Genomic DNA, 57,671 nt, shown 5'->3' on the forward strand with positions numbered 1-57,671 from the left:
GCTCGTGCTCCGGTCGTGCCCGGCTCGTGGCCGTCCTGTGAAAGGCCGCCGCGCCCGTCCGTCCCGTGGACGCCCCTGACCATAAGGCCTCCGTCCCGGCTACCCTGACGGCGTGCGCTCGTCTCGGGAAGCCTTTCTGCCCGCATCCTGAGGTGACGCAAAGCCGACAGCCGTCGCATCTGAGGGAGCCCTTTCATGGCCTCTGTGCCGCCGACCCCTTCCGCCGACAGCCGGACCCGTGTGTCCGCGCTCCGAGAGGCGCTGGCCACCCGTGTGGTGGTGGCCGACGGAGCCATGGGCACCATGCTCCAGGCCCAGGAGCCCACCCTCGAGGACTTCGAGCAGCTCGAGGGCTGCAACGAGATCCTCAACGTCACCCGGCCGGACATCGTCCGCTCCGTGCACGAGGAGTACTTCGACGCGGGCGTGGACTGCGTCGAGACCAACACGTTCGGCGCAAACCACTCGGCCATGGCCGAGTACGACATCTCCGAGCGGGTGTTCGAACTGTCCGAGGCGGGCGCCCGTATCGCCCGTGAGACCGCCGACGCCTTCGCCGGACGCGACGGACGCACGCGCTGGGTGCTGGGCTCGATCGGCCCGGGCACCAAGCTGCCCACCCTCGGCCACATCGCCTACGGCACCCTGCGCGACGGCTTCCAGGCCAACGCGGAGGGCCTGCTGGCCGGCGGTGCGGACGCCCTGATCGTGGAGACCACGCAGGACCTGCTCCAGACCAAGTCCTCCATCCTCGGCGCCCGGCGCGCCATGGAGGCGACCGGCGTCGAGGTGCCCCTGCTGGTCTCGATGGCGTTCGAGACGACCGGCACCATGCTGCTCGGCTCGGAGATCGGCGCGGCCCTGACCGCCCTCGAGCCCCTCGGCATCGACATGATCGGCCTGAACTGCTCGACGGGCCCGGCCGAGATGAGCGAGCACCTGCGCTACCTCGCCCGCCACTCCCGCACCCCGCTGCTGTGCATGCCCAACGCCGGTCTGCCGATCCTCACCAAGGACGGCGCCCACTTCCCGCTCGACGCCGAGGGCCTGGCCGACGCCCAGGACACCTTCGTACGCGACTACGGGCTGAACCTGGTCGGCGGCTGCTGCGGCACGACGCCGGAGCACCTGCGGCAGCTCGTGGAGCGGGTCCGGGGGGCCTCGCCCGCCGAGCGGCAGCCGCAGCCCGAGCCCGGCGCCGCCTCGCTCTACCAGAGCGTGGCGTTCCGTCAGGACACCGCGTACATGGCGATCGGTGAGCGCACGAACGCCAACGGTTCGAAGAAGTTCCGTGAGGCGATGCTGGAGGGCCGCTGGGACGACTGTGTGGAGATGGCCCGGGACCAGATCCGTGAGGGCGCGCACATGCTGGACCTGTGTGTCGACTACGTGGGCCGTGACGGTGTGGCCGACATGGACGAGCTGGCCGGCCGCTTCGCCACCGCCTCCACGCTGCCGATCGTCCTGGACTCCACGGAGGTCCCCGTCATCCGGGCGGGCCTGGAGCGGCTCGGCGGCCGCGCGGTCATCAACTCCGTGAACTACGAGGACGGCGACGGTCCCGAGTCCCGTTTCGCCAAGGTGACCGCGCTGGCCCGGGAGCACGGCGCCGCGCTGATCGCGCTGACCATCGACGAGGAGGGTCAGGCCCGGACCGTCGAGACGAAGGTCGCGATCGCCGAGCGGCTCATCGAGGACCTGACGACGAACTGGGGCATCCAGGAGTCGGACATCCTCATCGACACCCTGACCTTCACCATCTGCACCGGCCAGGAGGAGTCCCGGGGGGACGGTATCGCGACGATCGGGGCGATCCGCGAGCTCAAGCGCCGCCGCCCGGACGTGCAGACCACGCTGGGCCTGTCGAACATCTCCTTCGGCCTGAACCCGGCCGCGCGGATCCTGCTCAACTCGGTCTTCCTCGACGAGTGTGTGAAGGCGGGCCTGGACTCGGCGATCGTCCACGCGTCGAAGATCCTGCCCATCGCCCGCTTCAGCGAGGAGGAGGTGCAGACCGCCCTCGACCTGATCCACGACCGCCGCGCCGAGGGCTACGACCCGCTGCAGAAGCTGATGGCGCTGTTCGAGGGCGCCACCACCAAGTCCCTGAAGGCGGGCAAGGCCGAGGAACTGGCCGCGCTGCCGCTGGACGAGCGTCTCAAGCGGCGGATCATCGACGGCGAGAAGAACGGCCTGGACACCGACCTCGCCGAGGCCCTCCAGACCCGCCCCGCCCTCGACATCGTCAACGAGACGCTGCTGGACGGCATGAAGGTGGTCGGTGAACTGTTCGGTTCCGGCCAGATGCAGTTGCCGTTCGTGCTGCAGTCCGCCGAGGTCATGAAGACCGCCGTCGCCTACCTCGAACCGCACATGGAGAAGTCGGACGCCGAGGGCAAGGGCACCATCGTGCTGGCCACCGTGCGCGGCGACGTCCACGACATCGGCAAGAACCTCGTCGACATCATCCTGTCCAACAACGGCTACAACGTCGTCAACCTCGGCATCAAGCAGCCGGTCTCCGCGATCCTGGAGGCCGCCGAGGAGCACCGGGCCGATGTCATCGGCATGTCGGGCCTGCTGGTCAAGTCCACGGTGATCATGAAGGAGAACCTGGAGGAGCTGAACCAGCGCAAGATGGCCGCCGACTACCCGGTCATCCTCGGCGGCGCCGCCCTGACCAGGGCCTACGTCGAACAGGACCTGCACGAGATCTACCAGGGCGAGGTCCGCTACGCCCGTGACGCCTTCGAGGGCCTGCGTCTGATGGACGCCCTCATCGGCGTCAAGCGGGGCGTGCCCGGCGCGAAGCTGCCGGAGCTGAAGCAGCGCCGGGTCCGCCCGAGCGCCGCCGCCGTCGAGACCGAGGAACGTCCGGAGGAGGGCCACGTCCGTTCCGACGTCTCCATCGACAACCCCGTCCCGAAGCCGCCGTTCGAGGGCACCCGCGTCATCAAGGGCATCCAGCTCAAGGAGTACGCCTCCTGGCTCGACGAAGGCGCCCTCTTCAAGGGCCAGTGGGGCCTGAAGCAGGCCCGCGCCGGCGACGGACCGAGCTACGAGGAACTCGTCGAGACCGAGGGCCGGCCCCGGCTGCGCGGCCTGCTGGACAAGCTCCAGACCGACAACCTCCTCGAGGCGGCCGTCGTCTACGGCTACTTCCCGTGTGTCTCCAAGGACGACGACCTGATCGTCCTGGACGAACAGGGCAACGAACGCACCCGCTTCACCTTCCCCCGCCAGCGCCGCGGCCGCCGCCTGTGCCTGGCCGACTTCTTCCGCCCGGAGGAGTCGGGGGAGACGGACGTCGTCGGCTTCCAGGTCGTCACCGTCGGCTCCCGCATCGGCGAGGAGACCGCCAGGCTGTTCGAGTCGAACTCCTACCGCGACTACCTCGAACTGCACGGCCTGTCCGTGCAGCTGGCCGAAGCCCTCGCCGAGTACTGGCACGCACGCGTGCGTTCCGAACTCGGCTTCGCCGGCGAGGACCCGGCCGACGTCGAGGACATGTTCGCCCTGAAGTACCGCGGCGCCCGCTTCTCCCTCGGCTACGGCGCCTGCCCCGACCTGGAGGACCGCGCCAAGATCGCCGAGCTGCTCCAGCCCGAGCGGATCGGCGTCCACCTGTCGGAGGAGTTCCAGCTCCACCCCGAGCAGTCCACGGACGCCATCGTGATCCACCACCCCGAGGCGAAGTACTTCAACGCTCGGTGACACGGGCGTGCCACCGAGCACACTGATCGGATAAGTCGTACACTGGTCGGTCCACCGAAGGCCGGTTCCCCACAGCGGGAACCGGCCTGCTCGTCCCTCAAGGAGGTATGTGGATGACCAGTACGGTTCCCGCGCCAGTAACCCGTACGGCCGAGGGCTCCGCCCTGCAGGCCGTGCTGCTCGACATGGACGGCACCCTGGTGGACACCGAGGGTTTCTGGTGGGACGTCGAGGTCGAGATCTTCGCCGGCCTGGGCCACACCCTCGACGACTCCTGGCGCCATGTCGTGGTCGGCGGCCCGATGAGCCGCAGCGCCGGGTTCCTGATCGAGGCGACCGGGGCCGACGTCGACCTCGCCGCGCTCACCGTCCTGCTCAACGAGGGGTTCGAGGACCGCATCACCCGCGCCCTGCCCCTGATGCCGGGCGCCGCCCGGCTCCTGGCCGAGCTGGCCGAGCACGAGGTGCCCACGGCCCTCGTCTCCGCCTCCCACCGGCGCATCATCGACCGCGTCCTGACCTCGCTCGGCGCCGACAACTTCCGCCTGAGCGTGGCCGGCGACGAGGTCCCGCGGACCAAGCCGTACCCCGACCCCTACCTGTTCGCGGCCGCCGGACTCGGCGTGGACCCCGCCCGATGCGCCGTCATCGAGGACACCGCGACCGGGGTCGCCTCGGCCGAGGCGGCGGGCTGTCACGTGGTCGCGGTGCCCTCCGTGGCACCGATCGCGCCGTCCCGCGGACGCACCGTCGTCCCCTCGCTGGAACAGGTCGACCTGGCATTTCTGCGGGACCTGATGCCGCTCCGATGATCGGCACCGCGATCATTGGTGATCGGCCGATGACGGAAATGCGATAGGCGTTCACCCAGCGTGCACCGCCGATAACAAGGAATTCGGCGGGTGTACGCGCGGTGGAATTCCGATCTTCGGCGGGGCCCCGGCGGCGGCCGAATTCCACCCTGTCCGAACCCCGTACGGCGTGTGACGTTCCCCACCCGTCCGGGGGTCGACAGTTGACTCTCCGTGTGTATTACGCCTTGGCGGGGAGGGCTCGGGCGCGTCCTTGTGTCCCGATTGATGGGTGGCTGTACGAATCATTCCACTGATCATTGTTCAGTGCGTCCGCGTCCGGTTTCACAGCGTGATGGAGTTTCAACTCCGGTGGCCGCGAACCCTCGTGCTGGTGCGGACTAATCTCATCGCGAGAACCTCGCCCTAACCCCGTGATCCGCCGCGACACCCCTGCATGCCGGGTACACGGACTCGACAGCTCTGGAGAAACTCGAGCATGAACCGCAAGACTTTGGTGCTGCCGGCCGTGGTAAGTCTGCTCGCGCCCGTACTCGCCGCCTGCGGCGGGTCCGACAGCGGAAGCGGCAGTGGGGACGCCATCGTCATGGGCACCACCGACCGGTTCACCGTCACCAAGGACGCCCCGGCGCCGCTCGACCCGGCGTACTCCTACGACGTCGGCACCTGGAACATCCTGCGCCAGACCGTGCAGACCCTGATGATCCAGCCCAAGGGCGAGGGCGAACCCGTCCCGGAGGCGGCCCAGAGCTGCGGCTTCACCGACACCGGCAACGAGCGCTACGCCTGCAAGCTGCGCAGCGGCCTCAAGTTCGCGAACGGCGACGCGGTCACCGCCGACGACGTCAAGTTCTCCATCGAGCGCGCCCGCACCATCAAGGCCGACTCCGGTGTGTTCGCCCTGCTGTCCACGATCGACACCATCGAGACGCAGGGTGACAACGAAGTCATCTTCCACCTCAAGACCGCCGACGCCACTTTCCCCTTCAAGTTGTCGACTCCGGTCGCCGGCATCGTCAACCCCGACGACTACGAGAAGGACAAGCTGCGCGACGGCTTCTCGATCGACGGGTCCGGCCCCTACACCCTCAAGGCCGAGACCGACGGCGACGAGATGAAGAAGGCCGTGTTCACCAAGAACCCCAACTACAAGGGGACGCTGAGTGTGAACAACGACCAGGTCGACATGGTCTCGTACGAGAACGCCGACGACATGGGCACCGCCCTCGAAAAGGGCGACATCGACCTGATGACCCGCACCATGTCGCCCGAGCAGATCCAGAAGCTCTCCGAGGCCTCCGCGACCGGGGACATAAGCCTCGTCGAACTGAACGGCCTCGAGATCCGCTACCTGGCCTTCGACACCACCGACCCGGCGGTCAAGTCCAAGGCCGTGCGCCAGGCGATGGCCCAGATCATCAACCGCAGCGCGCTCGTCTCCGAGGTGTACGGCTCCCAGGCCGAGCCCCTCTACTCGCTGGTCCCGGCCACGCTCACCGCGCACTCCAACTCGTTCTTCAACACCTACGGCGACCCGAGCGTCGCCAAGGCCAAGGCCCTGTTGGAAGACTCGGACATCAGCACCCCGGTGAAGCTGACGCTGAACTACACGACCGACCACTACGGCCCGGCCACCAAGCAGGAGTTCGAGGTGCTGCAGAAGCAGCTCAACGACAGCGGCCTGTTCGACGTCAGCATCAAGGGCACCGCCTGGGACGCGTTCGTCCCGGCCGAGCGCAAGGGCGAGTACGCGGTCTACGGCATGGGCTGGTTCCCCGACTTCCCCGACGCCGACAACTTCGTCGCCCCGTTCCTCGACAAGGACAACTTCCTCAAGTCCCCGTACTCCAACGCGGACATCATCGACAACCTGATCCCGGCCTCCCGCCGCGAGGCCGACCGCCTCAGCGCCGCCAAGAACCTGACCGAGATCCAGGACATCGTCGCCAAGGACGTCCCGGTCCTGCCGCTGTGGCAGGGCAAGCAGTACGTGGCCGCGAACAACGACGTCACCGGCACCGCCTACGTGCTGAACTCCTCCGCGACCCTTCAGCTGTGGGAGCTCGGCCACGGCGTGAGCAACTGACGCACCCCCTCCGGGGCCCGGGACGGCGGCCCCGGTGTGCAGAGAAACGACGACAAGGCTTTTTGTGAACATGCGTAACCAGTGGCCAGTCCTGCCGATCGTGGCGGGACTGGCCTCCGGCCTGTTGACCGGCTGTGGCACCCAGAGCGGGGGATCCGGGGGCGACTCCTCCTCCGTGGTCCTGGGAATGTCCGACGACGTTCTGGCCACCGACCCCGCCTCCGGCTACGACCCGGGCTCCTGGCTGTTGTTCAACAACGTCTTCCAGTCACTGCTCAGCTTCCCCAAGGGCGGCACCGAACCCGAACCGGACGCGGCCCGGGAATGCTCCTTCACGGACACGCGGACCCAGGTCTACACGTGCACGCTGAAGGACGGCCTGAAGTTCAGCAACGGCGACGCGCTCACCTCCGAGGACGTCAAGTTCTCCTTCGACCGCATGCTGAAGATCGACGACGCCGCCGGCCCGGCCATCATGTTCCCCATGCTCGACAAGGTCGAGACACCCGACGCCAAGACGGTCGTCTTCCGGCTCAAGGTCCCCGACGCCACCTTCCCCAGCAAGATCGCCTCGGGCGCCGGCTCCATCGTCGACCACGAGGAGTACGAGGCCGACAGCCTGCGCGAGGACGGTGCCGCCGTCGGCTCGGGCCCCTACAAGCTGGACTCCTTCGGCGACGACGAGGCCGTCTTCTCGGTCAACGACAACTACCGGGGCAGCGCCGGCGAGGCCGACAACACCGGCGTCACCCTGAAGTTCTTCGGCGGCGACCAGCAGGCCCTGAAGCAGGCCCTGCTCGGGAACGAGATCGACATCGCCTACCGGGGCCTCACCGCCGCCGATGTCTCCGACATCCAGCAGAGCACGGCCGACGGGGGCGCCGAGGTCGTCGAGGGCAGCAGCGCCGAGGTCCAGCACCTGGTCTTCAACATGGACGACCCGGTCGCCGGAAAGCTCGGCGTCCGCCAGGCCATCGCCCACCTGATCGACCGCGAGTCCCTGATCAAGGACGTCTACGAGGGGACCGCCGACCCCCTCTACTCGATCATCCCGGCCGGTATCGCGGGCCACAACACCGCCTTCTTCGACCGCTACGGTGCCCGCCCCTCCCGGGCCGCGGCCGCCGCCGCGCTCGCCGACGAGGACATCACCGACAAGGTGAAGCTCACCCTCTGGTCGACCCCGACCCGCTACGGCCCGGCCACCGACCAGGAACTGAAGGCGATCGCGGCCCAGCTGAACGCCAGCGGCCTGTTCGACGCCGACGTCCGCTCCGTCGCCTACGGCCAGTACGAGAAGGACGTCGCCGCCGGCAAGTACGGCGTCTACGTCAAGGGCTGGGTGCCCGACTACCCGGACGCCGACAACTTCACCTCGCCCTTCTTCGGCAAGGGCAACGTGCTGAGCAACAACTACGCCAACACCGCCATCACCGGCACGCTCATCCCGCGCACCGCCGCGCAGAGCGACCGCACCGCGACCGACACGGACTACGCCGAGCTCCAGGACATCGTCGCCGAGCAAGTGCCCGTGCTGCCCCTGTGGCAGGCCAAGCAGTACGCGGTCGTCGGCGAGAACGTCTACGGCCTGGAGAACTGCCTGGACGCCTCCACGGTGTTCCGCTTCTGGGAACTCAGCAAGAGCTGACGACCCGACAGTCATATGCAGGAAGGCGCCCCCCGGCCGGGGGGCGCCTTCCTGCATATGACTGTTCGTCCGGCGCTACTGCGCGCCGGGACGCACCAGACCGCTCTCGTACGCGTACACCGCGGCCTGCACCCGGTCGCGCAACCCCAGTTTGTTCAGCACGTGACCCACGTGCGTCTTCACGGTGGTCTCGCTGACGAAGAGGTCGGCCGCGATCTCGGCGTTCGACAGCCCGCGCGCCACCAGCTTCAGCACCTCCACCTCACGGTCGGTGAGCGTGTGCAGCGTGTCCGGCACCGGCTCGTCGCCGGAGGGCAGATGCGTGGCGTACTTGTCGAGCAGCCGACGCGTGATGCTCGGCGCCAGCATGGCCTCACCCGAGGCCACCACCCGGATCGCCTGGACCAGTTCATTGGCGGGCGCGTCCTTCAGCAGGAACCCGCTCGCCCCGGCGCGCAGCGCCTCCACCACGTACTCGTCGAGGTCGAAGGTGGTCAGCACCAGCACCTTCGCCGGCCCGTCCCGCCCCGGCCCGGTGATCTGCCGGGTCGCCTCCACCCCGTCCATCCGCGGCATGCGGATGTCCATCAGCACCACATCGGGCTGCAACGCCCGCACCTGGTCGAGAGCCTGGAGGCCGTCTCCGGCCTCGCCGACGACCGCGAGATCCTGCTCGGCCTCCAGGATCATCCGGAAGCCGGTACGCAGCAGCGGCTGGTCATCGACCAGTAGGACGCGGATGGCCACGTATGTCTCCTTCTTTAGCCCGGCCCCATTCTGCCCTGCGCCCCGCCCTCGGACTCCGCCGCCCTCACCGGCAGCGTCACGGGAAGCGGATACGGCGGGGGAGTGCCGCCGAACTCCGGGCAGTGCGCCTGGTGGTCGCACCAGCCGCACAGCTTGGTCGGCCGGGGCCGCCACTCACCCGTCTGTGTCGCCAGCCGGATGGCCTCCCACAGCGCGAGCAACTTGCGTTCCACCCGCTCCAGATCGGCCAGGACCGGGTCGTACGTCAGCACGTCACCACTGCCCAGGTACACGAGTTGAAGCCGCCGCGGCACGACGTTCTTCAGCCGCCACACGACCAGGGCGTAGAACTTCATCTGGAACAGCGCGCCCTCGGCGTACTCCGCCCGCGGCGCCTTGCCGGTCTTGTAGTCGACGATCCGCACCTCGCCGGTGGGTGCGACATCGACCCGGTCGATGATCCCGCGCAGCCGCAGCCCCGAGTCCAGCTCCGCCTCGACGAACAGCTCCCGCTCGGCGGGCTCCAGCCGTGTCGGATCCTCCAGCGTGAACCAGCGCTCGACCAGCCGCTCCGCCTCCACCAGCCAGCCGGCCAGCCGCTCGCCCTCCGGATCGTCGGCGAACAGCTCCACGACCTCCGGCCGGGTCTCCCGCAGCCGGTCCCACTGGCCCGGGATCAGCGCCTTGGCCCGCGGCGCGGTCCGCTCGGCCGCCGGCGCGTCGAACAGCCGCTCGAGGACCGCGTGCACCAGCGTGCCCTTCGTGGCCGCCGGGCTGGGCTTCTCCGGCAGCCGGTCGATCACCCGGAACCGGTACAGCAGCGGGCACTGCATGAAGTCACCGGCCCGCGAGGGCGAGAGCGAGGCGGGCGCTATGGCGGCGACGGTCGGTGTCACCGCCTCCGGCACGACCGTCTCCTGGACGACCGCCTCCTGGACGACCGGTCCGGGGACGACCGTCTCCGGGGCGCTCGCCTCCGTGTGTGCCGAATCCTCCACGACACCGCCGTCGCCCACCCGGGCGACGCCCTCGCTGCTGCTCTCCATGCCTCCAGACCTTACGGCCCACCACTGACAGTCACCCAGCCCGTGCACCCGGCTCGTCCCGAACACCGGCGACGAGCGGGGAAACGCGGGGGGTGCCGGGGCGGAACACGTCACGACCGCCGCATACCATCGGTCCGAGACCCTTCCGCCCTGTACGAGCGGGAGACGCTTCGACGAGGGGACACCGTGGTGGAAAGCGGCGGGACCGGGCGACCGCGGCCGGACAACGAACAGTCGGCCGAGCACCCCGCGACACCTGCGTCCCCGGCCACCGACCTCGCGCAGACCCCTGACCCCGGCACCCCCGACGCGGAACCCGCGCCGCCCACGTCCGAGGCACCGGAGCCGAGCGAGGCCGCGCCCGCCGAAGCCACGGCCGACCCGGGAGAGGCTCCACAGGAGCCCCCGGCAGCCGGCGACCGTCACCACACGGCCGGAGCGCACGGGGACAGCAAGAGCGAAACCGGGACCGGGACCGAGAGCGGGACCGAGACCGGAACCGAGAGCGGAACAGGAACCCATACAGGGGCCGAGACCGGAACAGGAACCGGTCCCGGGACAGGGGCCGAGACCGGACTCGAGGCCGGGGCCAGGACCGAGGCCGGGACCGAGACCAGGACCCGCACCGGGGCCGAGGCCGGGGCCGGGCAAACGGCGCCTCTCGCCCCCGCCCCCGTTCCGACCCTCCCCAAGGGCCCTCCGCCCCAGCGCCCCCCGGAGCAGCCGCGCGGCGGCCTCCTCATGGGCCGCCCCTTCGGCGTCCCCGTCTACGTCGCGCCCAGCTGGTTCCTCGTCGCCGCCCTCATCACGTGGGTGTTCGGCAACCAGCTCGACCGCGTACTCCCCGAACTCGGCGCCCTCCGCTACCTCGTCTCCCTCTTCTTCGCGGTCGCCTTCTACGCCTCCGTGCTCATCCACGAACTCGCCCACACCATCGCGGCCCTCCGCTTCAAGCTCCCGGTCCGCCGCATCCAGCTCCAGTTCTTCGGCGGCGTCTCCGAGATCGAGAAGGAGGCCGAGACCCCCGGCCGGGAGTTCTGGCTCGCCTTCGTCGGCCCGCTGCTCTCCCTGGTCCTCGCCGGCGTGTTCTACCTCGCCATGCAACCCGTGGAGCCCGGCACCGTCCCGGGCGTCCTGCTGGCCGGGCTGATGATCTCCAACCTCATCGTGGCGATCTTCAACCTGCTGCCCGGTCTCCCGCTCGACGGCGGCCGCATGCTCCGCGCCGTCGTCTGGAAGCTCACCGGCAAGCCCATGAACGGCACCATCGCCGCCGCCTGGGTCGGCCGCGCCCTCGCCGTCTCCGTCCTCATCGGCCTTCCCCTGCTCACCCAGTCCGGCGCCCTCGGCTCCAGCGCCGAGGACAGCGTCGGCATGGACACCGTCACCGACGCCCTCCTCGCGGCCATCCTCGCCGCGATCATCTGGACCGGCGCCGGCAACAGCCTGCGCATGGCCCGCCTGCGCGAACACCTTCCCGAGCTGCGCGCCCGCACCCTCACCCGGCGGGCCGTCCCCGTCGAGACCCACACCCCCCTTTCCGAGGCCCTGCGCCGCGCCAACGACGCGGGCGCCCGCGCTCTCGTCGTCGTCGACGCCCACGGCGAACCTCTCTCCCTCGTCCGTGAGGCCGCCATCGTCGGGGTGCCCGAGCACCGCCGCCCCTGGGTCGCCGTCAGCGGCCTCGCCCAGGACCTCACCGACGGCATGCGCGTCTCCGCCGAGCTGGCCGGCGAGGACCTCCTCGACGTCCTGCGCGCGACCCCCGCCACCGAGTACCTCGTGGTCGAGGAGACCGGCGAGATCTTCGGCGTCCTGTCCGCCGCCGACGTCGAGCGCGCCTTCGTCAAGGCCATGGCCAGGCCCTCCTAGCCGGGCCGTCCCCGTGGTCGGCGGCCCCGGCAAACCCCGGTAGGCTGTTCACATGTCCGAACCGACCGGTGCCGCCCGCAGGCGCGGGCCCTTCAAGGTCGGGGACCAGGTTCAGCTGACCGACCCCAAGGGCCGCCACTACACGTTCACGCTCGAGGCCGGGAAGAACTTCCACACCCACAAGGGTTCCTTCCCGCACGACGAACTGATCGGTGCTCCCGAGGGCAGCGTTGTCCGCACCACCGGGAACGTCGCCTACCTCGCGCTGCGCCCCCTGCTCCCCGACTACGTCCTGTCCATGCCCCGCGGGGCTGCCGTCGTCTACCCGAAGGACGCCGGGCAGATCCTCGCCTTCGCCGACATCTTCCCCGGCGCCCGCGTCGTCGAAGCCGGCGTCGGCTCCGGCTCGCTCAGCAGCTTCCTGCTGCGCGCCATCGGCGACCAGGGCATGCTGCACAGCTACGAGCGCCGCGAGGACTTCGCCGAGATCGCCCAGCAGAACGTGGAGCGCTACTTCGGCGGCCCGCACCCCGCCTGGCAGCTCACCGTCGGCGACCTCCAGGACAACCTGTCCGACACCGAGGTCGACCGCGTCATCCTCGACATGCTCGCCCCCTGGGAGTGCCTGGAGGCCGTCTCCAAGGCGCTCGTGCCCGGCGGCATCCTGTGCTGCTACGTGGCCACGACCACCCAGCTCGCCCGCACCGTCGAGTCCATCCGCGAGATCGGCTCCTTCAACGAGCCGACCTCCTGGGAGTCGATGATCCGCAACTGGCACGTGGAGGGCCTGGCGGTCCGCCCGGACCACCGGATGATCGGCCACACCGGCTTCCTGCTCACCGCCCGGCGCCTCGCCGACGGCGTCGAGCCGCCGATGCGCCGCCGCCGCCCGGCCAAGGGTGCCTACGGCGAGGACTACACCGGTCCCAATGCCGACGGAGGCAGCGGCCGCTGACGCCGCCCCAGCACAGCGTTCAACGACAGGGCGCCGTGGCGGAGTTCCCGGACCACCCGGAACTCAGCCACGGCGCCCTGTCGTTGGCGTCGACCGGACCCCGGTCCGGCACCCGTCGACACGGCTCGGCACCGAGGGGCGACGCGGCCGATATCCACGTCCGACATCCCGTACCCCGCCGTTCCCCCACCCTGTGACGTGTGGCACGATGCTGGCCAATCCCCCAGCCCCACCGGCACAGCCATCACAGGAGACACTGCCAGTGCAGCAATCCGCCCTCCCGGAACTGGCACACACCCACACCCGGCCGATCCACTGGGTCGCGACCGCCGCCGCGCTCGCCGGCGTCGTCGCCCTCTCCTCACTTCTGCAGCCCAAACCCGCGACAGCCGCCCAGGCCTCGGGCCCGGAAGCCAGGCCCGCCCCGGTCACCACCGCGGCCCCCGCCACCACCGGTGTCGACTTCCCCCTCGAATGCGGCCCCGTGCAGGCCCTCGTGGTCAAGAAGGCCAGCGGCGACCTCGACGGCGACGGCGCCCCGGAGACCGTTGCCGTGGTGCACTGCGACGCCCCGATGGGAACCCCGCCCGACGGCGTCTACGTCCTCACCCAGGGCGCGGACAGCACGCACGCGCGCGTGGTCGCGACCCTCGTCGACCCGAAGGCCCGCAACACCGTCACGAGCCTCTCCGTCACCGACGGAGCCGTCCTCGCCACGCTCCTCGGCTACTCCACGGCCGACGTACCCAGTTGCTGCCCCGACGTGAAGGACAGCGCCAAGTGGCAGTGGAAGGACGACAGGTTCATCCGCTCGACACCCGTGGGCGCCCACAGCGTCTGATCCGGGCCATCGCCCTGTGAGAAATCAGACAGGCGTCACCATGCGCGGCCGTCACGTCACTCCGCGTCCGGACCGTAGATCTCGACACTGTCCGAAACGCGTCGCACATGAATGCAGTCGCCCGGACACTCCCGCGCCGAGTCCACCACGTCCGTCAACAGCGGCAACGGCACCGGGGTCGTGGCCCCCTTGGCCTGGAGCAGCTCGTCGTCGGCGCCCTTGACATAGGCCAGGCCGTCGATGTCCAGCTCGAACACCTCGGGCGCGTACTGGGCGCAGATCCCGTCGCCGGTACAGAGATCCTGGTCGATCCAGACCTCCAGGTCCTCGCTGCCGACACCGGCCTCCTGCTGCACGCCCATATCTCCTGCCGTTTACTGTCGAGCCGCAAGGGAACCATGCAGGCTCTGACGGGTGTTGAACACTTCGACCCTACCCTCGGCGGCTTCCGGACCGTGTTCGGTGGGTATTCCCCTGGCGTGAGGGAGAGCGCAAGGGTGAAGATCGGACACACCCCGACAGTCTTTGTGATCTAGGGGTTTCAATCGACACCCACCCAGGTAGGGTCTGGAAGCGTCCAGCTCCCCTTGGAGGAGGTGAGGACCGTGGCAGCCCACGACGACGACATGAACCGCGGCATCCGCCCGGGACGAGGGTCCGACGACCCGTCCGGGCAGATTGCCTACCTTGAGCAGGAGATCGCCGTCCTGCGACGCAAGCTCGCCGACTCTCCGCGGCACACGAGGATTCTCGAAGAGCGGATCGTCGAGCTACAGACAAACCTGGCCGGCGTGTCCGCCCAGAACGAGCGACTCGCGAACACACTCCGTGAGGCCCGCGACCAGATCGTGGCCCTCAAGGAGGAAGTCGACCGGCTCGCCCAGCCGCCGGCCGGCTTCGGCGTCTTCCTCACGGCGAACGAGGACGGCACGGCCGACATCTTCACCGGGGGCCGCAAACTCCGGGTGAACGTCAGCCCCAGCGTCGAGCTCGAAGAGCTACGGCGCGGCCAGGAAGTGATGCTCAACGAAGCGCTCAACGTGGTCGAGGCCATGGAGTACGAGAGCGTCGGCGACATCGTCACCCTCAAGGAGATCCTCGAGGACGGCGTACGCGCCCTCGTGCAGGGGCACACCGACGAGGAACGAGTGGTCCGGCTCGCCGAGCCGCTCCTCGACGTCGTCATCCGCCCCGGCGACGCCCTCCTGCTCGAACCCCGCTCCGGCTACGTCTACGAGGTCGTTCCCAAGAGCGAGGTCGAGGAACTCGTCCTCGAAGAGGTTCCCGACATCGGCTACGAGCAGATCGGTGGCCTCGGCGGACAGATCGAGATGATCCGTGACGCCGTCGAGCTCCCGTACCTCTACCCCGACCTCTTCAAGGAGCACGAGCTGCGGCCGCCCAAGGGCGTCCTGCTCTACGGACCTCCCGGATGCGGTAAGACGCTCATCGCCAAGGCCGTCGCCAACTCGCTGGCCAAGAAGGTCGCCGAGGTCACCGGTCAGGCCACCGGCAAGAGCTTCTTCCTCAACATCAAGGGTCCCGAGCTCCTCAACAAGTACGTCGGTGAGACCGAGCGGCAGATCCGCCTCGTCTTCCAGCGTGCGAGGGAGAAGGCCTCCGAGGGCACCCCCGTCATCGTCTTCTTCGACGAGATGGAGTCCCTCTTCCGCACCCGAGGCTCCGGCGTCAGCTCGGACGTGGAGAACACCATCGTTCCGCAGCTTCTCGCGGAGATCGATGGTGTCGAGGGCCTGCAGAACGTGGTCGTCATCGGTGCCTCCAACCGTGAGGACATGATCGACCCCGCGATCCTGCGCCCCGGCCGCCTCGACGTGAAGATCAAGATCGAGCGTCCGGACGCCGAAGCGGCGAAGGACATCTTCCAGAAGTACCTCACCGAACGCCTTCCCCTGCACGCCGAGGACGTGGGCGAACACGGCGGCGACAGGACCACCACCGTCCAGAGCATGATCCAGACGGCCGTGGAACACATGTACGCCGAATCCGAGGAAAACCGCTTCCTGGAAGTCACCTACGCCAATGGCGACAAGGAAGTCCTCTACTTCAAGGACTTCAACTCCGGCGCGATGATCGAGAACATCGTCGGCCGTGCCAAGAAAATGGCCATCAAGGACTTCCTCGACCACAACCAGAAGGGCCTTCGGGTCTCCCACCTCCTCCAGGCGTGCGTGGACGAGTTCAAGGAGAACGAGGACCTGCCGAACACCACCAACCCCGACGACTGGGCCCGGATCTCCGGAAAGAAGGGCGAACGGATCGTTTACATCCGTACCCTGATCACCGGAAAGCAGGGCGCGGACACCGGGCGCTCCATCGACACGGTGGCGAACACCGGACAGTACCTGTAAGCACAGGGCGGCTGCGGGTGCCCACCACGGGTACCCGCAGCCGACTGCTTTCCGGGCCACGGCTGGAGCAAGGCAATGACGCAAATGATCTCCCCACCAGCGCGGAGGCGTTCTAGGCTCTTCCGTACCGCCGGGTCGCGCAGTGCGGGGACGGGCACCGCACACGCGCCGGAGCACCACCGGTATCTGAGCGGCGCCCACGACCGAGGGTGCCGCCGGGCAAGGAGGGCCGCATGACCGTACGGCGAGTAATGGGCATCGAGACGGAGTACGGCATCTCCGTCCCCGGCCACCCCAACGCCAATGCCATGCTCACCTCGTCCCAGATCGTCAACGCCTACGCGGCGGCGATGCACAGGGCCCGCCGGGCTCGCTGGGACTTCGAGGAGGAGAACCCGCTGCGGGACGCGCGTGGTTTCGACCTCGCCCGCGAGGTCGCCGACTCCAGCCAGCTCACCGACGAGGACATCGGCCTCGCCAACGTCATCCTCACCAACGGAGCACGCCTCTACGTCGACCACGCGCATCCCGAGTACAGCGCGCCCGAGGTCACCAATCCCCGCGACGCCGTCCTCTGGGACAAGGCCGGCGAGCGGATCATGGCCGAGGCGGCCGAGCGTGCCGCCGCGCTGCCCGGGGCGCAGCCCATCCACCTCTACAAGAACAACACCGACAACAAGGGCGCCTCCTACGGCACGCACGAGAACTACCTGATGAAGCGGGAGACCGCCTTCTCGGACATCGTTCGCCACCTGACGCCCTTCTTCGTCTCGCGCCAGGTGGTCACCGGCGCAGGCCGCGTGGGAATCGGCCAGGACGGCCACGAGCACGGCTTCCAGCTCAGTCAGCGCGCCGACTACTTCGAGGTCGAGGTCGGCCTGGAGACGACGCTGAAGCGCCCGATCATCAACACGCGCGACGAGCCGCACGCCGACGCGGAGAAGTACCGCCGCCTCCATGTGATCATCGGCGACGCGAACCTCTCCGAGATCTCGACCTATCTGAAGCTGGGCACGACGGCCCTGGTCCTGTCGATGATCGAGGACGGCTTCATCGCGGTGGACCTGGCGGTCGACCAGCCGGTCCGGACCCTGCACCAGGTCTCCCACGACCCGACCCTGAAGCGACTGGTCACTCTGCGCAGCGGTCGCACGCTCACCGCGGTCCAGTTGCAGATGGAGTACTTCGAGCTGTCGCGCAAGTACGTGGAGGAGCGGTACGGCTCGGACGCCGACGACCAGACGAAGGACGTCCTCGCACGCTGGGAGGACACCCTGAACCGCCTGGAGAACGACCCGATGAGCCTCGCCGGCGAACTGGACTGGGTCGCCAAGCGGGAGCTCATGGAGGGCTACCGGCGCCGTGACAGCCTCGACTGGGACGCCGCCCGCCTCCACCTCGTCGACCTCCAGTACGCCGACGTACGGGCCGACAAGGGCCTCTACAACCGTCTCGCGGCCCGTGGCCGCATGAAGCGCCTGCTGGACGAGACCGAGGTCGAGCGGGCGATCACGAAGCCCCCGGAGGACACCCGCGCGTACTTCCGCGGCCGCTGCCTGGAGCAGTACGCCGACGACGTCGCCGCCGCCTCCTGGGACTCGGTGATCTTCGATCTGCCGGGTCGGGACTCGCTCCAGCGCGTCCCAACCCTCGAACCACTTCGCGGAACGCGAAATCACGTCAAGGCGCTCCTGGACCGCTGCCGCACGGCAGAAGACCTGGTCAAGGTGCTCTCGGGCGGCTGAACGACCACCCGGACGCAACCTCCCCGACGGGGTGGAAACCCTCCCGTCAGGGAATCATCGAGGTGGCCCCCGTACGTTGTGGCAACTGCGGGGCCGATGTCGGACCCGGCTTGTAGGGTCTGATCATCACCGATCGGCAGGAATGCCGACCTGTCGACCATGTCGGGCGAAAGAGCGGGGTGAGGGTTATGGCGACCAAGGACACCGGCGGCGGCCAGCAGAAGGCGACGCGCTCCACGGAGGAGGTCGAGGAGCAGGCGCCCGAGGCGCAGGCTTCGGAGGACCTCAAGGAGCGCCAGGAGAAGCTGAGCGACGACGTGGACTCGGTTCTCGACGAGATCGACGATGTCCTCGAGGAGAACGCCGAGGACTTCGTTCGAAGTTTCGTTCAGAAGGGTGGCGAGTAGCCTTCGAATTGAAGGCCACGGGGGCTCTGGGCTTGGCAAGCGAAGAGACTGTGAAGGACTGCTCGCGGTGTAGGGAGTCGAAGCCACGGGCAGCCTTCGCCAGTAACAAGGCGGCCCGGGACGGGTTGCAGGCCTACTGCCGGGAGTGCTGGGCGGCATATCACCAGGCTCGTCAACTCGCGAAGGGCCGGAACGTGCGGCCGCGGGTGGAGACGCCCGACGGACACAAGTTCTGCCGCAGCTGTGAGGAGATCAAGCCGCACAGTGAGTGGCACCGGAACGCAACAGCGTCCGACGGCCTTGCGACCTGCTGCAAGGCATGCAAAGCAGTCAAGGGGCGTCGTGGACACCTGAAGCGCCAGTACGGCATGACGGAAGCCGAGCGTGACGCGATGGTGGCCGCCCAGATGGGTCTCTGCGTGATCTGCCTGAAAGCTCCTGCCGCGCATGTGGATCACTGCCACGAGACGGGTAGGGTCCGAGGCGTACTGTGTTTCAACTGCAATTCGGCCATCGGCAAGTTGGGAGACGATCCCGACGCTGTTCGTCGGGCAGCCGCTTACCTGGAAGGAACTCCATGGAAGCCAACACTCGTAGCACCGGGCGTCTACCGGCTGCCTTCCTGACGCCCGGGTCCTCGTCCTTCATGGACTTTCTCTCCGATCACCAGCCGGAGCTGCTGCCCGGCAAGCGGCAGCTGCCCCCGACGCAGGGTGTGATCGAGGCGCCGCACGGCACGACGATCGTCGCCGTGACGTTCCCCGGTGGTGTCGTGCTCGCCGGTGACCGTCGCGCCACGATGGGCAATGTCATCGCGCAGCGGGACATCGAGAAGGTCTTCCCGGCTGATGAGTACTCGGCCGTCGGAATCGCCGGTACCGCCGGTCTGGCCGTCGAGATGGTGAAGCTGTTCCAGCTGGAGCTGGAGCACTTCGAGAAGGTCGAAGGAGCGCAGCTCTCGCTCGAGGGCAAGGCGAACCGCCTGTCGACCATGATCCGTTCCAATCTGGGCATGGCCATGCAGGGTCTGGCGGTCGTGCCCCTCTTCGCCGGGTTCGACGTGGACCGGGACCGCGGCCGGATCTTCTCCTACGACGTCACGGGCGGCCGCTCCGAGGAGCACAACTACGCCGCCACCGGCTCCGGCTCGATCTTCGCGCGCGGGGCCATGAAGAAGCTCTTCCACAACAGCCTGACGGAGGACGAGGCCACGACTCTCGTGGTCCAGGCCCTCTACGACGCGGCGGACGACGACTCGGCGACCGGTGGTCCCGATGTCGCGCGCCGGATCTACCCCATCGTCACCGTGATCACCGAGGACGGCTTCCGCCGGCTCACCGACGAGGAGTCGTCGGAGATCGCCCGCTCGATCCTGGCTCGTCGCCTGGAGCAGCCGGACGGCCCGCGCGCCGCCCTGCTGTAGCGGCGGCCCCGTTCTCATCCCAGGTGATCCAGTGACTTCGACAGAAAGGGACGGATAACCGGTGTCGACGCCGTTCTATGTCTCACCCCAGCAGGCGATGGCCGACCGCGCCGAGTACGCCCGCAAGGGCATCGCGCGCGGCCGCAGCCTCGTTGTGATCCAGTACGCCGACGGCATCGTGTTCGTCGGTGAGAATCCGTCCCGCGCGCTGCACAAGTTCAGCGAGATCTACGACCGGATCGGCTTCGCGGCCGCCGGCAAGTACAACGAGTACGAGAACCTGCGGATCGGTGGCGTCCGGTACGCCGATCTCCGTGGCTACACCTATGACCGTGACGACGTCACCGCCCGCGGTCTGGCCAACGTGTACGCCCAGACGCTGGGCACGATCTTCTCCTCGGCGGGCGAGAAGCCCTACGAGGTGGAGCTGGTGGTGGCCGAGGTAGGCGCCACGCCGGACGGGGACCAGATCTACCGCCTGCCGCACGACGGCTCGATCGTGGACGAGCACGGTTCGGTGGCGGTCGGGGGCAACGCCGAGCAGATCAGCAGCTACCTGGATCAGCGTCACCGGGACGGCATGAATCTGTCCGAGGCGCTGAAGCTGGCCGTCCAGGCCCTGTCGCGTGACACCAACGGCACGGAGCGGGAGATTCCCGCCGAGCGCCTGGAGGTGGCCGTGCTGGACCGCACGCGGCCGCAGTCGCGCAAGTTCAAGCGGATCGTGGGCCGTCAGCTGGGCCGGTTGCTGGAGACGGACGGCGCGACCACGGAGGCGGAGAGCTCCGAGGAGGAGTGACACCGCCCGCGATTCACCCCTTGTGCGCCCCGGTCGATGATTCGGCCGGGGCGCAGGGCGTCTCAGGAGGCGTTCGGCGGCGCCGTGGAGGCCCGTACGACCAGTTCGACGGGGATGTCCCCGCCGTCAGGTGTGCGGCCCTCCAGGACGGCAAGGAGGGCTCGCATGCCTCGTTCGCCGAACAGCTCGGCGTCCAGTCGTACGGTCGTCAGCTCGGGGTCGAGGGCGGTGGCCAGGGCGAGATCGTCCAGGCCGGTGACGGACACGTCGTCCGGGACACGCAGGCCGAGGCGCCGTAGGGCCTTGTAGACGCCGGCCGCGAGTTTGTCGTCGTCGCAGACCACGGCCGTGGGGCGGGTCCCCGGAGCGCTCAGTGCCGCCTCCGCGGCCGCCAGGGCGCCGTCGATGGAGATCGGGGCGGGGGCGGTGCGCAGCGAGGTCCCCGCCGCCGCGCCGACCCGGGCGGCGAGCTCACGCGCGCGCACCTCGAAGGTCCAGGACGGGATGTCGGCCGCGAGGTGCAGGAAGTGGCGGTGGCCGAGACCCAGCAGATGGTCGGCGACCTGGCGGACGCCGTCGGCGATGTCGAGGTTGACCGTGGCGGCGCCCAGGCTTCCCGAGGGGTCGCTGTCCAGCATCACCAGGGGGAGCTGGTCGCCCCGGATGGCGGTCAGCGCGTCGGCGGCCATCGAGGAGGCGAGGACGCCGTCGAGGGCGGCCTGGGCGGAGGCGAAGGGGTCGCGGGCGGGGCCGACGCCCTCGGGGGAGGGGTAGAGGACCACTCCGAAGCCGTGCTCGGCCGCGACGCGCGCCGCCCCGGTGTAGACGCCGGCGAAGAACTCCGTCGTGAGCGCGGGAACGACGAGCAGGACCGTGCGGGTGCGGCCTAGGCGCAGGTTGCGGGCGGCGAGGTTGGGCCGGTAGCCGAGCTCGCGGGCAGCCTCCCGTACGCGTTCCGCGGTGATCTCGGAGACGCGGCCGCGCCACTTGTCGCCGAGTACGAGGGAGACGGCGGCCTGGGAGACCCCCGCGGCCTGGGCGACGTCACGGCTCGTCGGCCGCGTGCTACCTCGTGCCACCGTGGGCCTGCTCCTTCGTCTGGACTGGCGAACAGCGCACATGGTACGTATGACAAGAGACGTTATACGTAAAACTTCGAGGTGATCCACCGCCTCGGGCGAGCCGACGGAGGCGGGACATTGGCCGCGGGATACCTGGAGATCCTCAGGGCGAAGCACGCCGCCCGGCTGCTGACCGGCACACTCGTCGGCCGGCTGCCCAACGCCACGGCCGCCATCGCGATCGTGCTGTTCGTGCGCGCGGAGGGCGGCACCTACAGCCTCGCGGGCGCGCTCGCGGCCGTGTACGGCGTCGCCAACGCCGTCGGGCAGCCGCTGCTGGGAAGACTGGTCGACAAACACGGGCAGCCGCGGGTCCAGTTGCCCGCGGCGCTCGCCTCGGCCCTCGCCATGGCGGTCTTCGCCTTCGTGGGCGCGGACCCGCTGCCGCTCGCGTATCTGTCGGTCGCGGCCGCCGGACTCTTCACGCCGCCCCTGGAGGGCGGTCTGCGGGCGCTCTGGCCGGCGGTGCTGCGCCGCGAGGACCAGGTGCACACGGCGTACGCGATGGACGCGGTGGCGCAGGAGGTGATGTTCACCGTCGGGCCGCTGCTGGTGACCCTGTGCGTGTCGGTGTGGTCGGCGCAGGGTGCCCTGCTGGTGCTGAACGCGGTCGGGGTGCTGGGCGCGCTGTCGGTGGTCGTGTCGCCGCCCTCGCGCGCGTGGCGGTCGGCCCCGCGCGAGGCGCACTGGCTGGGCGCGCTGCGGTCGCCCGGTCTGCTGGCGCTCCTCGGCGCGTTCCTGTTCATCGGTGTCGCGCTCGGTTCCATCACGGTGGCGTCCGTGCCGTACGCGGACGACCACGGTGGTGACGCGGTCTACGGCTGGCTGATGGCGGCGCTGGGGCTCGGCGCGCTGCTCGGTGGTGTGGTGTACGGGGCGCGTCGGTGGGCCGGGCCGCCGGAGCGGCGACTGCGGTGGCTCGTGGCGCTTCTGGCGGTGTGTTACCTGCCCCTGACGCTGATGCCCGGTGCGGTGGCCATGGTGGCGCTGACGGCGCTCGCGGGCGTGTTCCTGGCGCCTGCCATCGCGTGCGCGTTCGTCATCGTGGACCGGCACGCGCCGCGCGGGACGGTGACGGAGGCGTTCTCCTGGCTGGTGACGACGTTCACGGTCGGCGCGTCGGTGGGAACGGGCCTGGCGGGTCCGGTCGTAGAGGCCGGCGGCGCGCTGTGGGGATTCACGGTGCCGGCCGTCGCGGGCGCCGTATCGCTGGTGGTTTTGCTGGCCACAGGGCGGGTACTTGCAGTTCCCGCCGTGAGTGGGGTGGTTGCGGCTTCATCGGAAAATGATCCAAACCGTGCTGCCGAACCCCGTTTCAGTTCAGGGGATCGGGCGTAATGTTCACTCATGGACCGCCGCATTTTCGGGCTGGAGAACGAGTACGGCGTCACATGTACGTTCAGGGGACAGCGCCGGCTGTCTCCCGACGAGGTGGCGCGGTACCTCTTCCGCCGTGTCGTGTCATGGGGCCGAAGCAGCAATGTCTTTCTGCGAAACGGCGCCCGCCTCTATCTCGACGTGGGATCGCATCCGGAATACGCGACACCGGAATGTGACAACGTGACCGAGTTGGTCACCCACGACAAGGCCGGCGAGCGCATTCTCGAAGGACTCCTGGTGGACGCGGAACGACGCCTGCACGAGGAAGGAATCGCGGGCGACGTCTACCTCTTCAAGAACAACACGGACTCGGCGGGCAACTCTTATGGTTGCCACGAGAACTACCTGGTGGCCCGGCACGGGGAGTTCTCCCGGCTCGCGGACATCCTGATCCCGTTCCTGGTGACCCGCCAGCTGCTGTGCGGCGCGGGCAAGGTGCTTCAGACGCCCCGTGGGGCGGTCTACTGCGTCAGTCAGCGGGCCGAGCACATCTGGGAGGGCGTCTCCTCCGCGACGACCCGCTCGCGGCCCATCATCAACACGCGCGACGAGCCGCACGCGGACGCCGAGCGCTACCGCCGTCTGCATGTCATCGTCGGCGACTCCAACATGTCCGAGACGACCATGCTGCTCAAGGTCGGCGCGACCGACCTGGTGCTGCGCATGATCGAGGCGGGCACGGTGATGCGGGATCTGACGCTGGAGAACCCGATCCGGGCGATCCGCGAGGTCAGTCACGACATCACCGGCCGGCGCAAGGTGCGGCTGGCCAGCGGCCGGGAGGCCTCCGCGCTGGAGGTGCAGCGGGAGTACTACGAGAAGGCCGTGGACTTCGTCGAGCGCCGGGGTGTGCGTACCGGCACCGTCGACCAGGTCCTCGAGCTGTGGGGCCGCACGCTGGACGCGATCGAGGCGGAGGACCTCGACCGGATCGGCACCGAGATCGACTGGGTGATGAAGTACAAGCTCATCGAGCGGTACCGGGCCAAGCACAACATGACCATGTCGAATCCGCGGGTGGCGCAGATAGACCTCGCTTATCACGACATTCACCGTCGTCGTGGTCTGTACTACCTGTTGGAGCGAAAGGGCCAAGCCGCCCGGATCTGCAACGACTTGAAGATCTTCGAGGGCAAGTCGGTGCCGCCGCAGACCACCAGGGCCCGGTTGCGCGGCGACTTCATCCGTCGCGCACAGGAACAGCGCCGGGACTTCACGGTGGACTGGGTGCACCTGAAGCTCAACGACCAGGCACAGCGCACCGTGTTGTGCAAGGACCCGTTCCGGTCGGTGGACGACCGGGTGGAGAAGCTGATCGCCGGAATGTGAGTGACGTGTTCCGCACGCGCTGCGGAACGCGACACGGGCGCCGTACGTTCCCGTACGGCGCCCTTCGCATGTCCACAAACGTCGCTAAGGTAGCGCGCACGCCATCAGAAGATCGACCGATTACGAGGCTTTCATCGTGCGCCGACGCTCACTCATCCTTGCCGCCGTACCCGCGGGACTGGTCACTCTCGCCGCGTGCGGCGACGAAAAGTCCGACTCGAGCAAGGCGAGCGACAGCGCGTCGTCCTCCGCCGGGGCCACGCCTCCACCGAAGATCGTCGACGGCCCGCTGCCGGCCATCACGGCGGGCGTGAAGTTCGATGAGAAGCCGACGGTCGCCAAGGGCACCGGTGAGCCCTCGGACCAGCTGGCGGTGAAGACGGTGATCGCGGGCAGCGGCAAGACCGTCGCGGAGAACGACTACATCCAGGCCAACTGTCTCGGCCAGATCTGGGACAGCGCGAAGGTCCTCCTCAACACCTACGACACCAAGAAGCCGCTGTTCACCCAGCTCGCGCAGGGCGGCACCATCGACGGCTGGCGCTATGCGCTGACGGGCAAGAAGACCGGCAGCCGGGTGCTCTTCTCGGTGCCGCCGACCTGGGCCTTCGGCAAGGACGGCGACGCGGACACGGGCATCAAGGGCACCGACACGCTGGTGTTCGTCTTCGACATCCAGGACACGTTCAACGCGAAGAGCTCGGCCAAGGGCAAGGACGTGCCGCAGGACGACGCCGCCGTGCCGAAGGTGGGGACGAACACCGACGGCAAGGCGCCCTCGATGGAGATCCCCAAGTCGGACCCGCCGACGAAGCTGGTGTCGAACTACGTGATCGAGGGAGACGGGCCGAAGCTCGCGGCGGACGACACCGTGCTGGTGCAGTACAAGGGCGTCGTCTGGGACACCGGCAAGGAGTTCGACTCCTCGTACAGCCGCAGTTCGCTGACCTCGTTCTCGCTCCAGCAGGTGGTCAAGGGCTGGGCGCAGGGACTGACCGGCAAGAAGGTGGGCAGCCGGGTCGTCATCGTCGTTCCGCCCTCGCTGGGTTACGGCGACAGCCCGCCGAGCGGCAGCGGCATCGAGAAGGACTCCACGATGGTGTTCTCGGTGGACATCATCGCCAAGGTGTGAGGCGCGCGAAGGTGTAAGACTGTCCGTGTTGCCTTTCCGTGAGACATGCAGGAGCCAGTGACGTGAGCATTGACAAGCCCGAGATCGACTTCCCCGGCGGCGAGCCCCCGGCGGACCTCGAGATCAAGGACATCTGGGAGGGTGACGGCGAGGTCGCGCAGGCCGGCCACAACGTCAGCGTCCACTACGTCGGTGTCGCCTTCAGCACCGGTGAGGAGTTCGACGCCAGCTGGAACCGCGGGACGCCGTTCCGCTTCCCGCTCGGTGGCGGACGCGTCATCAAGGGCTGGGACCAGGGCGTGCAGGGCATGAAGGTCGGCGGCCGTCGCCAGCTGACCATCCCGGCCCACCTCGCCTACGGCAACCAGAGCCCCACCCCGGCGATCAAGCCCGGCGAGACGCTGATCTTCGTCGTGGACCTGCTCGGGGTCTGACCGTCGTACGACCAGTGTTGATCACCTGGGGTCCATGCCCGCCCGGGCATGGACCCTCGGCTTTTGTCCGGGCGCCGCGGGGCGGTACGGTCGTCGATCGTAAGCACCATAGGGGAGGCGAAGGGCGTCGATGGCCATTGCCAAGGCCGAGCGGCTGATGAACCTGGCGCTGTGTCTGCTCGGGACGCGCCGGCCGCTCAGCAAGCGTGAGCTGCGCGATTCCATCGAGGCGTATGTCGAGACCTTCCGGCCGGGCAACGGCGGGGCGGGGTCGGACGACTCCTTCAACCGGATGTTCGAGCGGGACAAGGACGATCTTCGCGAGCTCGGCCTGGTCATCGAGACCGTGGAGAGCCTGGACGGTGAGATCGGCTATCTCGCCCGCCGCGACAGCAACCGGCTGCCGGCCATCACCCTGGACGCCGAGGAGGCCGCGGCGCTGGGCCTGGCCGCCAAGGTGTGGCAGCAGGCGCGGCTGGCCGGTGCCGCGAGCGGCGCCCTGCAGAAGCTGCGCGCGGCGGGGCTCCCCGAGGACGTCGACCCGTACGAGGCACACGGCGCTCTGGAGCCCCGGATCCCCGTGCACGAGGCCGCGTTCGAGCCGCTGATGCTGGCCTGCCGGGACCGTCGGCCCGTCATGTTCGACTACCGCAAGGCCACCGCCGCGCACCCGGAGCCCCGGCACGTCGAGCCGTGGGCGCTGGAGTGCTGGCGCGGCCACTGGTACCTGGCCGGCTTCGACCGCGACCGGGGCGCCGAGCGGGTCTTCCGGCTGTCGCGGATCACCGGCAAGGTGCGCTCGCGCGGGGCGAGCTTCACCGTGCCGGTCCCCGATGTCGTCACCGTCCGTGAGACCGTCGCGAGCTGGGCGGGCGAGACCGCCGACCGCAGCGCGCTGATCCGGCTGCGCACGGACGCCGGGTACCCCTTGCGGGCGAAGGCCACCGCGGTGCGGGAACTCGGCGACGGCTGGGACGAGTTGGAGATTCCGTACGGGCACGGGCTGGACGCCTGGCTGGTGGAGTTCGGCCCGGACGTGGTGGTACTCGAACCCGCCGAGCTGCGCGCGGACGTCGTGGACCGGCTACGCGCCGTGGCCAAGGGCTGAGGGGGAGCGAGCAACACAGTGGCAGGCAAACCGGTCAGGCCGACGAACGCCATCGACCAGACGCGGCGGATGCTCTCCCTGGTGACGTATCTCAGGGAGCGCCCCGGCGCGCGGATCGAGGACGTGGCGCGCGCGTTCGGGATCACCGAGGACGAACTGGTCTCGGACCTCGACGTGCTGCCGATGTGCGGCACCAGCTTCCGCGGCGGCGATCTCCTGGACATCGACACCGACGGTGAGCGCATCTGGTGGCACAACCCGGCCGCGCTCGGCGCTGAGGCCGCCGAACCGCTGCGGCTGGCCGCCGACGAGGCGACCGCGCTGCTGGTGGCGGCCCGGGCGGTGTCCACGCTGCCCGGCCTGCGCGAGGGCGACCGGCAGGCGCTGCTGCGGGCGACCGCCAAGGTGGAGGCCGCGGCCGGTGAGGCGGCGGGCGCGAGCGCACGGCTGTCGGTGACGTTCGAGTCCGAGGGCGGGGTCTTCGCGGACGTCGACCGGGCGATCTCCGAGCGGCGCCGGCTGTGGATCCGCTACTACTCACCCGCGCGCGACCAGGTCACCGAGCGCGAGATCGACCCCATCCGGCTGGTCAGCGTCGGGCACACCTACGTGGAGGCCTGGTGCCGCCGCTCCGAGGCGCGCCGCACCTTCCGGCTGGACCGGGTCGCCGAGATCAAGATCCTCGACGAGCCGTCCGCGCCGCCCGAGATCGAGCTCCGGGACCTGTCGGAGGGGCTCGTGCAGCCGGCCGCCGAGGACCCGGAGGTCGTCGTCGAGGTCGGCCCGGGCGGTCGCTGGGTCGCCGAGTACTACCCGCACGACAGCGCCGATGAGCTTCCCGACGGCGGACTGCGTATTACTCTGCGCACGCCCGAACCCGCCTCGCTCAGGCGGCTGGCGCTGCGGCTCGGCCGGGACGGCCGGATCGTGTCGCCGCCGGAGCTGGCCGACAGCGCCCGCCGGGCCGCCCGTGAGGCGCTGGCGGCGTACGACGGGATCGAGGCGCCGGGCGCGGCCGAGGGGCCGCACGCGGTGCACGGCGAGCAGCCGGGACAGCGGGGCGGAAGTCGGTTCGAGGGGCGGGAGCAGGGGCTTTGAGCGAGTCGACGGCGTCCGGTGTACGGGGCATCTCGGTGGCCTCCGCGTTCGCCGGCATGCGGAGTGCGGGTCCGGTGCGCTTCCGGGCCGGGTGCCCCGACTGCCGGGGTGCCTTCGAGCTGGCGGCGAGTGCCCTGCGCCTGGCGATCGGCGCGTCCAGCCGGACCACCTTCTACTCGTTCACCTGCCCCGACTGCGGTGCCGCCGTGCGCAAGCCGGCCGGCGAGCGGATCGTCGAACTGCTCACCGGCGGCGGGGTCAGGACCCTGCGGCTGCACACCCCCTAGGACGGTCTAGGCTCGGCCCCATGTTCTGGCCGATGTTCGCGGTTGCCATGGGTTTCGCCGGTCTCGCCGTCCTCGCGGTGTTCGCCGTACGGGTCTTCTCGGAGGCGCGGCTTCTGGGACGGCAGGTCGCGGAGTCCGCTCGCCGGATCGACCGGGCGGCCCAGGATCTGGAACGGGCGGCCGCGAGCGCGGCCCGCGCTGTGGACACCCTGTGACGGCTGCTGTGGCGACCCTCGGGCAGCGCTGTGGGCGTCCTGTGAGTCCTGCTGCCAATGCGTTTTGGGCCACTTCGCCCTCCCGCCCCGGCGTGGCGGGCAGGTACGCTGCTGATCGCGGCTCGGAGAACGAGGCCCGGACCGCGGACCGGGAGTACGCACAGGGATTGCCTCACGTTTACCCCTGAGCGTTACGATCGCTGTCAACACGATCGTTCGGACAGGCGTCCGACCGGTCGGACGGCAACCCACCCCCGCAGCCTCGGTGAGAAGGTAAAGACTTATGTTCGGAAGGCTCGGCGCCCCCGAGATCATTCTCATCCTCGTCGTCGTCATCCTGCTGTTCGGCGCCAAGAAGCTTCCCGACATGGCGCGCTCGCTCGGCAAGTCCGCTCGCATTCTCAAGAGCGAGGCGAAGGCGATGAAGGAAGACGGCGGCAGCACGACCACTCCGGCCGGCCCGCCCAACGACGGCGAGCAGCCCCCGGCTCAGCGCACCATCCAGGCCTCCCCCGGCGACGTGACCAGCTCCCGTCCGGTCACCGAGCCGACGGACACGACCAAGCGCTGACGCAGGGCCGGTGACCTCCGGCCCGCCGCACGAGATGGGAACGTGGGTTGCTGAAGCCTGCCCGCAAACAGGAGAAGGACCCCGAGGGGCGGATGCCCCTCGCGGATCATCTTCGTGAGCTCCGCAACCGGCTCGCGAAGGCGATGCTGGCCATCGTCGTCGTGACGGTCGTAGCCGCCTTCTTCTACAACGACATCATCAACTTCCTCACCAAGCCGATCCTCGACTCGGTCGGCTGCGGGAAGACTTTCGAAGAGATCGCGGGCCAGCTCAAGTCGGGCGACGCCACCAACAAGTGCGCGAGCATCACGATCAACGGTCTGCTCGCGCCCTTCACGCTCGCCCTTCAGGTCTCCCTGATGGCCGGGATCGTCTTCGCCTCGCCGGTCTGGCTCTACCAACTGTGGGCCTTCATCGCCCCCGGCCTGCACAACCACGAGCGCAAGTACGCCTACGCGTTCGTCGGCATGGGCGCCCCGCTCTTCATCGGCGGCGGCTACTTCGCCTACCGGGTGCTGCCGACCACCGCGAAGGTGCTGATCGACTTCACCCCGGGCGGCGTCAGCAACCTCCTGCCGCTCGACGACCTGCTCCAGCTCGTCACGCGCATGGTCGTCGTCTTCGGCCTCTCCTTCGAGCTGCCGCTGCTGCTGGTCTTCCTCAACCTCACCGGCATGGTCACCGGCAAGCGCATGCTCGGCTGGTGGCGGGCAATGATCATCGGCATCACGGTGTTCGCCGCCGTCGCCACACCCAGCACCGACCCCATCTCGATGCTGGCGCTCGCCGGACCGATCTGGATCCTGTACTTCGGCGCGACCGCCTTCTCCCTGTTGAACGACCGACGCAGGCGCCGCCGCGACGCTCTCGGGCCCGCCGACGACGAGGCCTCCGAGCTGGACCTCAGTCCCGAGGCCATCGGCGAGGTCGAGTCGGTGACCGCGAGCCGCGCGCTGCCGGAGCAGTCGACCACGGAGCGGGTGAACGGTTATGACGACGTGACCTGACGAGTGCCGGAGAGCTCCTAAGGTCATCCCCGTGACCAGCGAGATCACCCTCTTCGTCAATCCCGCGGCGGGCCGCGGCCGGGGCGCTCACGCAGCGCGGCCGGCCGCTTCCGCGTTGCGGGCGGCCGGCTACACGGTGCGCACGGTCCTCGGCGTGGACGCCGAGGACGCCCTCGTACGCGCGCGTGCCGCGGTCGCCGACGGCACCGGCGCCCTGATCGCCGTCGGCGGCGACGGGCTGGCCCACCTCGCGCTCCAGGCCGTCGCCGGCACCCGCACCCCGCTCGGTCTGGTCGCCGCCGGTACCGGCAACGACTTCGCCCGCGCCCTCGGCCTGCCCGTCCGCGATCCCGCGGCCGCGGCCCGGCTGGTCGCCGACGCCCTCAAGGGCGCCCGGATCCGCGACATCGACCTCGGCAGGGTCGGCGACCGCTGGTTCGGCACCGTCCTCGCCTCCGGCTTCGACTCCCGCGTCAACGACCGGGGCAACCGCATGCGATGGCCCGTCGGACGCGCCAGGTACGACCTGGCGATGCTGGCGGAGCTGGCCGCGTTCCGCCCGTTCCCGTACCGGATCACGCTCGACGACGGAGCCGTCCGGGAGGTCGAGGCCACCCTCGTCGCCGTCGGCAACGGATCCTCCTACGGCGGCGGCATGCGGATCTGCCCCGGCGCCGACCTCACGGACGGACTGTTCGACGTCACGATCGTCGGGGACTGCCGCCGCAGGACGCTGCTGCGGGTGTTCCCGAAGGTGTACCGGGGGACGCACATCGACCATCCGAAGGTCACCGTGCTCCGGGCGGCGAAGGTCGAGATCGCCGCGGCGGGCGTCTCGGGCTACGCGGACGGGGAGCGGCTCGGGGAGCTGCCGCTCACCGCGCGGTGCGTGCCGGGCGCGGTGCGGCTCATCGGCCCCTGAAACGGGCCGCCCGTGCGCCCGTGAGCTGGGCGTACCGAGGTTTGGCAAGACCGGATCCGGATAATGATCGTCCTGTTGTCAGTGCGGCCCGGTACGCTCGAAAGCACGATGACAGAGGATCTCTCACCGGCCGAGCGGTACGCGGCAGCACGCAAGCGCGCTGTCGAGCAGGCCACTTCGCTCGCGTCCTTCCGCGAGATGTACGACTTCGGTCTCGACCCCTTCCAGATCGAGGCCTGCCAGGCACTCGAGGCGGGCAAGGGCGTCCTGGTGGCCGCCCCCACCGGCTCGGGCAAGACGATCGTGGGCGAGTTCGCCGTCCACCTCGCCCTCCAACAGGGCAAGAAGTGCTTCTACACGACGCCCATCAAGGCGCTGTCGAACCAGAAGTACTCCGACCTGTGCCGGCGCTACGGCAGCGAGAAGGTGGGCCTGCTCACCGGAGACAACAGCGTCAACTCCGACGCCCCGGTGGTCGTGATGACCACCGAGGTGCTGCGGAACATGCTGTACGCCGGCTCGCAGACCCTCCTCGGCCTCGGGTACGTGGTGATGGACGAGGTGCACTACCTCTCCGACCGCTTCCGGGGCGCCGTGTGGGAAGAGGTGATCATCCACCTCCCCGAGTCGGTCACCCTGGTCTCGCTGTCGGCGACCGTGTCCAACGCCGAGGAGTTCGGCGACTGGCTGGACACCGTGCGCGGCGACACCGAGGTGATCGTCTCCGAGCACCGGCCCGTGCCGCTGTTCCAGCACGTGCTCGCCGGGCGGCGGATGTACGACCTGTTCGAGGAGGGCGAGGGCCAGCGCAGAGCCGTCAACCCCGACCTCACGCGGCTGGCCCGCATGGAGGCGAGCCGGCCCTCGTACCAGGACCGCAGGCGTGGCCGGAACATGCGCGAGGCCGACCGCGAGCGGGAGCGCAGGCAGCGGTCGCGGGTGTGGACGCCAGCACGGCCGGAGGTCATCGAGCGGCTCGACGCCGCCGGGCTGCTGCCCGCCATCACCTTCATCTTCAGCCGTGCCGCCTGCGAGGCCGCCGTCCAGCAGTGCCTGTACGCCGGGCTGCGGCTGAACGACGAGGAGGCGCGCGCCGAGGTCCGCGCCCTGGTCGAGGAGCGCACCGCCGCCATCCCCCACGAGGACCTGCACGTCCTCGGCTACTACGAGTGGCTGGAGGGCCTGGAGCGCGGCATCGCCGCCCACCACGCGGGCATGCTGCCGACCTTCAAGGAGGTCGTCGAGGAGCTGTTCGTGCGCGGCCTGGTCAAGGCCGTCTTCGCCACCGAGACGCTCGCCCTCGGCATCAACATGCCCGCCCGCTCGGTGGTGCTGGAGAAGCTCGTCAAGTGGAACGGCGAGCAGCACGCCGACATCACCCCCGGCGAGTACACGCAGCTCACCGGCCGCGCGGGCCGACGGGGCATCGACGTCGAGGGGCACGCCGTCGTGCTCTGGCAGCGCGCGATGAGCCCCGAGCACCTCGCCGGGCTCGCGGGCACCCGCACATACCCGCTGCGCTCCAGCTTCAAGCCGTCGTACAACATGGCGGTCAACCTGGTGGAGCAGTTCGGGCGGCACCGCTCGCGCGAACTGCTGGAGACCTCGTTCGCGCAGTTCCAGGCGGACCGGTCGGTGGTCGGGATCTCCCGGCAGGTGCAGCGCAACGAAGAGGGGCTGGAGGGCTACAAGGCCTCCATGACCTGCCACCTCGGCGACTTCGACGAGTACGCGCGGCTGCGCCGCGACCTCAAGGACCGCGAGACCGAACTGGCCAAGCAGGGCGCGAGCCAGCGGCGCGTCGAGGCCGCGGTGGCGCTGGAGAAGCTCAAGCCGGGGGACGTCATCCACGTGCCCACGGGCAAGTACGCCGGACTGGCGCTGGTGCTCGACCCGGGCCTGCCCGCCGGCCGGGCCAACGGCCATCGCGGCTTCGAGCAGCACGACGGGCCGCGTCCGCTGGTCCTCACCTCCGAGCGCCAGGTCAAGCGGCTGGCCTCGATGGACTTCCCGGTGCCGGTCGAGGCGCTGGACCGGATGCGGATCCCGAAGTCGTTCAACCCGCGCTCGCCGCAGTCCCGCCGCGATCTCGCCTCCGCGCTGCGCACCAAGGCGGGTCACATCCCGCCGGAGCGGGCCCGCAAGCAGCGCTCGCAGGCCGCCGACGACCGGGAGATCGCCCGGCTGCGCACCGAGATCCGCGCGCACCCCTGCCACGGCTGCTCCGACCGTGAGGATCACGCCCGCTGGGCCGAGCGCTACCACCGGCTGCTGCGGGACACCTCGCAGCTGGAGCGTCGTATCGAAGGACGCACCAACACGATCGCCCGCACGTTCGACCGGATCGTGGCGCTCCTGACCGAGCTCGACTATCTGCGGGGCAACGAGGTCACCGAGCACGGCAAGCGGCTCGCCCGGCTCTACGGCGAGCTCGATCTGCTCGCGAGCGAATGCCTGCGCGCGGGCGTGTGGGAGGGGCTGGCCCCCGCCGAACTGGCCGCCTGTGTCTCGGCGTTGGTCTACGAGTCGCGGGCCGGGGACGACGCCATGGCGCCGAAGCTGCCCTCGGGCAAGGCGAAGGCCGCGCTCGGCGAGATGGTGCGCATCTGGGGCCGGCTGGACGCCCTGGAGGAGGACTTCCGGATCAGCCAGACCGAAGGCGTGGGGCAGCGCGAGCCCGATCTCGGCTTCGCCTGGTCGGCCTATATGTGGGCCTCCGGCAAGGGCCTCGACGAGGTGCTGCGCGAGGCGGAGATGCCCGCCGGTGACTTCGTGCGCTGGTGCAAGCAGGTCATCGACGTACTGGGGCAGATCGCGGCGGCGGCGCCCGCCTCGGCCGGGGGCTCGACGGTGGCGAAGAACGCCCGCAAGGCGGTCGACGAGCTGTTGCGGGGGGTTGTCGCCTACTCGTCGGTGGGGTGATGCCGTCCGGCGGGCGTGGGCGTGGGCGCGGGCGCGGGCTGTGCGTGGCCGGTCGCGGCCGCGCGGCGGGGCCGCATGTCGATGCGGCCCCGCGCTTCTCGGCAGCCCGCCTCAGCGCCGGTCGAGATACGCCCGCCAGCCCCCGTACGTCGTGATGTCCGCCGCGTCGCCGAGGGCGCCCGGTTCGCACAGGAAGCCGGGGACGCGGGTGCCGTCGGCGAGTTCGACGCTGCCCAGGGTCATCGGGCGGGGTAGCGCGGCGAGCAGGTTGCCGAGACCCTCGGCCGGGAGGCGCCAGATCTCCACCTCGATCGCGGCGCCGCCCTCGCCCACGTGCACGAGACCCGGCTTGGGCGGGGCCGTGCGCAGGGCGTGCAGGCGGTAGACGGCGGACGTCGTGGTCGTTCGGTCCAGCACCGCGCCCAGGGACAGCAGCTGGGGGTTGAGGGGCTGGCCGGTCAGATGGGCGCCCGCCACCGCCACGTACACCTCGGGGCGCAGCAGGTCCGCGATCCGGGCCAGCCGGTCGTCCGTGAAGGCCGGGCCGACCAGCATCACGCCGAAGGGCAGGCCGTTCACCTCGCCGGCCGGGACGGCCGCCGCCGCCAGGTCGAAGAGGTTGGTGGAGTTGGTGAACCGGCCCAGGCGGGCGTTGGCGCCCAGCGGGTCGGCGGCGACCTCGGCGAGGGTGGGGTGGCCGGGCGCGGTGGGCAGCAACAGGGCGTCAGAGTCGGCCAGTTCGGCCAGGGCGCGGGTGCGCAGGGCCGTCAGGCGTTCGGTGTCGGTGTAGAGCCGGTGGGCCGGGATGTCCCGGGCCCGGGTGATGATGCCCGCGACCGTCGGGTCCAGCCCCTCACCGCCCTCCGCGGTCAACTTGTCGACAAACGCACCCACGGCGGTGTAGCGCTCGGCGACGAACGCGCCCTCGTAGAGCATCGCGGCGGCCTCGGTGAACGGGGTGAGGTCGATGCCGCGGATCTCGGCCCCGGCCGCCCCGAGCCGCCGTACCGCCGCCTCGTAGGCCACCGCCCAGCCCTGGTCCAGCTCGCCCAGCTGGTCGAGGGGCGGGACCGCGATCCGCCAGGGCCCGGGGGCGCGGGCGGGGAGCGAGGGGAGGGCGCGGCCGGCCGGCGACGCCATGTGGGCCAGGGCCCGTTCCGCCTCGGGGAGCGTGCGGGCGAAGACCGTCACGCAGTCGATCGAGGCGCAGGCCGGGACGACGCCCTCGGTGGGGACCAGCCCGCGGGTGGGCTTGAGGCCGACGATGCCGTTGAAGGCGGCCGGGACCCGCCCCGAACCCGCCGTGTCCGTGCCCAGGGCGAGGTCGGCGATGCCGAGGGCCACCGCGACGGCCGAACCGGAGCTGGAGCCGCCGCTCACCCGTGACGGGTCGACGGCGCCCCGCACCGCGCCGTGCGGGGAACGGGTGCCGACCAGGCCGGTCGCGAACTGGTCGAGGTTGGTGGTGCCCAGCACCAGCGCACCGGCCGCGCGGAGCCGCGCGACGACCGGGGCGTCGGCGGCGGGCCGGTAGGCGTACGCCGGGCAGCCCGCGGTGGTGGGCAGGCCCGCCACGTCGATGTTGCCCTTGACGGCGAGCAGCCGGCCGGCGAGCGGGAGACGCTCACCGCGCGCCAGCCGTTCGTCGAGCGTGCGGGCCTCCGCCTCGACGTCCGCCCGCGGCCGCAGGTCGATCCAGATCTCCGGGCGGTCCGTGGCCTCGATGCGGGCGTAGGCGGCGCGGACGCGGGACACAGTCGTGGACATGCGTGCTCCTTGCGTGGTGTCGGGCCGATCGGCCGGGTCAGCTCGCGACCGGGGCCAGGACGAGCAGTGCCGTTCCCGCCTCGACCTGGTCGCCAGGGCGGGCCAGGACCTGTGCCACCACGCCGTCGACCGGCGCGTGCACCCTGGACTCCATCTTCATCGCCTCCAGGGCGAGCAGCGGCTGCCCCGCCGTCACCTCGTCGCCCGGCGACACGTTCAGCTGCCAGACGGAGGCGGCGAACTCGGCCTCGACCAGGCGGCCGCCCGGTGGTACCACCACCTCGGCCGGGGGAGCGGCCGGCGCTTCGGCGGCCGCGGCCCGCGCGAACTCGCCGGCCGCCTCCCAGGCGTCCCGCTCGGCCGTGAACGCGCTCTGCTGGCGGGACCTGAACTCCGTTATGGGGCCGGCGTTCTCGGCGAGGAAGGCCTGGTACCCGGCGAGCGAGAAGGTGCCCTCCTCGACGCGCGGCACGAAGCGCCCCGAGATGATGTCGGCCCGCAGTTCGAGGAGTTCGTCCGCGTCGACCGGATACCAGCGGATCCGGTCGAAGAAGCGCAGCAGCCAGGGCGAGCCCGGTTCGAACGCGCCGCGCTGCTGCCAGGGCGACCACACCTGGGTCGTCCGGCCCACGAACTGGTAGCCGCCGGGCCCCTCCATGCCGTAGACGCAGAGGTACGCGCCGCCGATGCCCACCGAGTTCTCGGCCGTCCAGGTGCGCGCGGGGTTGTACTTCGTCGTCACCAGGCGGTGGCGCGGGTCGAGCGGGGTGGCGACCGGGGCGCCCAGGTAGACGTCTCCGAGGCCCAGGACCAGGTACTCCGCGGCGAACACCGTGTCGTAGACGTCCGCCACCGCGTCCAGGCCGTTGACCCGGCGGATGAACTCGATGTTCCAGGGGCACCAGGGGGCGTCGTCGCGGACGCCCGCCATGTAGCGGGCGATGGCCTCGCGGGTCGCGGGGTCGTCCCAGGACAGCGGCAGGTGCACGGTGCGGGAGGGGACGACCAGTTCGTCCGAGGGCGGGAGGGCGGCCGTCATCTTCCGTACCACCGCGAGGAGTTCACGCTGGGGGAGGCGGCCGGGGTCCGTGCGGATCTGCAGGGAGCGGATGCCCGGGGTGAGATCGGTGACGCCGGCCAGGTCCGCCGCGGCCACCGCCTCCATCAGCGCGTGGACCCGCATGCGCAGCGCCAGGTCCAGCTGGAGCGGTCCGAACTCGACCAGCAGGTTGTCGTCGCCGCTGCGCCGGTAGGTCACGTCGCCGTCCCGGGCCAGCACGCCCCCGTCGACGATCGCGGGGCGCGGCGTGCCGTCCCCGGCCACCGGCGCGAAGCGGACCGTGTCGCCCGGGCGCAGCTGGCCCAGCTTCCAGCGCTCGGAGCTGAGCACCGTCGCCGGGCACACGAACCCGCCGAGGGACGGGCCGTCCGGGCCGAGCAGCACCGGCATGTCGCCGGTGTAGTCGACGGCGCCGACGGAATAGGGGGTGTCGTGGATGTTGGACGGGTGCAGACCCGCCTCGCCGCCGTCGGTGCGGGCCCAGCGCGGCTTGGGCCCGACCAGGCGCACACCGGTGCGGGCCGAGTTGAAGTGGACCTTCCAGTCGGCGGCGTAGAAGTCGCGGATGTCGTCCTCGGTGAAGAACTCCGGTGCCGCGTGCGGGCCTTCGACCGCGCCCAGGTGCCAGACCGGGGCGAACTCCGGGCGGTCCGGGACAGGTACGGCGGTGCCCTCGACGACCGTCCCGCCGTGCAGGACGTCACCCGTGCGCAGCGCCCGCCCGCCGTGGCCGCCGAAGCGGCCCAGCGTGAACGTGCTCGCGCTGCCCAGGAAGGCGGGCACGTCCAGGCCGCCCGCGAACAGGACGTACGTCCGCAGTCCGTGCTCAACGGGCGCGCCGATCTCCAGCAGGGACCCGGCCGGTACGGTCACCGGCTCCCACCGTGCCACCGCCGTGCCGTCCACGGTGACCGGGGCCGGCGCGCCCGTCACACACACCGTGGTGGCGTGGGTGAAGCGCAGGGCCGGGCCCTGGAGGGTGCACTCCAGACCCGGGGCGCCCTCGGGGTTGCCGAGCGCCCGGTTGCCGAGGCGGAACGAGCGGTCGTCCATCGGGCCGGACGGCGGGACGCCGACCTGCCAGTGGCCGGTGCGGCCGGGCCAGTCCTGCACGGTGGTGAGGGTGCCGCCGGAGACTACCTCGACGCGGGGGGTCGGGTCGGTGACGGTGGCGAGGGTCGCCGTCGAGTGGGTCGCCGTCACGAACCGGGAGTCCGCCAGCGCCGCGCGGACCAGCCCGAGGTTCGTCTCGATGCCGTCCACGCGGGTTCTGGCCAGCGCCTCGTCCAGGCGGCGCAGCGCGTGATCCCGGTCCGAGCCGTACGCGATCACCTTCGCGAGCATCGGGTCGTACGACGTCGTCACCTCGGTGCCCGTCTCCACCCAGCCGTCGACGCGCACGCCCTGCGGGAACTCGACCCGGGTCAACAGGCCGGCGCTGGGCCGGTGGTCGCGGCTGGGATCCTCCGCGTAGAGGCGCGCCTCGACGGCGTGGCCGCGGGGCGGGCCAGGGTCGCGCACGACGTCCCGCTCGCCGCGCGCCAGGCGCAGCATCCAGGCGACCAGGTCGACGCCGTGGATCTCCTCGGTGACGGGATGCTCCACCTGGAGGCGGGTGTTGACCTCCAGGAAGTAGGCCTCCTCGCGGGCCGCGTCGTAGACGAACTCGACGGTGCCGGCGGACCGATAGCCGACCGAAGCACACAAGTCACGTGCGCTCGAAGCCAGTTGCTCGCGAACGCGCGGGGGAAGACCCGGGGCCGGGGCCTCTTCCACGACCTTCTGGTTGCGGCGCTGGAGCGAGCAGTCCCGGTCGCCGAGGACGACGACCTTTCCCGCGCCGTCGCCGAAGACCTGTACCTCGACATGGCGGGCGTGCTCCACGAGCCGTTCCAGGAAGACGCCGGCCGAGGAGAAGGACGCGGCGGCGACGCGCTGGACGCGCTCCCAGGCGTCGGTCAGTTCGGCGGCCGAGCGACAGGCCGACATGCCGATCCCGCCGCCACCGCCGGTGGCCTTGAGCATGACCGGATAGCCGACGAGCCGGGCCTGTTCCAGCGCCTCGGGCAGGTCCGCCAGCAGCCCGGTGCCGGGGGCGAGCGGCACTCCGGCCGCCTGAGCCGCCGCCCGCGCGGTGTGCTTGGCGCCGAACAGCTCCAGCTGCTCCGGCGTCGGGCCCACGAAGACGATCCCGGCGTCGGCGCAGCGGCGTGCGAAGGCCGCGTCCTCGGAGAGGAAGCCGTAGCCCGGGTGGATCGCGCCCGCGCCGGTGTCCTTGGCCGCGGCCAGGACCAGGTCGGCGTCGAGGTACGACTCCTTCGCGGGTGCCGGGCCGAGCCGTACGGCCTGGTCGGCGAGCCGGACGTGGGCGGCCGAGCGGTCGGCGTCGGAGTACACCGCCACCGTCCGCAGGCCGAGTTCGCGGGCGGTACGGATGATGCGGACGGCGATCTCGCCCCGGTTGGCGACCAGCAGCGTGTCGAAGGTCATGCGGTGCCCGCCTCGTCGATGGTCATCTGCACCGCCGTCGGCTCGAAGCCGTTGCAGGGGTTGTTGATCTGGGGGCAGTTGGAGACCAGTACGAGGACGTCCCGTTCGGCGCGCAGCGTGAGCGAGAGACCCGGCGCGGAGAGACCGTCGACGATGCCGAGGGTGCCGTCCTTCTCGACGGGTACGTTCATGTACCAGTTGATGTTGGAGACCAGGTCCCGCTTGCCGAGGCCGTGCCGGGCGCCCTCGGCGAGGAAGTTGTCCACACACGCGTGCTGGGCGTAGGTGTGGTGGCCGTAGCGCAGGGTGTTGGACTCCTTGGAGCAGGCGCCGCCGACGGTGTCGTGGCGGCCCACGCCGTCGGCGGTCACCGTCATCAGCGCGGTGTGCTCGTTGGACATCAGCACACTGCCCGTGGTGAGGAAGATGCCGCCCTGGGCGTGGATCGTGTCGGGCGCGCTGTAACGCACGGACGGGTCGTGGGCGTCGTACACGAGGAAGTCGACGGCCTGGTTGCCGTGCAGGTCGGTGATGGTCAGCGTCTCGCCCTCGCGGACGACCGAGGACCAGGAGGCGCGGGCCGCCACCACTGTCTTCGTGCTCATGCGAGCCCCCTCGCGGTCAGGAATTCGGCGGTGTTGAGGAAGGCGCGGCGGCCTTCGGGGGTGGCGTCCCACAGCGGGTCGCCGGGGTGGGTGGGCGCCGCCCGCCAGGCGAGGACCTCCAGCGGGGTGCTGACGTACTCCGGCCGGGGGTCGGCCGGGTGCGGCACGTTGGCGATCAGGACCGTCACGTCCTGCTCGGCGCGCAGGGTGACGCTGCCGCCCGGGCCCGCCGAGCCGGTGAAGTCGAGCGTGCCGTCGTCGCGGACCCGCACCCCCTGGAAGAAGGAGAGCGAGGGCGGCAGGTCGCGGGGCTCCAGGCCGTTCTTCGCGGCCGCCAGCTTGAACAGCTCCCGGCCGGCCGGGGAGGCGGACTGCGGGCTGCCGTCGCCGTAGCGCTCGGTGTTGCGTACGAGGGTGGAGGTGCCGCACAGGGCGTCGTGCCGGCCGGCGGTGTCGGCGACGACCGAGGCGAGGACGCGGCCCTGGTCGGACAGGAGCAGCACGCCCTCGCCGAGGTAGGCGTTCCACTGGACCTTGACCGTGTCGGCGACGTTCAGCCGCTCCCAGGGCCGGCCGTCCACGTGGAGGAGCAGATGGGCGCAGGCGTCGCCGTCCAGGTCGGTCAGGCGCAGCTCGGTGCCGCGCGCGAGCACCCGGTGGGTGTAGTTGCCGCCCGCGACCGTCTCGGCCCACACCAGGTGGCCCGCCTCGCAGGGCGGGTCCTGCCAGTCCCGGGCCGGGACGACCGGCATGGCCTCGGCGCGGGCGCCCTCCTGCGCCCGGGCGTGGGCGCGTGCTCCGTATGTGGTCGCTGTCGCCGCCATTGCGGACCTCCGCAGCTCGGTTCCGTCGCTGTCGCGGTATTTCTGTCGCCCGACAGAAATTAGGTCCGGGGCGGGTCACCGCCGTTGCCCTCCGGTTGCGGGGCGGTTACCGACTCCTCACCGGACCGTCCGAAGATCGCCGTCCGGCACCGTGTGCGAGGATCGAAGACATGGGGACGAGCAGCGGACGTCGAGTGGGCCGCCCGCGGGCCGCGCAGCGCCCGGACAGCGGGCTCACGCCGCGCGCCGAACTGCTCGTGGCCGCCGCGGAGTTGTTCACCACCCGCGGCTATGCCGCCACCACCACCCGGGCCGTCGCCGAACGCGCGGGAATGCGCCAGGCCTCCATGTACCACTACGTCTCCGGCAAGGAGGAGCTGCTCGCCGCGCTGCTGGAGTCGACGGTCACGCCCTCGCTGACCTGCGCCCGTGAGCTGCTCGCGGACGACGGCCGGACGGCCGAGGACCGGCTGTGGGAGCTGTGCCGAACCGACGTCGAGCTGCTGTGCGGCGGCTCGCACAACCTCGGCGGCCTCTACCTGCTGCCCGAGGTGCGCACCGAGCGGTTCGCCGGCTTCCATGCCGTGCGCGCCGAACTCAAGGACGCCTACCGCCAGTTGATCGCCGCCACGGCGGCGGGCGGCGCGCTCGCGAAGAGCGCGCTGGATCTCCGCACCGACCTGGTCTTCGGTCTCATCGAGGGTGTCATCCTCGTGCACCGCTCGGATCCCGACCGCTCGGTCTCGGAGTTCGCCCGCGCCACCGCCGACGCGGCGCTGCGCATCGCGGGGAACTGAACGCCGCCCGAGCCACTCGCGGGTGCTCGTCTCATCCGTCCCGGTGAACTGTTCCGCACGCCTGTGCTGCGTCACGCACGGTGTTCGAACGAATGCCGTGCGTGTAAATGGGCTGAGGTTACTCCACGTACGGAAGTGGTTTCAGGCGGTTGCGGAATATGACACGGCGATGATCCGGTCGGACTAAGCTCGCCCGCGGCGCACCGAGTTGAGGCGTATTCGTGCGCTTGTTCCCAAACTTCCCGAAGATGCCGACAGATCCCTACAGAGGGTGCCCACATGGTGAGTGTTCAGTCCCCACCCGGTCGCCGAGAACTTCCCTACGCGCGCGTGCTGTTGCTGCCGGCGATACTGATGGCCGCGGCGACCGGAGCCGCCGTCGCCCTGGTGGCGACACAGGCCCGGCTCGCCGTCGGCGTCTGCGGAGCCGTCGCCACCGTCCTGGTGATCGTGGCGGGAGCCGAGTCGGTGCGCCGTGGGCGGCGCCTGCGGGAGCTGCGCGCGGAGCGGGACCAGCGCGTCGCGTACCTGGAACGGCGGGTGGCCGGCCACGCGGAGGAGAACCGCCGCCTCGCCGAGCAGTTCGTGCCCAACGCGGTCGAGTGGCTGCGGGCCGGAAATTCCCCCAGGGAGGTGATGCGCGACTTCAGCGAGGGTGATCCCGACTTCCGTGAACTCGACGACGCGCAGCGCGCCGTGATCAGGAAGATCCTCGACATCGTCGACCACGAGGAGTCCCTGCGCGACTCGGCCCAGCGCTCCTTCGTCAGCATCGCCCGCCGGGTGCAGGCCATCGTCCACCAGCAGTCCGCGGAACTGCGGGAGATGGAGGAGGACCACGGCCGTAACCCCGAGGTCTTCGACGACCTGCTGCGCATCGACCACGGCACCTCGCTGATCGGCCGCCTCGCCGACTCCATCGGCGTGCTCGGCGGCGGCCGGCCCGGCCGCAACTGGCCCCAGCCGGTCCCGCTGTACAGCGTGCTGCGCGGCGCCATGTCCCGGATCCTGGAGTACCGCCGCATCCAGCTGGACTCCATCGCCAAGGTGAACATCCGCGGCCTCTCCGTGGAGCCGCTCATCCACGCGCTCGCGGAACTCCTCGACAACGCCACCCGCTACTCGCCCCCGCAGAGCAAGGTGCACGTCAACGCCGTCGAGGTGCAGACCGGCATCGCCATCGAGATCGAGGACGCCGGCGTCAGCCTCAGCGAAGAGGCCCGCGCCAAGGCCGAACGCATGCTGGAACAGGCCATGGCGGGCGTCGACATCCAGGACGTGGGCGGCACCCCGCGCCTGGGTCTCGCGGTCGTCGGCCGTCTGTGCACGTCGTTCAACCTCCAGGTCTCGCTGCGCACCTCGGCCTACGGCGGCGTCCGGGCCGTCCTCATCGTGCCGAGCGAGATGCAGACCTCCGACCCCGCCCCCGGCTTCGCCCACGGCATCGGGGCCACCGCCGTACCGCAGATCGACCTGAGCCAGATCGGCGAGGGTCCCAAGCGTCCGCCCAAGAAGCGCCGCCCCACCAACGCGCGTATCCCGGCCGGAGTCTCCCTGACCGACGACGAGGTGCCCGAGGTCACCGAGTGGACCGATCAGGGTCTGCCGCAGCGCCGCAGCAAGACCACGATCTCGATCACCCAGCGCTACGCCGAGGCGTACGCCGCCCAGGAGGCCGAGCGCCTCGGCAAGCCCGACCCGTTCGCACAGCGCCGGCCCGAGCCCGAGCCGGAGCCCCAGAAGAAGCGGGAGCCCGGCCTGGCGTTCGAGGCCTTCTGGGAGGGACTGGTCAAAGCGGCCCCGCCCGGCGTGCACCCCACCGACTTCACCCGCAATCCCACCGCATATCTGCACCTGATCGAAGACAAGGCCAGGCCCGAGGCCGACGATGAAGGGGACCTCACGTGATCCAGCAGCGCCAAAACTTCGACTGGCTGCTCAAGGAGCTCTACGACGGGGTTCCGGGCATCGAGATGATCGTGGTCCTGTCGGCCGACGGGCTGCGCATCGCCCGCTACGCCGGTGACCCCGACGCCGCCGACCGGGTCGCCGCCGCCTGCGCCGGCCTCCAGAGCCTGGCCGCCGCGGTCGGCCAGGAGATCCACTCGAGCACCGGCGAGATGGACATGGTCGTCATCGACCTGAGCGGCGGCTACTTCTACATGATGTCGGCCGGTGCCAATGCCTACCTCGCCGTCCTCGCCGACGTGCGCTGCGAGGCCAGTCGGATGAGCGGCATGATGCGCGACCTCGTGGTCCGCATCGGCGCCCATCTGACCAGTCCGCCCCGGCGCAACGGGCACAGCGTATGACTCCTCCGCAACGCCGCCGGCGACAACCCCTGCCGCAACCGCCCCCGCCGCCCCCACCGCTCCCGAACGACCCGAAGGAGGGGGCGGAGGGGGAGGGCAAGAACCCCGAGCGGCTCTACATCATCACGGGCGCGGACGGCGAGCGCGCGCCCGTCGACCTCGTCACCTTAGTCGTGGCGCGTGCCGAACCGCCCTCATCGGCCACCCCGGAGCAGACGGCGGTCCTGCGGATGTGCGCCGCCCCGCTGTCCGTGGCCGAGATCTCGGCCTACCTCGGCCTGCCGTTCAGCGTGGTGACGGTGCTGCTCACCGAGATGCTGGCGGCCGAACTCGTACAGGCACGCGCCCCCATCGTCCGGCAGCAGCTCCCCGACCGTTCCCTCCTCGAAGCGGTGATGCATGGACTTCAACGGCTCTGACACGATCCCCGGCCCACGGGCCGAGGACCATCTGCCGCACACCACCACGGCCGCGGCGAAGATCGTCATCGTGGGCGGCTTCGGCGTCGGCAAGACCACCATGGTCGGCTCCGTCAGCGAGATCAGGCCGCTGACCACCGAGGAGACCATGACCCAGGCGGGCATCGGGGTCGACGACAACTACGGTTCCGAGACCAAGACCGCCACCACCGTGGCCATGGACTTCGGCCGGATCCGCATCACCGAGCAGGTCGTGCTCTACCTCTTCGGCACGCCCGGCCAAGAGCGCTTCTGGTTCCTGTGGAACGGACTGTTCGAGGGCGCGCTCGGCGCGGTCGTCCTGGTCGACACCCGCCGCCTCGAGGTCAGCTTCGAGGTCATGGGCCGGCTGGAGGAGGGCGGCGTGCCCTTCGTCGTCGCCGTCAACACCTTCCCCGACGGGCCCCGTTACCCCATCGACGACCTGCGCGCGGCCCTCGACCTGCCGCCCGAGATCCCGATCGTGGAGTGCGACGTCCGCCGCCGCGCCTCCAGCCGTGACGTCCTGATGACCCTCATGCGCTTCCTGCACTCCCTGGCCCTGACCCGCAGCCTCACCTGACCCGCAGCCTCACCTGACCCGCACGGCACCACTTTCCCCACCACCGGATTCAGCACAGTTTCGGAGCGACCCCCTGTGACTCCCGAACACCCCACCCCGAACGGTCCGCACGACCTCGCCCTGGACCCGCCGCCCGGCTGCCCCGCGCACGTCCGGGGACCCGGCGGACTGGCCCGCCTCTACGGCCCCGGCGCGGAGGACCTCAACGAGCTGTACGAGCGGCTGCGCGAGGAACACGGCCCCGTGGCGCCGGTCCTGCTCCACGACGACCTGCCGATGTGGATGGTCCTCGGGCACGCCGAGAACCTGCGCATGGTGCGCACCCCCTCGCAGTTCACCAAGGACAGCCGCATCTGGTCGCAGATGCTGGACGGCAAGGTCAGGCCCGACCACCCGCTCATGCCGCACATGGCCTGGCAGCCCATCTGCGCCCACGCCGAGGGCGACGAGCACAAGCGGCTGCGCGGCGCGGTCACCGCGGCCATGGCGACCATCGACGACCGCAGCGTGCGCCGCTACATCAACCGCTCCAGCCAGCGCCTGGTCAACCGCTTCTGCGAGGAGGGCCGGGCCGACCTGGTCGGCGACTTCGCCGAGCACCTGCCGATGGCCGTGATGTGCCATGTCCTCGGCATGCCCGACGAGTACAACGACAAGATGGTGCACGCCGCCCGCGACGCGCTCAAGGGCAGCGAGACCGCGGTCGCCAGCCACGAGTACGTCGTGCAGGCGCTCGCCCGGCTCACCACCCGCCGCCGGGCCGAGCCCGAGGACGACTTCACCAGCCACCTCGTCACCCACCCGGCCGGACTCACCGACGACGAGGTCCGGGAGCATCTGCGCCTGGTGCTCTTCGCCGCCTACGAGGCCACCGTCAACCTGCTCTCCAACGCGCTGCGCATGGTCCTCACCGACCCGCGCTTCCTCGCCCAGCTCAACGGCGGCCAGATGACGGTGGCGGAGGCGGTCGAGCAGTCCCTGTGGGACGAGCCCCCGTTCAGCACCATCTTCGGCTACTTCGCCAAGCAGGACACGGAGTTGGGCGGTCAGCGGATCCGCCGGGGCGACGGTCTCTTCTTCGCGCCCGCGCCCGGCAACGTGGACCCCCGGGTGCGCCCCGACCTGTCCGCCCACATGCAGGGCAACCGCTCCCACCTCGCCTTCGGCAGCGGTCCGCACGAGTGCCCCGGCCAGGACATCGGCCGCGCCATCGCCGACGTCGGCGTCGACGCCCTGCTGATGCGGCTGCCGGACGTGCAACTCGACTGCGACGAGGACGAGTTGCGGTGGACGATGTCGATCGCCTCGCGGCACCTGGTGGAGCTGCCGGTCCGGTTCGAGCCGAAGGACCAGCAGGACGTCAAGCACAAGCCGAGCCACGCCCCGATCCCGCCGCAGCGCCTCACGCGGCCGATGAGCACGGCGCCGCGGCCCGCGCCGGCGCCCGCCCCCGAACCGGTGGCCGCACCGGAGCCCGCGCCGCGTTCGGTGTCGCAGTCCGCGCCGCAGCCCGCGCCGCGGTCCGTGCCGACCGTCCCGCAGTCGACGGGGCCGGTCCGCAGGCCCAACGCCTGGCGGCGCTTCCTGTCCTGGTGGCGCGGCTACTGAGCGGCGCCCGCCGACGGAGCGGCGGCCCAGCCGTCGTACGACGTCCAGGCCTCGAGCACCCGGCCGCTGCGCAGCCGGTGCTCCGTCCCCGTGACCGGATCGGTGAACTCCAGCTCCCGCGCCAGCAGCTGAAGCGGGCGCCGGAAGTCACCGGCCGGCACGGGGGCGGCCACCTCGGGGTAGAGCGGATCGCCGAGGATGGGCACGCCGAGCGCGTTCATGTGGACGCGCAGCTGATGGGTCTGCCCGGTGGCGGGCAGCAGCCGGTACCGGCCGAGCCCCCGCGCACCGTGCTCGACGAGCTCGACGCGACTCACGGCGTTCGGCTCGCCCGCCACCTCGTAGGCGGCCAGGATCCCGCGCTCCTTGACGATCCGGCTGCGCACGGTCCGGGGCAGGGTGAGCCCCGCGTCGTACGGCGCGACGGCCTCGTACACCTTGCGCACCAGGCGGTCGCGGAACAGTGACTGGTAGGCGCCGCGCTCCTCGGGGCGCACGGTGAACAGCACGAGTCCGGCGGTGAGCCGGTCGAGCCGGTGCGCGGCGCCGAGTGCGGGGATGTCCAGCTCCCGCCGCAGCCGGGCCAGCGCGCTCTCGGTGACATGGCTGCCGCGCGGGGTGGTGGCCAGGAAGTGCGGCTTGTCGACGACGACGATGTGCTCGTCGCGGTGCACGATCTCCAGCGGGAACGGCACGGGCACCTCGGGCGGCAGCTCGCGGTGGTACCAGACGAACATCCCCGGTACGTAGGCCGCGCCCGGCGCCACCGGCCGCCCGTCGGCGCCGACGACGAGCCCCGCCTCCAGCATGGCGTCCACGACCCCGGCGCGCGCCGCGCCCAGCCGCTCCACCAGGTGCTCCCGCACGGTGGCCCAGGTGCCCTCGCCGGGCAACCGCACCCGCACCGGGTCGATCCCGTCGCGCTGCGGCAACGGGGAGGGCGGGGGCGGCGTACGGCGTCTCATCGGGGTCAAGCCTACGGGCCGGAAAACCCGTTGGTCGGGCCGTGGTCCGTTGGCAGGATGCGGCTCATGCCCTTCACCGCCGACGCCGTCCTGCCCGCCGGAACCCTCTCGGGGGCCCCGCAGCCCGTGCTCCGCAGCGGCGACGGACTGCTCCTGCGCCCGTGGCTGACCGAGGACGCCCCCGCCGTGTACGCCGCCTTCCAGGATCCGGCCATGCACCAGTGGCACGTCAGGGCCGCCGACTCCGAGGAGGAGGTCGCCGGCTGGATCGAGGAGTGGCGCGCGAGCTGGGCGGAGGAGCGGAACGCCCAGTGGGCCGTCGTCGACACGGACACCGGCGAACTGCTCGGGCGGGTGGCGCTGCGCGGCATCCTGCTCGCCGAGGGCGTGGCCGAGGTCGCGTACTGGACGACCAGAGCGGCCCGTGGCCGGGGAGTGGCACCTCGCGCCACGACCGCGCTCACCCGCTGGGCCTTCGACGAGATCGGCTTCCACCGCCTGGAGCTGATGCACGCCACCGCCAACGAGGCGTCCTGCCGGGTGGCCGGCAAGGCCGGCTACCTCCTGGAGGGCACCAGGCGCAGTGCCGCCCTCCACCAGGACGGCTGGCACGACATGCATCTCCACGCACGCGTGCAGGGCGACTGAGCGAGGCACGCCTACGCGCGCGTGCCTGGTGCCTCGTCGGCCTCGCGGACCCGCATGCGAGACGCGGCCGCCGGCCCGCCGCACCTGTCGGCCTTTCGCACCGCCAGGCGGCCGACCCGGCGCACTTGCCCGTCCAGGGCGTACGCAGCACCGCGCGGCCCGCGCTGGATCGGCAGTGGGCGCTTTCTGCGGCGCGCCTGGCCGGCGGTCGGGCCGACGCGCGCGTGGCTGCCCACGCGCGCGTCGGCCCGACGTTTTCGTCTGCCGGACCGTGGCCGTCGGGGCTACGCGGCCGCCGACTCCGGTGCCGCGGCGGCCGGCGCCGGTGAGCGCCCGCGGTAGGTCCGGAAGGCCACGCCGGCCGCGAGTGTCGTGCCGAGGAACAGCACGGTGAACCACTGGAAGTACCAGTGGCCGCCGGCCGGGTCGTACACCGCCGCGCGCGGCCAGGCCAGGTTGACCGTCATCAGCAGGCCGTAGAGGAGCGCGAGGGCGTTCACCGGGACGCCCCAGCGGCCCAGGGAGAACAGGCGGGCGCCCGTCTCGTCCGTGCCGGCCGAGGAGAACTGTCCGCGCAGCCGGCGCACCAGCAGCGGGCCGGTGACCATCGCGTACGCCAGGTAGAGCATCACGATGCAGGTCGTGCCGATGGCCAGGAAGGCGTCCGGTGAGGCGAAGTTGAGCAGCAGCAGGGCCGCCGCGAGGACGCCGACCACCAGCGCCGGGGCGCTCGGCATGCCGGTACGGGGGTTCACGCGCGCGAGGCGGCCGGAGAACGGGAGCTGTCCGTCGCGGGCCATGGAGAACAGCATCCGGCAGGCCGCCGTCTGGATGGCGAGCGTCGCCACCGCGATCGCGACCACCACGTCCGCCAGCAGCACCTTGCCGACCCCGTCGCCGAGGCTGCTGGTGAGGACGTAGCTGAGGCCGTCGACCCCGAGCCGTCCGTCGGTGAGGCTGGGGGCGGCGAGCAGCCCGCCCAGCACGATCAGCCCGCCGAGCAGGCCGGCCGCGCCGAGCGCGGTGAGGATCGTGCGGGGCGCGGTGCGCCGCGGGTGGTGTGTCTCCTCGCTCATCTCGCCCGCGCTGTCGAACCCGATCATCACGTACGCGGCCGTGAACGAGCCGACGAGCAGCGCCCCGAACAGGCCGTTCTGCGCGGCCCCTTCGGTGTGGAAGGTGATGCTCGGAGCTCGCTCGGAGTGGGTGAGCAGCAGCACGACGATGAGTACCGCGCCGATGATCTCGGCGGTCACGCCGACCCGGTTGATCACGGACATCACGCGGTTGTCGACGACGTTCACGAAGGTGGTGAGCGCCAGCAGGAGCACGCCGAGCAGCGCCGCGTTGGCCGCGCCGTCGGGCGAGGTGGGCGCCGGGTCGGTGCCGATCAGCTGGAAGCCCGACCAGATCGCCGGCAGCACCATCTGGAGCGCCAGAGCGGCCGCGGCGACCACGACGATCTGCCCGATCACCATGATCCAGCCGGCGAACCAGCCGAACGACGGAGTCGACAGCCGCGAGGACCACTGGTAGATCGCGCCCGAGATCGGGTAGCGCGCCGCCAGCTCCGCGAAGCACGCGGCGACCAGCAACTGACCGACCAGCACGATGGGCCAGGCCCAGAAGAAGACCGGGCCGCCGAAGGCGTACCCGAAGGCGAAGAACTGGAAGACGGTCGTCAGCACGGAGATGAAGGAGAACCCGGCGGCGAACGAGGCGTACCTGCCCAGGCTGCGGTGCAGCTCCTGGCGGTAGCCGAACTCGGCCAGGGAGCCGTCGCCCGCGTCGGGGGAGTGCGGCGGGTCGGGGCGTACGTCGGAAGGGGCTGTTGTCGTCACGGCGGAACCTGCCTTGGGCCCAGAGGGAACGTAATTCCTGTCGGGCGACAGAAATTAGGGACGCGCTGTTTCGTGCGCGTCACGCCGCCGTGTCCGGGGCGGGCCCAAGTCCTCACGTCCTCACACACCTCACCCGATCGCGTTACATCGCGTCTCTTGCGAACGTGCGGGGACTCGCGATATGTTCGGCCACGGATATTCGGTGGCGAGCTGTTCATCGTGAAGCGAGGTGGTCGTCGTGACGAGGAAGCGCCGCAAGCTCAGCAATCCGTTGGCGCTCGCCGTGATGACGACGCTCTGGCAGAAGCCGATGCATCCGTACGAGATCGCCCAGACCCTGCGCAGTCAGGGCAAGGACACCAGTACGAAGACGAACTACGGCTCGCTCTACACCGTCGTGCAGAACCTCGAGAAGTACGGCTTCGTCGAGGTGACCGGTGTGGAACGCCAGGGCAACCGCCCCGAGCGCACGGTCTACGGGCTCACCGAGGCCGGGCGTGAGGAGATGGCCGAGTGGCTGTCCGATCTGATCGCCATCCCCGCCAAGGAGTACCCGATCTTCGAGACGGCGCTCTCGCTGATGGCGGCACTGCCTCCCGACGACGTGGTGCGCCTGCTGGAGACCCGGCTGAGTGCGCTGGAGGTCCAGGTGGCCGGCGGCCGGGGCGTCCTCGAGAAGCTCTACGAGACGCTGCCGAGGCTCTTCCTCGTCGAGGTCGAGTACCAGCTGCACATGGTCGAGGCGCAGGCCGAGTGGGTCGGCGGATTCCTCGAGGAGATCAGGAAGGGCTCACTGCCCGGCGTCGAGGACTGGCGGCGTTTCCACGAGACGGGGGAGCTGCCGACGGAATTCACCTCTTGAGAAACGACCCCGGCAGGGCTGTTGCAGCAGCTCCGCCGGGGTCCCCAACCCCGAACGGAATCCGCCGTGAAGCGGCTCCGGGCCATCGAGGTGCGGCACACCCAGGATAGCCCGGCGCTCTTCACGCGGATCAGTAGTCCTGTCCGCTCACGAAGGAGCACCGTCATGAGCAACACCCGCGCGCCCGCGGTCGAGGCGCGTCGACTCGTCAAGACCTACCCCGGTGGCGTCACCGCCCTGAACGGCCTCGAGATCACCGTCGAGCCCGGTACCGTCTTCGGGCTGCTCGGCCCCAACGGCGCCGGCAAGTCCACCGCGGTCAAGATCCTCACCACCCTCGCCCGCCCCGACTCCGGCTCGGCCACCGTCGCCGGTCACGACGTGCTGCGCCACCCGGACCGGGTGCGCCGCGCGATCGGCGTGGTCGCCCAGAACTCCGGCGCCGACCCGGTCGCCACCGGCCGCGACAACCTCCGCCTCCAGGGCAGGCTCTACGGCCTGCGGGGGGCCGCCCTCGACCGGCGCGTCGACGAGCTGCTCGAGCGTTTCGCGCTCTCCGGGGCCGCCGGGCGCCCGGTCAAGGGCTACTCCGGCGGCATGCGGCGCCGGCTCGACGTCGCCCTCGGTCTGGTGCACCGGCCCGAGGTGCTCTTCCTCGACGAGCCCACCACCGGCCTGGACCCGGAGGCCCGCACCGCGATGTGGGACGAGATCGGCCGGCTGGCCGGCGAGGAGGGGCTGACCATCCTGCTCACCACGCACTACCTGGAGGAGGCCGACCGGCTCGCCGAGCGCGTCGCCATCGTCGACCGCGGCCGGATCGTCGTCACCGGCACTCCCGACTCCCTCAAGGGCGAACTCCGCGGCGACGCCGTGCATGTGGAGCTGCGCACCGCGCTGGGCGAGAGCGGCCGTGTGCTGCTGGAGGGCGCCCTGGGCGGGCTGCCCGGCGTCCACGAGGTGGTGTTCGACGGGCCACGGATCAGCGTCCGCGCCGAGGACGGAGCGGCGGCGGTGCCCGCGCTGCTCGGTGCCCTGGAGCGGGCCGGGGCGGCCGTCGCCACCGCGACCGTCGCCCGCCCCTCCCTCGACGACGTCTACCTGCGGTACGCGGGCCGTCGCTACGCCGAGGCCGAGGCCGAGAGCGGGACCGCCGCCGACGCCCTCGTCCTCGCCGGGGGTGCGCGATGAGCACCGCGATCGTCCAGACCTGGTACATGACGCAACGCCAGCTGATGGTGTTCGCCCGCCAGCCCGCGTACGCCGTGATCACCCTGATCCAGCCGGTGATCTGGCTGTTCCTCTTCGGCAGTCTCTTCAAGAACGTCGTGGCGCTGGGCGGCTTCGGTACGGCCTCCTACCTCGACTACCTGGTGCCGGGCGTGGTCGTGATGAGCGCGCTCGCCTCCAACCTGTGGGCGGGCATGGGCACGTTGGAGGAGATCCAGCGCGGCACCCTCAACCGTTTTCTGACCACCCCGGTCAGCCGGGCCGCGCTGATGAACGGCAATGTCGTCCACAACGGCATCGTCACCGCCCTGCAGTCGGCCGTCATCGTGCTGCTGGGCCTGGCGGGCGGTGCGCAGTACCCGGGCGGGTTCGTGGGCGTCGTCGTCCTGGTCGTCGCCTCGGTGCTGCTGGGCACGGTCTTCGGGGCGCTGTCCAACGCCCTGGGCATGCTGGTGCGGGAGCGGGAGTCGATCATCGGCGTCAACACGTTCCTGCTGCTGCCGCTGACCTTCCTCTCCAGCGCGTTCATGGCACCGGACCGGATGCCCGGCTGGATACGGCAGGTGGCCCGCTTCAACCCGTTGGACTGGGCGATGGTCGCCGGCCGGTCGGCCCTGTCCGCCGACCCCGACTGGGGCGCGGTGCTCCTGCGCGGCGGGGCGCTTCTCGCGCTCGCGACGGCGGCCGTGTGGCTCTCGATCGGGACGTTCCGGTCGTACCAGCGGTCGGTGTAGGCGCAGGCGGGTGCGGCCCCCAGGGGGTCGCAGGGGCGGCCCGCGCCACGATTGCGGGCCGCTTCCGTCAGGTCAGGCGGCCGGTGCCGCGCCCTCCTGCTCCGCCTCCACGCGCGCGTTCCAGTCCCGCTTCGAGGCCTGCCAGCCGTCCTCGTTGTGGCCGAGCCGCCAGTAGCCGGAGATCGACAGGTCCTCGCGCGGGATCTGGAGCTCGACGCGCAGGAGCTTGCGCAGCTCCTTCACGCAGGCGGCCTCGCCGTGCACGAACGCGTGCAGGCGGCCCTCGGGGAACTCCAGCGCCCGTACGGCCTCGACGAGCCGCTCGCCGACCGGCCGGTCGCCGCGGTGCAGCCAGACGATCTCCACGTCGGAGTCGACCTTCTGCTCCTCCTCGGGGCCCGACACCTCGATGAAGGCGTGGGCGACGCTGCCGGCGGGCAGCGACTCCAGGGCGGCCGCGATGGCCGGCAGGGCGCTCTCGTCGCCGACCAGCAGATGCCAGTCGGCGGTGGTGTCGGGCGCGTAGGCGCCACCGGGGCCCATGAAGCGGACGGTCTCGCCCGGCTGGACGCGCGCCGCCCACGGCCCGGCCAGGCCCTCGTCGCCGTGGACCACGAAGTCCAGGGTCAGCTCGCGGAGTTCGGCGTCCCAGTTGCGCACGGTGTACGTGCGGGTCACCGGCCAGTGCTCACGGGGGAACTCGGCGCGGATGCGTTCCAGGTCGAAGGGCTCGGGGTAGGTCACGCCCTCGGGGCCGAAGAGCAGTTTGACGTAGTGGTCGGTGCAGGTGCCCGCGGTGAAGTCGGCCAGGCCCTCGCCGCCGAGGACGACGCGCTGCATATGGGGGGTGAGCCGTTCGGTGCGGACGACCTGCGCGGAGTGGGGCGTCCGCGGCTTCCGTGCCGGACGTTCTGCCATGACGGCCTCCCATGTGGGTATGGTTAGGTTTACCTAAGTTAGCATCTCTTCCCCCGGTGATGCCCTCCCCGTTCGAGAGTCGGCTCACCTCTCATCCGGATCTCATGCAGAGGATGACTCCCGGCCTGCGCCGTTGTCATTCCCCGACACGAGAGCAATGGTTACGCGGACGGTGTGCCCAGGGTCGTCAACAGCCGCTGGAGCGACCCACCGAGTCCCCAGCGCTGCGCCAGTGCCTCCAGTGTCGCTCCGTCCCGCGGTGCGCGCGGCAACGCGGTGTCCACGTCCGGCAGGGGCACGTCGTCGGCGACCTTGACCACCGTCGGCGCGACGGCGAGATACGGCCGGGCCTCGTCCAGCCGCAGCCGCTGCGACGGCGTCAGCTTCGCCGCGCGGTCGTCGATCGCCGCCACGATCCCGGCCAGGTCGCCGAACTCGGCCAGCAGCTTGGCCGCGGTCTTCTCCCCGATGCCCGGCACGCCGGGCAGGCCGTCGCTCGGGTCGCCGCGCAGCAGCGCCAGATCCGCGTAGCCGCTCCCGTCGACGCCGTACTTCTCGCGCAGCCACGCCTCGTCCGTGAGCTGGAGCGTGCCGACGCCCTTCAGCGGATACAGCACGCGTACCCCGCGGGCGTCGTCCACCAGCTGGTAGAGGTCGCGGTCGCCGGTGACGATGTCGACCGGGCCCTTCGCCCGCCCGGTGAACGTGCCGATCACGTCGTCCGCCTCGTAGCCGGCGACGCCCACCCGTGCGATGCCGAGCGCGTCCAGGACCGCCTCGATGATCGGCACCTGCGGCGAGAGGGTGTCCGGCACCTCCTCCTCGTCCGGCCCCGTCTCGCGCTCCTCGGCGACGCGGTGCGCCTTGTAGGAGGGGATGAGGTCGACGCGCCACTGGGGGCGCCAGTCGGCGTCCATGCAGGCGACCAGCTCGTCCGGCCGGTGGTCCTTCACCAGCCGGTCGATGAAGTCCAGCAGTCCGCGCACGGCGTTCACCGGAGTGCCGTCCGGCGCCTTCACGGAGTCCGGGACGCCGAAGTAGGCGCGGAAGTAGAGCGAGGCGGTGTCGAGGAGCATCAGTCGTCCGGTCACGCCTCGCATCATGCCGCACGCGTGCCCCGGTATCCGGTGCGTATTCACTCCCGTGGCAGGAGTGAACCTCGTGTGAAACCTGCTGTGAACTGAACCACTCGTACGTTTGCCCCCATCGGACCAGGGCAGGGGCGGCCTCGGAGCAGTGCCCGGTTGCACTTTCAACTGTTTGCTGTTGCCGACTGCTCCGATTCCTGTCCCCGACGAGAGGTACGCGTGTCCTCCAGGCTTGAGGCCGAGCATCTGCACAAGGTGTTCGGCAGACGACCGCAGCAGGCAGTCGAGCGGCTCCGGGAGGGAGCCGACCGGGAGGATTTGCGCGCCGACGGCACCACGGCCGCCGTCATCGACGCCTCCTTCACGGTGGCCCCGGGCGAGATCTTCGTCGTGATGGGTCTGTCCGGCTCGGGCAAGTCCACCCTGCTGCGGATGCTCAACGGGCTGCTGGAGCCGACCGCCGGACGCGTCCTCTTCGACGGCCAGGACCTCACCGCCCTCGCCGACCGCGAACTGCGCGAGGTCCGGGCGAAGAAGATCAGCATGGTCTTCCAGCACTTCGCGCTCTTCCCGCACCGCAGCGTCCTCGACAACGCCGCCTACGGCCTCGCCGTCCAGGGCGTCCCCCGCCGCGAACGCGAGGAGCGTGCCGCCGAGGCGCTGCGGCTCTGCGGTCTGGCCGGCTGGGAGAAGTCCTGGCCGGACGAGCTGTCCGGCGGCATGCAGCAGCGTGTCGGCCTGGCCCGCGCCCTCGCCACCGACGCCGACCTGCTCCTGATGGACGAGTCCTTCAGCGCGCTGGACCCGCTGATCCGCCGCGACATGCAGGACCAGCTCCTCACGCTCCAGCAGACGCTGAAGAAGACCATCGTCTTCATCACCCACGACCTCAACGAGGCCATGCGTCTGGGCGACCGGATCGCCGTCATGCGCGACGGCCGGATCGTGCAGACGGGCACGGCGGAGGACATCCTGCTCCGCCCCGCGAACGACTACGTCGCCTCCTTCATCCAGGACGTCGACCGCTCCCGCGTGCTGACCGCCTCCGCCGTCATGGACACCGCCGTGCGCGGCGACGAGGCCGACTGCGGCTGCGAGACCGCCACCCCCGACACCCCGTTCACCGCGCTGTGCGCGCTCAGCGCCCGCCTGGACCATCCGGTCGCCGTCCTCGACGGCAAGCGGAAACTCGTCGGCGCCGTGTCGGGCCGGCACCTCGTCCGCTTCCTCGGCGACGAACAGGGCCGGGCGACGGCCTGCGACAGTCCGCGCGACGGCGGGAAGAAGGTGACGGCCCGTGCCTAGGCTGCACCTCGGCGACTGGGTCGACTCCGGCGTCGAATGGCTCGTCACCCACATGTCCTGGCTCTTCGACGCGATCAAGACGGTCGTCGAGGGCATGTACGACGGTCTCGACACCGTCCTCACCGCCCCCGAACCGCTCCTCCTCGCCGGCATCCTCGCGGTGCTCGCCTGGTGGCTGCGCGGCCTCGTCGCGGGCGTCCTGGCCTTCGCCGGGTTCGCCCTCATCGACTCCCTCGCCCTGTGGGACGAGGCGATGTCGACGCTCTCCCTGGTGCTCGTGGCCACGGTGATCGCCCTGGTGGTCTCCCTCCCGCTGGGCATCTGGGCCGCCCGCTCCAAGGCCGTCAGCGCCACCCTCCGCCCCGTCCTGGACCTGCTCCAGACCATGCCGTCGATGGTGCTGCTGATCCCGGCCATCCTGTTCTTCGGCATGGGCGTCCCCGCGGGCGTCATCGCCACCCTGATCTTCGCGCTCGCCCCGGGCGTCCGGATGACCGAGCTCGGCATCCGCCAGGTCGACCCCGAACTCGTCGAGGCCGCCGAGGCGTTCGGCACGACGCCCCGCGACACCCTGCTGCGCGTACAGCTGCCGCTCGCCCTGCCGACGATCATGGCGGGCGTCAACCAGGTCATCATGCTGGGCCTGTCGATGGTCGTCATCGCCGGCATGGTCGGCACCGGCGGCCTCGGTGGCGCCGTCAACGAGGCCATCGGCCAGCTCGACATCGGCCTCGGCTTCGAGGCGGGCCTCGGCATCGTGGTCCTCGCCATCTACCTGGACCGGATGACCGGCGCCCTCGGCACCCGGATCTCCCCGCTCGGCCGCCGCGCCGCCGCCAAGGCCCGGGGCACGGTGTGGACGTACCGTCCGCGCCCGGCCGTGGCCGTGGTCGGCGTGGTCGTGCTCGCCCTGGTCGCCGGCGGCATGAACGTCTTCGGCCCCTCCTCCGGTACCGCCGAGGCCTCCGCCTCGGACATCGGCAAGGGCAAGGAGGTCAAGATCGGCTACATCCCGTGGGACGAGGGCATCGCCTCCACGTACCTCTGGAAGGAACTCCTGGAGGAACGCGGCTTCGACGTCACCACCACCCAGTACGCCGCGGGCCCCCTGTACACCGGCGTCGCCACCGGGCAGATCGACTTCCAGACCGACGCCTGGCTGCCCACCACCCACGACGAGTACTGGAAGAAGTACGGCGAACAGCTCGACGATCTGGGCTCCTGGTACGGCCCCACCTCCCTGGAGCTCGCCGTCCCCTCGTACGTGAAGGACGTCGGCTCCCTGGCGGACCTGAAGAGCCACGCCGCCGAGTTCGACGGCAAGATCACCGGCATCGAGCCCAGCGCCGGGATGATGGGCCTGCTCAAGGACAAGGTCCTGGGGCAGTACGGCCTCGACGGCGCCTACACCGTCGTCGACGGCTCCACCCCGGCGATGCTCGCCGAACTCAAGCGCGCCTACGCCGCCAAGAAGCCGATCGTCGTCACCCTGTGGTCGCCGCACTGGGCCTACAGCGACTACGACCTGAAGAAGCTCGAGGACCCCCGGGGTGCCTGGGGCAAGGGAGACGGCGTGCACACCGTCGCCCGCAAGGGCTTCGCCG

General features: G+C 70.6%; 49 protein-coding genes (1 of these 49 cut by a window edge). 37 read left to right on the forward strand and 12 right to left on the reverse strand.

All coding sequences use genetic code 11. The features are described 5' to 3' along the window. The first annotated feature begins 195 nt into the window (after positions 1 to 195). The 4 genes from metH to OG933_RS34445 all read left to right on the forward strand — a co-directional run bounded on the left by metH (position 196) and on the right by OG933_RS34445 (position 8,260). Entirely contained in the window at positions 196 to 3,714 is a 3,519-nt protein-coding gene (gene metH, locus OG933_RS34430; protein WP_405630754.1) for a methionine synthase, read from the forward strand. A 113-nt stretch (positions 3,715 to 3,827) separates the two neighbouring features. Beyond that, entirely contained in the window at positions 3,828 to 4,526 is a 699-nt protein-coding gene (locus tag OG933_RS34435) for an HAD family phosphatase (RefSeq protein ID WP_362536633.1), read from the forward strand. Between the two features lie 478 nt (positions 4,527 to 5,004). After that, positions 5,005 to 6,612 carry an ABC transporter substrate-binding protein gene (locus OG933_RS34440; RefSeq protein ID WP_405630758.1) on the forward strand — a complete coding sequence of 536 codons (1,608 nt, stop codon included), beginning with the start codon at positions 5,005 to 5,007 and terminating at the stop codon, positions 6,610 to 6,612. A 64-nt stretch (positions 6,613 to 6,676) separates the two neighbouring features. Beyond that, positions 6,677 to 8,260 (forward strand): ABC transporter substrate-binding protein, encoded by a 1,584-nt coding sequence (locus OG933_RS34445; RefSeq protein ID WP_362536629.1) that lies wholly within the window; start codon positions 6,677 to 6,679, stop codon positions 8,258 to 8,260. Between the two features lie 75 nt (positions 8,261 to 8,335). On the opposite strand, the gene OG933_RS34450 is transcribed toward OG933_RS34445, so the two are convergent. Both OG933_RS34450 and OG933_RS34455 read right to left on the reverse strand, forming a co-directional pair. Beyond that, a complete protein-coding gene (locus tag OG933_RS34450; protein ID WP_020128315.1) occupies positions 8,336 to 9,007 on the reverse strand; it encodes a response regulator transcription factor in 672 nt (223 codons plus the stop codon). Between the two features lie 14 nt (positions 9,008 to 9,021). Further along, on the reverse strand, positions 9,022 to 10,053 hold the full coding sequence (locus tag OG933_RS34455; RefSeq protein ID WP_405630761.1) for a RecB family exonuclease: 1,032 nt from the start codon (positions 10,051 to 10,053) through the stop codon (positions 9,022 to 9,024). A 741-nt stretch (positions 10,054 to 10,794) separates the two neighbouring features. Here OG933_RS34455 and OG933_RS34460 point away from each other — a divergent pair. The 3 genes from OG933_RS34460 (at position 10,795) to OG933_RS34470 (ending at position 13,721) form a co-directional block, all read left to right on the forward strand. Beyond that, the gene (locus tag OG933_RS34460; protein ID WP_020128317.1) at positions 10,795 to 11,925 is read left to right on the forward strand and encodes a site-2 protease family protein; all 1,131 of its coding nucleotides are present in this window, start codon (positions 10,795 to 10,797) and stop codon (positions 11,923 to 11,925) included. 52 nt (positions 11,926 to 11,977) lie between these two features. Then, positions 11,978 to 12,880 (forward strand): tRNA (adenine-N1)-methyltransferase, encoded by a 903-nt coding sequence (locus OG933_RS34465; protein ID WP_385269544.1) that lies wholly within the window; start codon positions 11,978 to 11,980, stop codon positions 12,878 to 12,880. 262 nt (positions 12,881 to 13,142) lie between these two features. Then, complete coding sequence (locus OG933_RS34470) at positions 13,143 to 13,721, forward strand: hypothetical protein (RefSeq protein WP_362534031.1); 579 nt, start codon at positions 13,143 to 13,145, stop codon at positions 13,719 to 13,721. A 56-nt stretch (positions 13,722 to 13,777) separates the two neighbouring features. On the opposite strand, the gene OG933_RS34475 is transcribed toward OG933_RS34470, so the two are convergent. Continuing rightward, complete coding sequence (locus OG933_RS34475) at positions 13,778 to 14,083, reverse strand: ferredoxin (protein ID WP_054239392.1); 306 nt, start codon at positions 14,081 to 14,083, stop codon at positions 13,778 to 13,780. A gap of 243 nt (positions 14,084 to 14,326) precedes the next feature. Here OG933_RS34475 and arc point away from each other — a divergent pair, with 243 nt between their 5' ends. The 6 genes from arc (at position 14,327) to prcA (ending at position 20,467) form a co-directional block, all read left to right on the forward strand. Beyond that, positions 14,327 to 16,093, forward strand: coding sequence for a proteasome ATPase (gene arc / locus OG933_RS34480; RefSeq protein WP_020665692.1), 1,767 nt, complete (start codon positions 14,327 to 14,329; stop codon positions 16,091 to 16,093). A gap of 233 nt (positions 16,094 to 16,326) precedes the next feature. Continuing rightward, entirely contained in the window at positions 16,327 to 17,838 is a 1,512-nt protein-coding gene (gene dop, locus OG933_RS34485) for a depupylase/deamidase Dop (RefSeq protein WP_171396251.1), read from the forward strand. Positions 17,839 to 18,026: 188 nt separating this feature from the next. Then, a complete protein-coding gene (locus OG933_RS34490) occupies positions 18,027 to 18,245 on the forward strand; it encodes a ubiquitin-like protein Pup (protein WP_020128324.1) in 219 nt (72 codons plus the stop codon). A gap of 32 nt (positions 18,246 to 18,277) precedes the next feature. Continuing rightward, positions 18,278 to 18,871, forward strand: coding sequence for an endonuclease VII domain-containing protein (locus tag OG933_RS34495; RefSeq protein ID WP_405630765.1), 594 nt, complete (start codon positions 18,278 to 18,280; stop codon positions 18,869 to 18,871). Beyond that, complete coding sequence (gene prcB / locus OG933_RS34500; protein WP_054239394.1) at positions 18,823 to 19,668, forward strand: proteasome subunit beta; 846 nt, start codon at positions 18,823 to 18,825, stop codon at positions 19,666 to 19,668. Before OG933_RS34495 ends, prcB begins: the two co-directional genes overlap by 49 nt. 61 nt (positions 19,669 to 19,729) lie before the next feature. Beyond that, positions 19,730 to 20,467 (forward strand): proteasome subunit alpha, encoded by a 738-nt coding sequence (gene prcA, locus OG933_RS34505; RefSeq protein ID WP_054239395.1) that lies wholly within the window; start codon positions 19,730 to 19,732, stop codon positions 20,465 to 20,467. A gap of 62 nt (positions 20,468 to 20,529) precedes the next feature. Here prcA and OG933_RS34510 read toward each other — a convergent pair whose 3' ends face one another. Further along, positions 20,530 to 21,546 (reverse strand): LacI family DNA-binding transcriptional regulator, encoded by a 1,017-nt coding sequence (locus OG933_RS34510; protein WP_362534023.1) that lies wholly within the window; start codon positions 21,544 to 21,546, stop codon positions 20,530 to 20,532. A gap of 120 nt (positions 21,547 to 21,666) precedes the next feature. On the opposite strand from OG933_RS34510, the gene OG933_RS34515 reads away from it, so the two are divergent. From OG933_RS34515 to OG933_RS34570, 12 genes are all read left to right on the forward strand, one after another. After that, positions 21,667 to 22,926, forward strand: coding sequence for an MFS transporter (locus OG933_RS34515; RefSeq protein ID WP_405630768.1), 1,260 nt, complete (start codon positions 21,667 to 21,669; stop codon positions 22,924 to 22,926). A 9-nt stretch (positions 22,927 to 22,935) separates the two neighbouring features. Continuing rightward, positions 22,936 to 24,297, forward strand: coding sequence for a Pup--protein ligase (gene pafA, locus OG933_RS34520; RefSeq protein WP_020128329.1), 1,362 nt, complete (start codon positions 22,936 to 22,938; stop codon positions 24,295 to 24,297). Between the two features lie 136 nt (positions 24,298 to 24,433). After that, positions 24,434 to 25,429 (forward strand): FKBP-type peptidyl-prolyl cis-trans isomerase, encoded by a 996-nt coding sequence (locus OG933_RS34525; protein WP_405630772.1) that lies wholly within the window; start codon positions 24,434 to 24,436, stop codon positions 25,427 to 25,429. 62 nt (positions 25,430 to 25,491) lie between these two features. Next, positions 25,492 to 25,863 (forward strand): FKBP-type peptidyl-prolyl cis-trans isomerase, encoded by a 372-nt coding sequence (locus OG933_RS34530; protein WP_020128331.1) that lies wholly within the window; start codon positions 25,492 to 25,494, stop codon positions 25,861 to 25,863. 130 nt (positions 25,864 to 25,993) lie between these two features. After that, positions 25,994 to 26,971 carry a WYL domain-containing protein gene (locus OG933_RS34535; protein WP_362271789.1) on the forward strand — a complete coding sequence of 326 codons (978 nt, stop codon included), beginning with the start codon at positions 25,994 to 25,996 and terminating at the stop codon, positions 26,969 to 26,971. An 18-nt stretch (positions 26,972 to 26,989) separates the two neighbouring features. Next, positions 26,990 to 28,069 carry a WYL domain-containing protein gene (locus OG933_RS34540; RefSeq protein ID WP_362534013.1) on the forward strand — a complete coding sequence of 360 codons (1,080 nt, stop codon included), beginning with the start codon at positions 26,990 to 26,992 and terminating at the stop codon, positions 28,067 to 28,069. Then, on the forward strand, positions 28,066 to 28,356 hold the full coding sequence (locus tag OG933_RS34545) for a hypothetical protein (RefSeq protein ID WP_062646924.1): 291 nt from the start codon (positions 28,066 to 28,068) through the stop codon (positions 28,354 to 28,356). Before OG933_RS34540 ends, OG933_RS34545 begins: the two co-directional genes overlap by 4 nt. Before the next feature lie 20 nt (positions 28,357 to 28,376). Further along, the gene (locus OG933_RS34550; protein WP_020128335.1) at positions 28,377 to 28,571 is read left to right on the forward strand and encodes a hypothetical protein; all 195 of its coding nucleotides are present in this window, start codon (positions 28,377 to 28,379) and stop codon (positions 28,569 to 28,571) included. A gap of 283 nt (positions 28,572 to 28,854) precedes the next feature. Further along, the gene (gene tatA, locus OG933_RS34555) at positions 28,855 to 29,142 is read left to right on the forward strand and encodes a Sec-independent protein translocase subunit TatA (protein WP_020128336.1); all 288 of its coding nucleotides are present in this window, start codon (positions 28,855 to 28,857) and stop codon (positions 29,140 to 29,142) included. A gap of 47 nt (positions 29,143 to 29,189) precedes the next feature. Continuing rightward, positions 29,190 to 30,149, forward strand: coding sequence for a twin-arginine translocase subunit TatC (gene tatC, locus OG933_RS34560; RefSeq protein ID WP_362534010.1), 960 nt, complete (start codon positions 29,190 to 29,192; stop codon positions 30,147 to 30,149). 31 nt (positions 30,150 to 30,180) lie between these two features. After that, positions 30,181 to 31,071 (forward strand): diacylglycerol kinase, encoded by an 891-nt coding sequence (locus tag OG933_RS34565; protein WP_362271797.1) that lies wholly within the window; start codon positions 30,181 to 30,183, stop codon positions 31,069 to 31,071. A 63-nt stretch (positions 31,072 to 31,134) separates the two neighbouring features. Beyond that, positions 31,135 to 33,993, forward strand: a complete 2,859-nt coding sequence (locus OG933_RS34570; protein ID WP_362534005.1) for a DEAD/DEAH box helicase — start codon at positions 31,135 to 31,137, stop codon at positions 33,991 to 33,993. A gap of 111 nt (positions 33,994 to 34,104) precedes the next feature. Here OG933_RS34570 and atzF read toward each other — a convergent pair whose 3' ends face one another. From atzF to OG933_RS34590, 4 genes are read right to left on the reverse strand one after another with little or no spacing between them, the layout of a single operon-like run. Continuing rightward, complete coding sequence (atzF, locus tag OG933_RS34575) at positions 34,105 to 35,760, reverse strand: allophanate hydrolase (RefSeq protein WP_405630779.1); 1,656 nt, start codon at positions 35,758 to 35,760, stop codon at positions 34,105 to 34,107. Between the two features lie 37 nt (positions 35,761 to 35,797). After that, on the reverse strand, positions 35,798 to 39,310 hold the full coding sequence (locus OG933_RS34580) for a 5-oxoprolinase/urea amidolyase family protein (RefSeq protein WP_405630781.1): 3,513 nt from the start codon (positions 39,308 to 39,310) through the stop codon (positions 35,798 to 35,800). Continuing rightward, positions 39,307 to 39,915 (reverse strand): urea amidolyase associated protein UAAP2, encoded by a 609-nt coding sequence (locus tag OG933_RS34585; protein WP_405630783.1) that lies wholly within the window; start codon positions 39,913 to 39,915, stop codon positions 39,307 to 39,309. Before OG933_RS34585 ends, OG933_RS34580 begins: the two co-directional genes overlap by 4 nt. Next, positions 39,912 to 40,739 (reverse strand): urea amidolyase associated protein UAAP1, encoded by an 828-nt coding sequence (locus OG933_RS34590; RefSeq protein WP_362533996.1) that lies wholly within the window; start codon positions 40,737 to 40,739, stop codon positions 39,912 to 39,914. Before OG933_RS34590 ends, OG933_RS34585 begins: the two co-directional genes overlap by 4 nt. Positions 40,740 to 40,909: 170 nt before the next feature. Between OG933_RS34590 and OG933_RS34595 the strand changes: the two genes are divergently transcribed. The 6 genes from OG933_RS34595 to OG933_RS34620 all read left to right on the forward strand — a co-directional run bounded on the left by OG933_RS34595 (position 40,910) and on the right by OG933_RS34620 (position 46,476). After that, complete coding sequence (locus tag OG933_RS34595) at positions 40,910 to 41,536, forward strand: TetR/AcrR family transcriptional regulator (protein WP_405630786.1); 627 nt, start codon at positions 40,910 to 40,912, stop codon at positions 41,534 to 41,536. Positions 41,537 to 41,815: 279 nt separating this feature from the next. Next, entirely contained in the window at positions 41,816 to 43,444 is a 1,629-nt protein-coding gene (locus tag OG933_RS34600) for a sensor histidine kinase (RefSeq protein WP_405630788.1), read from the forward strand. Continuing rightward, positions 43,441 to 43,848 carry a roadblock/LC7 domain-containing protein gene (locus tag OG933_RS34605; RefSeq protein ID WP_020128346.1) on the forward strand — a complete coding sequence of 136 codons (408 nt, stop codon included), beginning with the start codon at positions 43,441 to 43,443 and terminating at the stop codon, positions 43,846 to 43,848. Before OG933_RS34600 ends, OG933_RS34605 begins: the two co-directional genes overlap by 4 nt. After that, the gene (locus tag OG933_RS34610; RefSeq protein ID WP_142269467.1) at positions 43,845 to 44,267 is read left to right on the forward strand and encodes a DUF742 domain-containing protein; all 423 of its coding nucleotides are present in this window, start codon (positions 43,845 to 43,847) and stop codon (positions 44,265 to 44,267) included. The genes OG933_RS34605 and OG933_RS34610 overlap by 4 nt, the downstream gene beginning before the upstream one ends. Further along, positions 44,248 to 44,868, forward strand: a complete 621-nt coding sequence (locus tag OG933_RS34615; protein ID WP_020128348.1) for an ATP/GTP-binding protein — start codon at positions 44,248 to 44,250, stop codon at positions 44,866 to 44,868. Before OG933_RS34610 ends, OG933_RS34615 begins: the two co-directional genes overlap by 20 nt. Before the next feature lie 75 nt (positions 44,869 to 44,943). Further along, a complete protein-coding gene (locus OG933_RS34620) occupies positions 44,944 to 46,476 on the forward strand; it encodes a cytochrome P450 (RefSeq protein WP_405630790.1) in 1,533 nt (510 codons plus the stop codon). Here OG933_RS34620 and OG933_RS34625 read toward each other — a convergent pair. Further along, positions 46,470 to 47,441 carry an RluA family pseudouridine synthase gene (locus tag OG933_RS34625; protein ID WP_405630793.1) on the reverse strand — a complete coding sequence of 324 codons (972 nt, stop codon included), beginning with the start codon at positions 47,439 to 47,441 and terminating at the stop codon, positions 46,470 to 46,472. The two genes, OG933_RS34620 and OG933_RS34625, sit on opposite strands and share 7 nt — an antisense overlap. A gap of 66 nt (positions 47,442 to 47,507) precedes the next feature. Between OG933_RS34625 and OG933_RS34630 the strand changes: the two genes are divergently transcribed. After that, the gene (locus OG933_RS34630; protein WP_362533983.1) at positions 47,508 to 48,089 is read left to right on the forward strand and encodes a GNAT family N-acetyltransferase; all 582 of its coding nucleotides are present in this window, start codon (positions 47,508 to 47,510) and stop codon (positions 48,087 to 48,089) included. Between the two features lie 284 nt (positions 48,090 to 48,373). Here the strand turns inward: OG933_RS34630 and OG933_RS34635 are convergent, their stop codons facing one another. Next, entirely contained in the window at positions 48,374 to 49,930 is a 1,557-nt protein-coding gene (locus OG933_RS34635) for an amino acid permease (protein WP_405630796.1), read from the reverse strand. Positions 49,931 to 50,168: 238 nt separating this feature from the next. Between OG933_RS34635 and OG933_RS34640 the strand changes: the two genes are divergently transcribed. From OG933_RS34640 to OG933_RS34650, 3 genes are all read left to right on the forward strand, one after another. Beyond that, positions 50,169 to 50,792, forward strand: a complete 624-nt coding sequence (locus OG933_RS34640; RefSeq protein WP_362533978.1) for a PadR family transcriptional regulator — start codon at positions 50,169 to 50,171, stop codon at positions 50,790 to 50,792. A gap of 165 nt (positions 50,793 to 50,957) precedes the next feature. Next, positions 50,958 to 51,983 (forward strand): ATP-binding cassette domain-containing protein, encoded by a 1,026-nt coding sequence (locus OG933_RS34645; protein ID WP_362533976.1) that lies wholly within the window; start codon positions 50,958 to 50,960, stop codon positions 51,981 to 51,983. Next, positions 51,980 to 52,756, forward strand: a complete 777-nt coding sequence (locus tag OG933_RS34650; protein WP_405630798.1) for an ABC transporter permease — start codon at positions 51,980 to 51,982, stop codon at positions 52,754 to 52,756. The genes OG933_RS34645 and OG933_RS34650 overlap by 4 nt, the downstream gene beginning before the upstream one ends. Positions 52,757 to 52,828: 72 nt before the next feature. Here the strand turns inward: OG933_RS34650 and OG933_RS34655 are convergent, their stop codons facing one another. Both OG933_RS34655 and OG933_RS34660 read right to left on the reverse strand, forming a co-directional pair. Further along, positions 52,829 to 53,674: a siderophore-interacting protein gene (locus OG933_RS34655; RefSeq protein ID WP_362533971.1), complete on the reverse strand. Its 846-nt coding sequence runs from the start codon at positions 53,672 to 53,674 to the stop codon at positions 52,829 to 52,831. A gap of 161 nt (positions 53,675 to 53,835) precedes the next feature. Beyond that, complete coding sequence (locus tag OG933_RS34660) at positions 53,836 to 54,774, reverse strand: 5'-3' exonuclease (RefSeq protein ID WP_362534034.1); 939 nt, start codon at positions 54,772 to 54,774, stop codon at positions 53,836 to 53,838. 207 nt (positions 54,775 to 54,981) lie between these two features. Between OG933_RS34660 and OG933_RS34665 the strand changes: the two genes are divergently transcribed. Together OG933_RS34665 and OG933_RS34670 are read left to right on the forward strand one after the other, a co-directional pair. Further along, positions 54,982 to 56,067 carry a glycine betaine/L-proline ABC transporter ATP-binding protein gene (locus OG933_RS34665; protein ID WP_405630801.1) on the forward strand — a complete coding sequence of 362 codons (1,086 nt, stop codon included), beginning with the start codon at positions 54,982 to 54,984 and terminating at the stop codon, positions 56,065 to 56,067. Beyond that, a protein-coding gene (locus tag OG933_RS34670; protein ID WP_405630803.1) for an ABC transporter permease/substrate binding protein crosses the window boundary here: on the forward strand, positions 56,060 to 57,671 show its 5' portion. It continues 203 nt past the right edge of the window; the window shows 1,612 of its 1,815 coding nt (coding positions 1–1,612); its start codon is at positions 56,060 to 56,062; the stop codon falls past the right edge of the window. The genes OG933_RS34665 and OG933_RS34670 overlap by 8 nt, the downstream gene beginning before the upstream one ends.

The sequence above is a fragment of the Streptomyces sp. NBC_00016 genome (assembly GCF_045040885.1).
Classification (GTDB): Bacteria; Actinomycetota; Actinomycetes; order Streptomycetales; family Streptomycetaceae; genus Streptomyces; species Streptomyces coriariae.

What these genes read in the sequence shown, in the direction of transcription:
- OG933_RS34455 (WP_405630761.1), bottom strand. Translation starts at nt 10,053, where the DNA reads ATGGAGAGCAGCAGCGAGGGCGTCGCCCGGGTGGGCGACGGCGGTGTC.
- OG933_RS34580 (WP_405630781.1), bottom strand. Translation starts at nt 39,310, where the DNA reads ATGACCTTCGACACGCTGCTGGTCGCCAACCGGGGCGAGATCGCCGTC.
- OG933_RS34435 (WP_362536633.1), top strand. Translation starts at nt 3,828, where the DNA reads ATGACCAGTACGGTTCCCGCGCCAGTAACCCGTACGGCCGAGGGCTCC.
- prcB (WP_054239394.1), top strand. Translation starts at nt 18,823, where the DNA reads ATGGAAGCCAACACTCGTAGCACCGGGCGTCTACCGGCTGCCTTCCTG.
- OG933_RS34630 (WP_362533983.1), top strand. Translation starts at nt 47,508, where the DNA reads ATGCCCTTCACCGCCGACGCCGTCCTGCCCGCCGGAACCCTCTCGGGG.
- OG933_RS34600 (WP_405630788.1), top strand. Translation starts at nt 41,816, where the DNA reads ATGGTGAGTGTTCAGTCCCCACCCGGTCGCCGAGAACTTCCCTACGCG.
- OG933_RS34585 (WP_405630783.1), bottom strand. Translation starts at nt 39,915, where the DNA reads ATGAGCACGAAGACAGTGGTGGCGGCCCGCGCCTCCTGGTCCTCGGTC.
- OG933_RS34645 (WP_362533976.1), top strand. Translation starts at nt 50,958, where the DNA reads ATGAGCAACACCCGCGCGCCCGCGGTCGAGGCGCGTCGACTCGTCAAG.
- OG933_RS34465 (WP_385269544.1), top strand. Translation starts at nt 11,978, where the DNA reads ATGTCCGAACCGACCGGTGCCGCCCGCAGGCGCGGGCCCTTCAAGGTC.
- pafA (WP_020128329.1), top strand. Translation starts at nt 22,936, where the DNA reads ATGGACCGCCGCATTTTCGGGCTGGAGAACGAGTACGGCGTCACATGT.
- OG933_RS34660 (WP_362534034.1), bottom strand. Translation starts at nt 54,774, where the DNA reads ATGCGAGGCGTGACCGGACGACTGATGCTCCTCGACACCGCCTCGCTC.
- OG933_RS34535 (WP_362271789.1), top strand. Translation starts at nt 25,994, where the DNA reads ATGGCCATTGCCAAGGCCGAGCGGCTGATGAACCTGGCGCTGTGTCTG.
- OG933_RS34570 (WP_362534005.1), top strand. Translation starts at nt 31,135, where the DNA reads ATGATCGTCCTGTTGTCAGTGCGGCCCGGTACGCTCGAAAGCACGATG.
- OG933_RS34655 (WP_362533971.1), bottom strand. Translation starts at nt 53,674, where the DNA reads ATGGCAGAACGTCCGGCACGGAAGCCGCGGACGCCCCACTCCGCGCAG.
- OG933_RS34550 (WP_020128335.1), top strand. Translation starts at nt 28,377, where the DNA reads ATGTTCTGGCCGATGTTCGCGGTTGCCATGGGTTTCGCCGGTCTCGCC.
- metH (WP_405630754.1), top strand. Translation starts at nt 196, where the DNA reads ATGGCCTCTGTGCCGCCGACCCCTTCCGCCGACAGCCGGACCCGTGTG.
- OG933_RS34615 (WP_020128348.1), top strand. Translation starts at nt 44,248, where the DNA reads ATGGACTTCAACGGCTCTGACACGATCCCCGGCCCACGGGCCGAGGAC.
- OG933_RS34610 (WP_142269467.1), top strand. Translation starts at nt 43,845, where the DNA reads ATGACTCCTCCGCAACGCCGCCGGCGACAACCCCTGCCGCAACCGCCC.
- tatA (WP_020128336.1), top strand. Translation starts at nt 28,855, where the DNA reads ATGTTCGGAAGGCTCGGCGCCCCCGAGATCATTCTCATCCTCGTCGTC.
- OG933_RS34475 (WP_054239392.1), bottom strand. Translation starts at nt 14,083, where the DNA reads ATGGGCGTGCAGCAGGAGGCCGGTGTCGGCAGCGAGGACCTGGAGGTC.
- OG933_RS34650 (WP_405630798.1), top strand. Translation starts at nt 51,980, where the DNA reads ATGAGCACCGCGATCGTCCAGACCTGGTACATGACGCAACGCCAGCTG.
- atzF (WP_405630779.1), bottom strand. Translation starts at nt 35,760, where the DNA reads ATGTCCACGACTGTGTCCCGCGTCCGCGCCGCCTACGCCCGCATCGAG.
- OG933_RS34595 (WP_405630786.1), top strand. Translation starts at nt 40,910, where the DNA reads ATGGGGACGAGCAGCGGACGTCGAGTGGGCCGCCCGCGGGCCGCGCAG.
- OG933_RS34625 (WP_405630793.1), bottom strand. Translation starts at nt 47,441, where the DNA reads ATGAGACGCCGTACGCCGCCCCCGCCCTCCCCGTTGCCGCAGCGCGAC.
- OG933_RS34440 (WP_405630758.1), top strand. Translation starts at nt 5,005, where the DNA reads ATGAACCGCAAGACTTTGGTGCTGCCGGCCGTGGTAAGTCTGCTCGCG.
- OG933_RS34460 (WP_020128317.1), top strand. Translation starts at nt 10,795, where the DNA reads ATGGGCCGCCCCTTCGGCGTCCCCGTCTACGTCGCGCCCAGCTGGTTC.
- dop (WP_171396251.1), top strand. Translation starts at nt 16,327, where the DNA reads ATGACCGTACGGCGAGTAATGGGCATCGAGACGGAGTACGGCATCTCC.
- OG933_RS34590 (WP_362533996.1), bottom strand. Translation starts at nt 40,739, where the DNA reads ATGGCGGCGACAGCGACCACATACGGAGCACGCGCCCACGCCCGGGCG.
- OG933_RS34490 (WP_020128324.1), top strand. Translation starts at nt 18,027, where the DNA reads ATGGCGACCAAGGACACCGGCGGCGGCCAGCAGAAGGCGACGCGCTCC.